At 67.5% G+C, this 56,240-nt stretch carries 61 protein-coding genes and 1 pseudogene (2 of these 62 only partly in view); 12 read left to right on the top strand and 50 right to left on the bottom strand.

The features are described 5' to 3' along the window. Positions 1–411, bottom strand: partial view of a flavodoxin-dependent (E)-4-hydroxy-3-methylbut-2-enyl-diphosphate synthase gene (gene ispG, locus NY1_RS12765; RefSeq protein WP_439956010.1) — the 5' portion only. 723 nt of this gene lie to the left of the window's left edge; the window shows 411 of its 1,134 coding nt (coding positions 1–411); it begins with the start codon at positions 409–411; its stop codon lies beyond the left edge, outside the window. A 205-nt stretch (positions 412–616) separates the two neighbouring features. Between ispG and NY1_RS12760 the strand changes: the two genes are divergently transcribed. After that, positions 617–1,294, top strand: a complete 678-nt coding sequence (locus NY1_RS12760) for an endonuclease V (RefSeq protein WP_233434304.1) — start codon at positions 617–619, stop codon at positions 1,292–1,294. Positions 1,295–1,297: 3 nt separating this feature from the next. Here the strand turns inward: NY1_RS12760 and NY1_RS12755 are convergent, their stop codons facing one another. From NY1_RS12755 to dxr, 3 genes are all read right to left on the bottom strand, one after another. Next, positions 1,298–2,992: a TerD family protein gene (locus NY1_RS12755; protein WP_067711398.1), complete on the bottom strand. Its 1,695-nt coding sequence runs from the start codon at positions 2,990–2,992 to the stop codon at positions 1,298–1,300. Positions 2,993–3,192: 200 nt separating this feature from the next. Then, the gene (locus NY1_RS12750) at positions 3,193–4,398 is read right to left on the bottom strand and encodes a M50 family metallopeptidase (RefSeq protein WP_067711609.1); all 1,206 of its coding nucleotides are present in this window, start codon (positions 4,396–4,398) and stop codon (positions 3,193–3,195) included. 23 nt (positions 4,399–4,421) lie between these two features. After that, on the bottom strand, positions 4,422–5,561 hold the full coding sequence (gene dxr, locus NY1_RS12745; protein WP_067711396.1) for a 1-deoxy-D-xylulose-5-phosphate reductoisomerase: 1,140 nt from the start codon (positions 5,559–5,561) through the stop codon (positions 4,422–4,424). A gap of 176 nt (positions 5,562–5,737) precedes the next feature. On the opposite strand from dxr, the gene NY1_RS12740 reads away from it, so the two are divergent. Then, positions 5,738–6,022, top strand: coding sequence for a DUF2631 domain-containing protein (locus NY1_RS12740; RefSeq protein WP_067711394.1), 285 nt, complete (start codon positions 5,738–5,740; stop codon positions 6,020–6,022). Between the two features lie 78 nt (positions 6,023–6,100). On the opposite strand, the gene NY1_RS12735 is transcribed toward NY1_RS12740, so the two are convergent. The 8 genes from NY1_RS12735 to NY1_RS12700 form a co-directional block, all read right to left on the bottom strand. Continuing rightward, positions 6,101–6,772: a DUF8020 domain-containing protein gene (locus tag NY1_RS12735; RefSeq protein WP_067711393.1), complete on the bottom strand. Its 672-nt coding sequence runs from the start codon at positions 6,770–6,772 to the stop codon at positions 6,101–6,103. 266 nt (positions 6,773–7,038) lie between these two features. After that, positions 7,039–7,776: a DUF8020 domain-containing protein gene (locus NY1_RS12730; RefSeq protein WP_067711391.1), complete on the bottom strand. Its 738-nt coding sequence runs from the start codon at positions 7,774–7,776 to the stop codon at positions 7,039–7,041. A gap of 243 nt (positions 7,777–8,019) precedes the next feature. Beyond that, positions 8,020–8,961, bottom strand: a complete 942-nt coding sequence (locus NY1_RS12725; RefSeq protein WP_157762175.1) for an SMP-30/gluconolactonase/LRE family protein — start codon at positions 8,959–8,961, stop codon at positions 8,020–8,022. A 76-nt stretch (positions 8,962–9,037) separates the two neighbouring features. Next, positions 9,038–10,201 (bottom strand): low temperature requirement protein A, encoded by a 1,164-nt coding sequence (locus NY1_RS12720; protein ID WP_067711390.1) that lies wholly within the window; start codon positions 10,199–10,201, stop codon positions 9,038–9,040. Positions 10,202–10,280: 79 nt separating this feature from the next. Further along, entirely contained in the window at positions 10,281–11,303 is a 1,023-nt protein-coding gene (locus NY1_RS12715) for a DUF3558 family protein (RefSeq protein ID WP_169815341.1), read from the bottom strand. 16 nt (positions 11,304–11,319) lie between these two features. Beyond that, entirely contained in the window at positions 11,320–11,757 is a 438-nt protein-coding gene (locus tag NY1_RS12710) for a hypothetical protein (protein WP_233434303.1), read from the bottom strand. Between the two features lie 39 nt (positions 11,758–11,796). Further along, positions 11,797–13,041 carry a WXG100 family type VII secretion target gene (locus NY1_RS12705; RefSeq protein WP_157762174.1) on the bottom strand — a complete coding sequence of 415 codons (1,245 nt, stop codon included), beginning with the start codon at positions 13,039–13,041 and terminating at the stop codon, positions 11,797–11,799. A 21-nt stretch (positions 13,042–13,062) separates the two neighbouring features. Further along, entirely contained in the window at positions 13,063–13,971 is a 909-nt protein-coding gene (locus tag NY1_RS12700) for a DUF8017 domain-containing protein (RefSeq protein WP_157762173.1), read from the bottom strand. 100 nt (positions 13,972–14,071) lie between these two features. Between NY1_RS12700 and NY1_RS12695 the strand changes: the two genes are divergently transcribed. Then, on the top strand, positions 14,072–14,509 hold the full coding sequence (locus tag NY1_RS12695; RefSeq protein WP_067711383.1) for a DUF8021 domain-containing protein: 438 nt from the start codon (positions 14,072–14,074) through the stop codon (positions 14,507–14,509). A gap of 100 nt (positions 14,510–14,609) precedes the next feature. On the opposite strand, the gene NY1_RS12690 is transcribed toward NY1_RS12695, so the two are convergent. The 4 genes from NY1_RS12690 to NY1_RS42800 all read right to left on the bottom strand — a co-directional run bounded on the left by NY1_RS12690 (position 14,610) and on the right by NY1_RS42800 (position 17,140). Beyond that, positions 14,610–14,996, bottom strand: coding sequence for a hypothetical protein (locus NY1_RS12690; protein WP_157762172.1), 387 nt, complete (start codon positions 14,994–14,996; stop codon positions 14,610–14,612). Between the two features lie 90 nt (positions 14,997–15,086). Continuing rightward, entirely contained in the window at positions 15,087–15,440 is a 354-nt protein-coding gene (locus tag NY1_RS12685) for a hypothetical protein (RefSeq protein ID WP_067711379.1), read from the bottom strand. Between the two features lie 9 nt (positions 15,441–15,449). Beyond that, the gene (locus NY1_RS12680; protein ID WP_169815340.1) at positions 15,450–16,229 is read right to left on the bottom strand and encodes an FHA domain-containing protein; all 780 of its coding nucleotides are present in this window, start codon (positions 16,227–16,229) and stop codon (positions 15,450–15,452) included. Positions 16,230–16,312: 83 nt separating this feature from the next. After that, positions 16,313–17,140 carry a hypothetical protein gene (locus tag NY1_RS42800; protein ID WP_157762171.1) on the bottom strand — a complete coding sequence of 276 codons (828 nt, stop codon included), beginning with the start codon at positions 17,138–17,140 and terminating at the stop codon, positions 16,313–16,315. On the opposite strand from NY1_RS42800, the gene NY1_RS42795 reads away from it, so the two are divergent. Then, entirely contained in the window at positions 17,099–17,563 is a 465-nt protein-coding gene (locus NY1_RS42795; RefSeq protein ID WP_157762170.1) for a hypothetical protein, read from the top strand. The two genes, NY1_RS42800 and NY1_RS42795, sit on opposite strands and share 42 nt — an antisense overlap. A 20-nt stretch (positions 17,564–17,583) precedes the next feature. Here NY1_RS42795 and rlmN read toward each other — a convergent pair whose 3' ends face one another. Then, the gene (gene rlmN / locus NY1_RS12670; RefSeq protein ID WP_067711374.1) at positions 17,584–18,696 is read right to left on the bottom strand and encodes a dual-specificity RNA methyltransferase RlmN; all 1,113 of its coding nucleotides are present in this window, start codon (positions 18,694–18,696) and stop codon (positions 17,584–17,586) included. A gap of 152 nt (positions 18,697–18,848) precedes the next feature. Between rlmN and NY1_RS12665 the strand changes: the two genes are divergently transcribed. Further along, positions 18,849–19,175 carry a LapA family protein gene (locus NY1_RS12665; RefSeq protein WP_084534910.1) on the top strand — a complete coding sequence of 109 codons (327 nt, stop codon included), beginning with the start codon at positions 18,849–18,851 and terminating at the stop codon, positions 19,173–19,175. Positions 19,176–19,235: 60 nt separating this feature from the next. On the opposite strand, the gene NY1_RS12660 is transcribed toward NY1_RS12665, so the two are convergent. The 4 genes from NY1_RS12660 to NY1_RS12645 all read right to left on the bottom strand — a co-directional run bounded on the left by NY1_RS12660 (position 19,236) and on the right by NY1_RS12645 (position 22,552). Next, positions 19,236–20,186, bottom strand: coding sequence for a phosphatidate cytidylyltransferase (locus NY1_RS12660; protein WP_439956009.1), 951 nt, complete (start codon positions 20,184–20,186; stop codon positions 19,236–19,238). 11 nt (positions 20,187–20,197) lie between these two features. Next, positions 20,198–20,755, bottom strand: coding sequence for a ribosome recycling factor (frr, locus tag NY1_RS12655; protein ID WP_067711371.1), 558 nt, complete (start codon positions 20,753–20,755; stop codon positions 20,198–20,200). A 36-nt stretch (positions 20,756–20,791) separates the two neighbouring features. Beyond that, positions 20,792–21,526 carry a UMP kinase gene (pyrH, locus tag NY1_RS12650; RefSeq protein ID WP_067711369.1) on the bottom strand — a complete coding sequence of 245 codons (735 nt, stop codon included), beginning with the start codon at positions 21,524–21,526 and terminating at the stop codon, positions 20,792–20,794. A gap of 159 nt (positions 21,527–21,685) precedes the next feature. Beyond that, positions 21,686–22,552, bottom strand: a complete 867-nt coding sequence (locus NY1_RS12645) for a helix-turn-helix transcriptional regulator (protein ID WP_067711367.1) — start codon at positions 22,550–22,552, stop codon at positions 21,686–21,688. Positions 22,553–22,660: 108 nt separating this feature from the next. Between NY1_RS12645 and NY1_RS12640 the strand changes: the two genes are divergently transcribed. The 3 genes from NY1_RS12640 to NY1_RS12630 all read left to right on the top strand — a co-directional run bounded on the left by NY1_RS12640 (position 22,661) and on the right by NY1_RS12630 (position 24,410). Then, positions 22,661–23,542 carry an NmrA/HSCARG family protein gene (locus tag NY1_RS12640; protein ID WP_067711365.1) on the top strand — a complete coding sequence of 294 codons (882 nt, stop codon included), beginning with the start codon at positions 22,661–22,663 and terminating at the stop codon, positions 23,540–23,542. 10 nt (positions 23,543–23,552) lie between these two features. Beyond that, positions 23,553–24,080, top strand: a complete 528-nt coding sequence (locus NY1_RS12635) for a cupin domain-containing protein (protein ID WP_067711363.1) — start codon at positions 23,553–23,555, stop codon at positions 24,078–24,080. Between the two features lie 87 nt (positions 24,081–24,167). After that, positions 24,168–24,410 (top strand): hypothetical protein, encoded by a 243-nt coding sequence (locus NY1_RS12630; protein WP_067711361.1) that lies wholly within the window; start codon positions 24,168–24,170, stop codon positions 24,408–24,410. 72 nt (positions 24,411–24,482) lie between these two features. On the opposite strand, the gene tsf is transcribed toward NY1_RS12630, so the two are convergent. Together tsf and rpsB are read right to left on the bottom strand one after the other, a co-directional pair. Then, positions 24,483–25,310 (bottom strand): translation elongation factor Ts, encoded by an 828-nt coding sequence (gene tsf / locus NY1_RS12625; RefSeq protein WP_067711359.1) that lies wholly within the window; start codon positions 25,308–25,310, stop codon positions 24,483–24,485. Positions 25,311–25,418: 108 nt separating this feature from the next. Then, a complete protein-coding gene (gene rpsB, locus NY1_RS12620) occupies positions 25,419–26,273 on the bottom strand; it encodes a 30S ribosomal protein S2 (RefSeq protein WP_067711357.1) in 855 nt (284 codons plus the stop codon). 373 nt (positions 26,274–26,646) lie between these two features. On the opposite strand from rpsB, the pseudogene NY1_RS12615 reads away from it, so the two are divergent. Continuing rightward, positions 26,647–27,126: pseudogene (locus NY1_RS12615) on the top strand (M23 family metallopeptidase); the annotation flags it as partial. A 67-nt stretch (positions 27,127–27,193) separates the two neighbouring features. Then, the gene (locus NY1_RS12610) at positions 27,194–27,712 is read left to right on the top strand and encodes a DUF1990 domain-containing protein (RefSeq protein ID WP_067711355.1); all 519 of its coding nucleotides are present in this window, start codon (positions 27,194–27,196) and stop codon (positions 27,710–27,712) included. Between the two features lie 10 nt (positions 27,713–27,722). Here the strand turns inward: NY1_RS12610 and NY1_RS12605 are convergent, their stop codons facing one another. The 14 genes from NY1_RS12605 to NY1_RS12540 all read right to left on the bottom strand — a co-directional run bounded on the left by NY1_RS12605 (position 27,723) and on the right by NY1_RS12540 (position 40,700). Then, positions 27,723–28,097 (bottom strand): GatB/YqeY domain-containing protein, encoded by a 375-nt coding sequence (locus NY1_RS12605; RefSeq protein WP_067711598.1) that lies wholly within the window; start codon positions 28,095–28,097, stop codon positions 27,723–27,725. Between the two features lie 102 nt (positions 28,098–28,199). Beyond that, positions 28,200–28,979: a siderophore-interacting protein gene (locus tag NY1_RS12600; protein ID WP_067711353.1), complete on the bottom strand. Its 780-nt coding sequence runs from the start codon at positions 28,977–28,979 to the stop codon at positions 28,200–28,202. A gap of 442 nt (positions 28,980–29,421) precedes the next feature. Further along, the gene (locus NY1_RS12595) at positions 29,422–30,207 is read right to left on the bottom strand and encodes an N-formylglutamate amidohydrolase (protein WP_067711351.1); all 786 of its coding nucleotides are present in this window, start codon (positions 30,205–30,207) and stop codon (positions 29,422–29,424) included. After that, positions 30,200–31,123 (bottom strand): tyrosine recombinase XerC, encoded by a 924-nt coding sequence (locus NY1_RS12590; RefSeq protein ID WP_067711349.1) that lies wholly within the window; start codon positions 31,121–31,123, stop codon positions 30,200–30,202. Before NY1_RS12590 ends, NY1_RS12595 begins: the two co-directional genes overlap by 8 nt. A 736-nt stretch (positions 31,124–31,859) precedes the next feature. Then, a complete protein-coding gene (gene dprA, locus NY1_RS12585) occupies positions 31,860–33,062 on the bottom strand; it encodes a DNA-processing protein DprA (protein WP_067711346.1) in 1,203 nt (400 codons plus the stop codon). 229 nt (positions 33,063–33,291) lie between these two features. Beyond that, on the bottom strand, positions 33,292–33,657 hold the full coding sequence (locus tag NY1_RS12580) for a hypothetical protein (protein ID WP_067711344.1): 366 nt from the start codon (positions 33,655–33,657) through the stop codon (positions 33,292–33,294). Continuing rightward, positions 33,654–35,162 (bottom strand): YifB family Mg chelatase-like AAA ATPase, encoded by a 1,509-nt coding sequence (locus NY1_RS12575; protein ID WP_067711342.1) that lies wholly within the window; start codon positions 35,160–35,162, stop codon positions 33,654–33,656. The genes NY1_RS12580 and NY1_RS12575 overlap by 4 nt, the downstream gene beginning before the upstream one ends. A 2-nt stretch (positions 35,163–35,164) precedes the next feature. Further along, positions 35,165–35,524: a YraN family protein gene (locus NY1_RS12570; RefSeq protein ID WP_067711595.1), complete on the bottom strand. Its 360-nt coding sequence runs from the start codon at positions 35,522–35,524 to the stop codon at positions 35,165–35,167. 87 nt (positions 35,525–35,611) lie between these two features. After that, a complete protein-coding gene (locus NY1_RS12565) occupies positions 35,612–35,917 on the bottom strand; it encodes a DUF2469 domain-containing protein (protein ID WP_011210678.1) in 306 nt (101 codons plus the stop codon). A 46-nt stretch (positions 35,918–35,963) separates the two neighbouring features. Then, positions 35,964–36,695, bottom strand: a complete 732-nt coding sequence (locus tag NY1_RS12560) for a ribonuclease HII (RefSeq protein ID WP_084534908.1) — start codon at positions 36,693–36,695, stop codon at positions 35,964–35,966. A 31-nt stretch (positions 36,696–36,726) separates the two neighbouring features. After that, positions 36,727–37,509, bottom strand: coding sequence for a signal peptidase I (gene lepB / locus NY1_RS12555; RefSeq protein WP_408639323.1), 783 nt, complete (start codon positions 37,507–37,509; stop codon positions 36,727–36,729). 75 nt (positions 37,510–37,584) lie between these two features. Beyond that, entirely contained in the window at positions 37,585–37,926 is a 342-nt protein-coding gene (gene rplS, locus NY1_RS12550; RefSeq protein WP_067699026.1) for a 50S ribosomal protein L19, read from the bottom strand. Between the two features lie 216 nt (positions 37,927–38,142). Next, complete coding sequence (locus NY1_RS12545; RefSeq protein WP_067711340.1) at positions 38,143–39,810, bottom strand: alpha-keto acid decarboxylase family protein; 1,668 nt, start codon at positions 39,808–39,810, stop codon at positions 38,143–38,145. Next, positions 39,807–40,700, bottom strand: a complete 894-nt coding sequence (locus NY1_RS12540; RefSeq protein WP_067711338.1) for a hypothetical protein — start codon at positions 40,698–40,700, stop codon at positions 39,807–39,809. Before NY1_RS12540 ends, NY1_RS12545 begins: the two co-directional genes overlap by 4 nt. A gap of 367 nt (positions 40,701–41,067) precedes the next feature. Here NY1_RS12540 and NY1_RS12535 point away from each other — a divergent pair, with 367 nt between their 5' ends. Next, a complete protein-coding gene (locus NY1_RS12535; protein ID WP_233434302.1) occupies positions 41,068–42,393 on the top strand; it encodes a methyltransferase in 1,326 nt (441 codons plus the stop codon). A 387-nt stretch (positions 42,394–42,780) separates the two neighbouring features. On the opposite strand, the gene NY1_RS12530 is transcribed toward NY1_RS12535, so the two are convergent. From NY1_RS12530 to NY1_RS12470, 13 genes are all read right to left on the bottom strand, one after another. Then, a complete protein-coding gene (locus NY1_RS12530) occupies positions 42,781–45,198 on the bottom strand; it encodes a Tex family protein (RefSeq protein WP_067711336.1) in 2,418 nt (805 codons plus the stop codon). Between the two features lie 55 nt (positions 45,199–45,253). Next, positions 45,254–45,580 (bottom strand): hypothetical protein, encoded by a 327-nt coding sequence (locus tag NY1_RS12525; protein WP_067711334.1) that lies wholly within the window; start codon positions 45,578–45,580, stop codon positions 45,254–45,256. A 73-nt stretch (positions 45,581–45,653) separates the two neighbouring features. Further along, entirely contained in the window at positions 45,654–46,337 is a 684-nt protein-coding gene (gene trmD / locus NY1_RS12520) for a tRNA (guanosine(37)-N1)-methyltransferase TrmD (RefSeq protein ID WP_067711332.1), read from the bottom strand. Positions 46,338–46,342: 5 nt separating this feature from the next. Next, entirely contained in the window at positions 46,343–46,879 is a 537-nt protein-coding gene (rimM, locus tag NY1_RS12515) for a ribosome maturation factor RimM (protein WP_067711330.1), read from the bottom strand. Next, on the bottom strand, positions 46,880–47,122 hold the full coding sequence (locus tag NY1_RS12510) for an RNA-binding protein (protein ID WP_067574801.1): 243 nt from the start codon (positions 47,120–47,122) through the stop codon (positions 46,880–46,882). It abuts the gene before it with no gap. Continuing rightward, positions 47,122–47,559, bottom strand: a complete 438-nt coding sequence (gene rpsP / locus NY1_RS12505; protein ID WP_067711328.1) for a 30S ribosomal protein S16 — start codon at positions 47,557–47,559, stop codon at positions 47,122–47,124. The genes NY1_RS12510 and rpsP overlap by 1 nt, the downstream gene beginning before the upstream one ends. A 410-nt stretch (positions 47,560–47,969) precedes the next feature. Then, a complete protein-coding gene (locus NY1_RS12500) occupies positions 47,970–48,524 on the bottom strand; it encodes a dihydrofolate reductase family protein (RefSeq protein WP_067711326.1) in 555 nt (184 codons plus the stop codon). Positions 48,525–48,585: 61 nt separating this feature from the next. Further along, positions 48,586–49,686 carry an amidohydrolase family protein gene (locus tag NY1_RS12495; protein WP_067711324.1) on the bottom strand — a complete coding sequence of 367 codons (1,101 nt, stop codon included), beginning with the start codon at positions 49,684–49,686 and terminating at the stop codon, positions 48,586–48,588. A gap of 126 nt (positions 49,687–49,812) precedes the next feature. Continuing rightward, entirely contained in the window at positions 49,813–50,787 is a 975-nt protein-coding gene (locus NY1_RS12490; protein WP_067711322.1) for a BMP family ABC transporter substrate-binding protein, read from the bottom strand. 31 nt (positions 50,788–50,818) lie between these two features. Continuing rightward, positions 50,819–51,790, bottom strand: coding sequence for an ornithine cyclodeaminase family protein (locus NY1_RS12485; protein ID WP_067711321.1), 972 nt, complete (start codon positions 51,788–51,790; stop codon positions 50,819–50,821). Positions 51,791–51,882: 92 nt separating this feature from the next. Next, complete coding sequence (locus tag NY1_RS12480; protein WP_067711319.1) at positions 51,883–52,803, bottom strand: ABC transporter permease; 921 nt, start codon at positions 52,801–52,803, stop codon at positions 51,883–51,885. Continuing rightward, positions 52,800–53,828 carry an ABC transporter permease gene (locus tag NY1_RS12475; RefSeq protein WP_067711317.1) on the bottom strand — a complete coding sequence of 343 codons (1,029 nt, stop codon included), beginning with the start codon at positions 53,826–53,828 and terminating at the stop codon, positions 52,800–52,802. The genes NY1_RS12480 and NY1_RS12475 overlap by 4 nt, the downstream gene beginning before the upstream one ends. Before the next feature lie 140 nt (positions 53,829–53,968). Continuing rightward, complete coding sequence (locus NY1_RS12470; RefSeq protein ID WP_067711315.1) at positions 53,969–55,585, bottom strand: ABC transporter ATP-binding protein; 1,617 nt, start codon at positions 55,583–55,585, stop codon at positions 53,969–53,971. A 115-nt stretch (positions 55,586–55,700) separates the two neighbouring features. Between NY1_RS12470 and NY1_RS12465 the strand changes: the two genes are divergently transcribed. Then, a protein-coding gene (locus NY1_RS12465) for a GntR family transcriptional regulator (RefSeq protein WP_233434301.1) crosses the window boundary here: on the top strand, positions 55,701–56,240 show its 5' portion. The gene runs 195 nt beyond the window's last position; the window shows 540 of its 735 coding nt (coding positions 1–540); it begins with the start codon at positions 55,701–55,703; its stop codon lies off the right edge, out of view.

Genomic DNA, 56,240 nt, shown 5'->3' with positions numbered 1-56,240 from the left:
GCGGATCGGGATGCCCGCGGCGCCGGCCGCCTTGGCGACCTCTTTGACGCGGCCGTCGAATTCCTTGATATTGCCCGGATTCACCCGCACCGCAGCGCATCCCGCGTCGATGGCGGCGAAGATGTAGCGCGGCTGGAAGTGAATATCGGCGATGACCGGGATGCCGGACTTCTTGGCGATGATCGGCAACGCGTCCGCGTCCTCCTGCCGCGGGCAGGCCACGCGCACGATGTCACAGCCCGAGGCGGTGAGTTCGGCGATCTGCTGCAGGGTGGCGTTCACGTCATGGGTCTTGGTGGTCGTCATCGACTGCACCGATACCGGGAAATCACTGCCGACGCCCACATTGCCCACCATCAGCTGACGGGTCTTACGACGCGGCGCGAGCACAGCCGCCGGTGCGGACGGCATGCCCAATGTGATGGCACTGCTCACGATCGGTTGCCTTCTTTCGTCAAGTCCTCACCCATCCGGTCTCGAGCTTACCGACGCTCGTATACCGGTCGCCCTGTGACGGCGGCGACAAGGGTACCCGTGCCGGGTGTTCGGGCCGGAACCGGCCGGGGCCTACAGTTCTTATTCGTTGCAGATGGCGCGAAGGTATACGGAGCGAAATGTGAAGGTAGCGAATCCCGATCCGTGGCCGGACAGCCCCGAGGAGGCTATCGCGCTGCAGGATCGGCTGCGCTCGCGGGTGCTGGCGCGCAATCCGCGGCCGCCGCGTTTCCGCACGGTAGCGGGGCTTGACTCGGCGTATGACGAGGACGGCAATGTGGTGGCGGCCATCGTGGTGCTGGACACCGAGACCCTCGAGACCGTGGAGATCGCGACCGCGCGGGGGCGCACCGATTTCCCGTACGTGCCGGGGCTGCTGAGCTTCCGGGAACTGCCGACGACGCTGCTGGCGCTCGAAAAGCTCACCGTCACACCCGATTTGTTCATCTGCGACAGTCAGGGGCTGGCGCATCCGCGGCGGTTCGGATTCGCCTGCCATCTGGGACTGGTGACCGGGACGCCGACGTTCGGGGTCGCCAAGAACGCGTGGGGGCAGTACGAGACGCCCGAGGACGAGCGCGGGTCGTCTTCGGAGATCACCATCGACGGCGATCCGGTCGGGCGCGCACTGCGCACCCGGACCGGGGTCAAGCCGGTGTTCGTGTCGGTCGGGCACCTCATCGATCTGGAAACCGCGTGCGCGCATGTGCTTTCGCTGACGCCGGAGTTCCGGCAGCCGGAGACCACGCGGCGCGCGGATCAGCTGTGCCGCCAGCTGCTCAAGGAGCTGGCGGCTTAGCGTTCAGATGCGCGCACCCTTGGCCAGATTGCAACGGCGGCACAGGATCTGGAGATTGTCGACGCTGGTCGCACCACCGCGGCTCCACGGGATGATGTGATCGAACTCCAGGTATTCGCTGGAACCGCACTCCGTGCATTTGCCGCCGTCGCGCTGCCACACCTGCGATTTCACATCCTGCGGAATGGCCCGGGAATCGCGCTGGCCCGGTGCGAGCACCAGGCGTTTGGCCACCCGCAGCGCGCCCTCCAGCACCGCCGCGACGTATTCGGCATCGGGCACGCGATAGGTGCCGCCGCCCCGCGCGGTGGTGGCGGAGATGACCACCGTGTCGTACTCGTGGCGCACCGAGACGATCTTCGCCCAGGTCAGCTCGGTGCCCGCGCCGGTGCCGACGAACCGCAGCTTCTTGCTGCTGCCGATGAGGCGGCCGCCGGTGTGCTTGGGGCCGCTGGCCAGGTATTTGATCTGGGTCGAGTTGACGTCCACGTACAGCAGCTCGTCGGCTTCCAGATGCAGATCCGCGCGTTCGATCCGCGGCAGCTCGCCCACCTTCACCTGAGTCAGCGAGCGACCGCGCAACATGCGCTGGCGCAGCCCCTCGATGTGCTGGCTCGCCAGCGACAGATCGGTGGCGGCACGCAAAGCGGCGACGGTGCGCTCGAAATTGTCCAGCTCCTGCTGATCGATCTCACCGTCCGCGAAGGCGAACGCCACCACCCGCTCCAGATGCGATACCGCCAAGGGCTGCAAGGCTTCCCGCCCCGTCGATTCGCTGATCATGTGGAACCGCAGCATGACCCACAGTTCGTCCCAGCGCGGACCGTCCGGACCGGTACTGCCCAGCACCTGCCACGCCTGCTGCCGCCACGTCTCCAGCAACTCGGCGACCTCGTTCTCACACCAGCGGCACGCGTGCGGCGCGCCGTAGCCGCCGAATCGCGGCACGCTCTTCGGCCGGCCGCACCGCGCGCAATGAGCGGGGTCGTTGGCGGGGAACGCCTTTCGATAGTCCTCCGACCAACCGGTCCCGCTCCACCAGCGCAGGCGGTTGGGATCGGCGGGCGCGGGATACCAACCGGCAGGCTGCACCGGAGCCGGTGGCGGATCCAGATGCGGCGAGCGGCCCGGCGCGCCGCCCAGCGTGACATCGGGGGTGGGTACCGGCGCTCCCGAAGGCGGGGCGGGCGCGGACGGCTCGTCGTCCACCTCGACGCCGAATTCCTCTGCCAGGCCCCGCAATCCGCTGTCCCAGCCCTGCCCGACGGCCCGGAACTTCCACTCCGCGCCGCGCCGGTAGAACTCGCCCAGCACCATGGCCGTCACGGCTTCCGACCGCTGCACCACGTAGCGCAGCAGTTCGCGGCCGCCATCGCGCACCGAGACGGTCAGCCCGGGCAGGTCCCGGAACGAGCCCTCGTCCATCGACCCGGTGATGACGACCTTGTCCACGCCGGGCTCGATCACGTTGAGCCCCAGGCGAATCGTGGCGCGGCCGCCGCCCGCTTCCTCCAGCGCCACCGCACCGGAGGGATGCCGGGGCGCGTTGAAGAACACGAAGTCGTCGTTCGACCGGATCTTCCCCGTCCCGTTCAGCAACAGCGCCTGTGGATCGACCTCGCGGCCCGAACTCCACTCCACCACCAGCGATACCGCCGAAGCCGCTACCGGCGCGTTCGCGCCCCGCGTCAATTCCACGACGCAAACACCGTTCCTTCTCACGCCAGAGACCGTGAGAGCGCCACCGCGCCAGGAACTTTGGATCCGAAATCCCCACCCGCGCTAAGCAACGCCCCGTGCGAGGAACACTACCGAGCGCCACCGACACTCGGCGAGCCCGAGCGCTCACGCGGCACGCATTGTCGGTCGGCGCGGTTCGGTTCGCCGGATCCGGCGGGTCAGGGGAAGAGCTTGACCGGGTTGACGATATCGGCGACCAGGGTCAGCACCATGTACGCGCCGCCGAGCACCACCACCACGTAGGTGGCGGGCAACAGCTTCAGGTAGTCGACCGGCGGACCGGCCGGCAGGCCCTTGCGCCCGCGCAGGGTGTTGCGGATCTTCTCGTAGATCACCACCGCCATGTGCCCGCCATCGAGGGGCAGCAGCGGCAGCAGGTTGAACGCGCCGAGGAAGAAGTTCAGGCTGGCCAGGGTCAGGATGAAGACCGGCCAGGCGCCGTGCTCGGCGGTCTCGCCGCCGATCCGGCTGGCGCCGTACACCGACACCGGGGTCTCCGGATCGCGTTCGCCGCCGGTGATGGCGTGCCACAGGTCGGCGACCTTGGACGGCATCTGCGCGAGGGCCTGCACGGTGCGGACCGCGATATCGCCGGTGAAGGCGGCCGAGGCCGGAATGGCGGCCAGCACGTTGTACTGCACCGGGCCGTAGACGTCGTGTCCGACACCGACTTTGGAGACGGTCTTGGGCTTGCCGTCCTTCTCGGTGTAGACGGTGGCCTGCTGCGGGACGACGGTGATCGGGTCGAGCACCTTGCCGTCGCGTTCGACGGTGTAGGTGAACGGACCGGTCTGCTTCTCGGTCTGCTCGCGGAACTGCGCCCAGGTGGTGATCTTGGTGCCATTGACGGCGGTCACGATGTCGCCGCGCTTCAGCCCCGCCTTGGCCGCCGGGCCCTCACCCTCGCACGGGATCGCCTTCAGGTCCGGACCCTGGTTCGACACGCAGGTCGGGGTGCTGAGCTGGGTCTCCGGCGGCTGATCGAAACGCGGCAGGCCCCAGGCCACCGCCAGGATCATGATGAGGATGAACCCGAGCACGAAGTTCATCAGGATGCCGCCGGACATGACCAGCAGGCGCTTCCAGGTGGCCTGCCGGTACATGGCGCGATCGACTTCCTCGGGTTCGAGTTCGTCGAGCGCGGTCATGCCCGCGATATCGCAGAAACCACCCAGCGGCAGCGCCTTCAACCCGTATTCGGTCTCACCGCGCTTCCACGAGAACACCTTCGGGCCGAAGCCGATGAAGTAACGCCGCACCTTCATGCCGGTCGCCTGCGCCGTCCACATATGGCCGCATTCGTGCAGGGCCACCGAGAACGTGATGCCGAGGGCGAACAGGATGAAGCCGATCGCGTACACCATGCCGGTTACGAACCCTCCTGGAATCAGCCGCGCACGATCGTGGCGGCGGTCTCGCGCGCCCACGCATCAGCCGCGAGCACCTCGTCCAAGCTACCGGGTTCGGCGGTCCAGCGGTCGGCTGACTCCACCACCCGGGTCACGGTGCGCACGATATCCGGGAACTTGACGATCCCGTCGAGAAACGCCTGCACCGCGATCTCATTGGCGGCGTTGTAGACCGCGGTCACGCAACCACCCGCCTGACCGGCCCGGCGGGCCAGCTCGACCGCCGGGAACACCTCGTTGTCGACCGGTTCGAAGGTCCAGGTGGAGGCGGTCGAGAAATCGCAGGCGGCCGCCGCGCCCGGCACCCGGTCGGGCCAGCCGAGCGCGAGCGCGATGGGCAGTTTCATATCCGGCGGGCTGGCCTGGGCCAGGGTGGAGCCGTCGGTGAAGGTGACCATCGAATGCACGATGGACTGCGGGTGCACGGTCACGTCGATGCGGTCGTAGGGCACCCCGAACAGCAGATGCGTCTCGATCAGCTCCAGGCCCTTGTTCACCAGCGAAGCCGAATTCAGCGTGTTCATCAGGCCCATCGACCAGGTCGGATGCGCCTTGGCCTCAGCCGGATTCACCGACTCCAGCATCTGTGCCGTCCATCCCCGGAACGGCCCGCCGGACGCCGTCAGCACCAGCTTGTCGACCTCTTCGGCCCGCCCGCCGCGCAAGCACTGCGCCAGCGCCGAATGCTCCGAATCCACCGGCACGATCTGCCCCGGCTTGGCCGCCCGCGTCACCAGCGACCCGCCCGCCACCAGAGATTCCTTGTTGGCCAGCGCAAGTCGCCGCCCCGATTCCAGCGTGGCGAGCGTCGGCTCCAACCCCAGCGACCCGACCAGCGCGTTCAGCACCACATCCGCATCGGTCCGCCGCACCAGTTCGGTAGCCGCCCCCGGACCCGCAAGCCCCACACCCAATTTCGCCGCGGCCGCCTCATCCGCGATCGCCACGTTCGTGGTCCCGGTAGCCGCGATCTGCTCCGCCAGCAGTTCGGTATTCCCGCCCCGCGCGGCCAGCCCGACCACTTCGAACCGATCCGGATTCTCGGCGATCACCTCGAGCGCCTGGGTGCCAATGGAACCGGTGCTGCCCAGCAGCAGAACTCTCACAACGTCGGACACAAGCCCATTCTCTCCTGCGCGGCCGCCTACACGTGCCAGCGGGGTTTCCCGCCCGGGGTTTCAGGGGCTTGCCCCTGAGAGCTCCCGAGAGTTGGGCGTGCCCCTGCTGGCTACGACGTGGAGTCGTATGTCACGATATGACCCAGCAATCGGATTCGAGCCATAAAGGAGCGAAAGTGGCCTCGTCGGAACTGGACGCCGCACATCCCTCGGACGTCGTCACCAAGGTCGACACCGCCGAGGTTCCCTCCGCGGCTTGGGGCTGGAGCGGCGAATCCCGTCGTACCGCCCGCGCGGCCGGCTGGGTCGTCGTCGTCATCCTGCTCGCCATGCTCTTCGAGAACCAGCAGGGCAGCTCCTCGGGTTCCGGCAATGTCGGCTACATCTTCCTGATCCTGTTCGCGGCGGGCCTCGCGTTCATCCTGATCCGCGACTCCATCCTGCAGCGCAAGCCGCGCTAGTGCGGATGTAGCTCCGAGACAACAGAAATCGGGCCAGGTCACCTCCGTTGACCCGGCCCGATTTTTTGTGCCCGTGGCTTACTGGTTCTCGGGCAGGTTGATCCGGTTGAAGAACCCGATGCCGACCGCGATACCCGCGGGAATACCGGTCAGGATCAGACCGGCGGCCGCGCCCAGCGGGATACCGATGCCCGCACCGGCCAGGCAACCCAGGATCGGGCCGAACCCGGCGGCTTCCAGAATCGGCAGCGTCAGCGTCGCACCACCGATGATGCCGATCACGCAGCCCAGGCCCGCGCCGACGACCGTGCCGATCAGGGTGCCGACCGAGGTGGCCAGGCCGAACTGGGTGGCGGCGGCGGATACGGCGTCATCGAAGGCGTCCTGACGAACCACGTCGTGCAGCAGACCGGTCGGGCGCAGCGCGGCCGGATCCAGGTTCGGGGTCAGCGTCGCGGTATTGCCGTCGATGGACGCCGCGACCGGAACCGCCATGCCGTCGTTCTTGACGAAGGTCAGCGGGAACGCGGTGACGATGGTGCCGGCGTCGTCACGCACCTGCAGCTGGTCGCCCTCGGTGGTGAGCGAGCCGATATCGGTCTTGACGATGACGGAGTTGCCGGCCAGCTCGGTGTTCCAGTGGATGCCCGTGGCTTCGGCCTGCGCCGGGGCCGCGTTGACGGTGCCGGCGGTGACGCCCAGCGCCGCGATGACCAGAGCCGAGGTGGCGGCGAACTTCTTGATACGCATAACTTCTCGTCGCTTTCTTCAGCGGATGCGTCCTCTGCGGGGATCGCAGGTCCTCATCGAGCACCCGTGAATAGAGTCGTCAGCGCCTGTTGCCAAAATGTTGCCAATTCGTGGCTATCAGGATTCATCAAGCATGATTTCGTTACATTTCATGTTCTTGGAGTCTGTTTTCCTGCAGAAACAAGACCGAATACCTGTAGCCATTAGATAGCAAGAAGCCCGCTCCGTCCACCGGAAGCGGGCTTTGACCTTGCGAATGCGCGCGACTACTGGTTCTCGGGCGCGTTGATCCGCTGCGCGAAACCGATGCCGACGATGATCGCGGCCGGAATACCGGTCAGGATCAGACCGGCGGCGGCGCCCAGCGGGATGCCGATGCCCGCACCGGCCAGGCAGCCCAGGATCGGGCCGAGACCGGCGGCCTCGAGCACCGGCAGGCTCAGGGTCGCGCCGCCGATGATGCCGAGCACGCAGCCCGCGCCCGCGCCGACGATGGTGCCGACCAGGGTGCCGATGGCGGTGATGATGCCGAACTGGGTGGCCGCGGCGGACACCGCGTCGTCGAAGGCGTCCTGACGAACCACATCGTGACGGAACGCGTCCGAGGCCGGCTTGGCATCGGCCGGGTTGGTGCTCGGGGTCAGCACCGCGCGCAGACCCTGCACACCGGCCTGGATCGGGTACTCGAGATCGCCGAGCGAGTAGTTGAGCGGGAAGCCGACGAGCACCGTGCCCGCGTCGTCGCGGATCTGGAGCAGACCGTCGCCGGTGGTCATCGAACCGTGATCGGTGGTGACCACGACCGAGTCGCCCTCCTGCGCCACATTCCAGTGAATGCTCGGCAGCACCTGACCGACACCCTGATTGATGCCGTCGAGGAGCGAGGGGATGACGCCGGGGGCCGACGGAGCGGCGGGAGCCGGATCGGCGTAAGCGGTGCCGGCGGTGATACCGAGAGCCGCGATGACCAAAGCCGAGGTCGCGGCAGCCTTCTTCAACTTCATAGCCACTTCTTTGCTGTCTTGCGAGGGCACTCCGGGTTCAGAGTGGGAGGCTTCTCAAGCGCCCTAGTCAAGTGTCCAGCAAAGGCGTTACTGAATGGTAGCTAAGAATGGCTTTTCATAGCGCATCTCACTTACCGGTCGGTAAATGTCGCTCGGCACACTATCGAGGCCCGGGACGTATGACTCTTGGCAAGTTACCCGCCGGGCAACTCATGAACCTCATCGAGGCTGCTCAACACGCATTCACCCCAGCCGCACCCGGCGCAGATCCCCCACCTCGGAGGTCAGATACAGCTCACCCGGCGACCCGGGTGAGACCGCCACGGCGGTGATGGGTTCGCCCGTCAGCACCGTGCAGCTCAGGTGCGTCTCAGGATCGACCTGTACCAGCTGCCCGGTGACGGTGCCGACGTACAGCCGCCCGTCGGACCCCGCCGTCAGATCGTCGGGCAGCGCGGGCGCGGCGAACAAGGCGGGCGACAGATCCGCCGCCACGACCGGGTGCGCCGGATCATCCAGGGGAATCCGCACGATCCGCCCGGTCGGGCTGTGCAGCAGCGCCACGTACATCGAATCGCCGTGCACGGCCACGCCGCCCACACCCACATTGTCGAGCCCCAGTGCGCCCCGGGCCGCCGCCGTCCACGCGCTGTCGATACTGCCGCCCGGGCGGATGCGCAGTGGGCCCGCGTACGTCACCCCCACGTACAGATTCCTCTGCGCGTCGAAGTCCGCGCCATTGGCCATGCCGAGCCCCGACACGATGGTCTCCGGAATCGGTTGCGCGGCAGCCGGATCGAACCGAACCACGCCACCTTTGCCGACCAGGCCGCTGGTCGGGAAATTCCCGGTGGTCACGTAGAGCAGACCGTCCGGTCCCAGGCGCACCGCGCCGGGCAGTTCGACCGCCACCGACCTGGTCACCACGCCGGCGGCGTCGTAGCGCTCCACTACGCCTCGTGCCGTACGGGACACCCAGAGCGCACCGCCGGCATCGAATCCGGCGTTCTCGGTCCAGTCCAGCACCGGCACCCCCGCGGTCACGGTGCTCACCGCGGCCGCGGGACAGGCCGGAGTCTCGCCCTGTGCCACCGCGCCACCCGGTGCCAGCACTCCCGCCGCGGCCAGCGCGATCACGAATCCCGTTCGGCCCCAACCCGGAACAGACAGCAGACTCTTCGGCACGATCCCCCCATGTACAGCCTTGTCGAGCATTGGCCCAGACAGTACTGCATCCGGGTGCCGGCGGCCTCGCGGAGGGTCAGGCGCGACTCGGAACCTTGACCAGCAGGAGCGGACGGCCGGTCGAAACCGACCAGTGCTCATAGCCGTTCAGGGCGATGAGCAGCGTTGTCACGATGACCAGGGTGGCGATCGCGGGAATGTGCAGGGCGATCGCGGTGAGTGCGGCGAGGATCAGGGCGACGGTGAAACGGCCGACCGTGGGTGCGCCGAACATGCGCCAGCGGGTGTAGCAGAACGCGGACACGAACAGGGCCGCGCCCATCGGAAGCAGGTAGCCGTTGACGCCGTGCGGCACCTCGGCCGGATGTTCGACCAGGCTGCGGGCACCGACCGCGACCAGCACCAGGCCGACCACCAGCAGGATGTGGCCGTAGCTCAGCACATCTCGCACGACCGCGCCGCGCACCTGGTTGGTGCGCAGCGAATGTTCGATGGCCGAGAACCCGAAAGCGAAGTACAGCCACCACAACCCGCATCCGAGCACGAAGATCAGCCCGATGGCGACCCACGACAGCACCCCGAGATGCGCCGCCGCGGCCTCGGAACCGACCGACGCCACCATCTCGCCCAGCGCGATGATGATGAACAGGCCGAACCGTTCCGGCAGATGCGAAGCCCCGAACTGCACGCTCCGCATCCGCGGCGCCAGCACCGCCGGACCGCCGAAAGCCAAGAGCACCGCGACAATCCAGAGCCAGTTGCGCACCGCGCCCTCCGGCGCCACCGCGGCCACCACCAGCAGCACCGCGGCCACCAGCGTCACCGTGAACGGGTTCACCCAATTGGCGAACGTCCCCGCCTCCGAGAACGCCCGCTTGCGCCGCATCTCCTCCCACAGCAGCACCCGCAACACCAGATGCGCCACCGCGAAGATCAGCGGCTGCCCGTGCCCGGTGAATGCGTGCGCGGCGGTGATCGCCATGACGAACATGCACAACCCGCAAGCGAACAGAAAAATCCGCTGCCGATTCGAATCCTCCACCCCGTGCACCGCCAGCGTGGTCCCCACCCACGACCACCACATGACCGCGAGCAACAGCACGGTCTGCCCGACCGCCCCCCACCCCTCATGCGAAATAGGCAGATGCGCCGCCTGCGTCACCGCGAAAACCAGCACCAGATCGAAGAACAGCTCGGCCCAACTGGCCCGCTCATGCGCCTCGTGAAGAGGTTCCGTCACACCCGTAAATCCCTGCCTAGCCCACCAACTGCGGCGCTAACTGTAACCGCAGCGCGAGGCCCGCACCGACCGGGCGCGTTCAGCGCCAGGGGATTCGATCGGCGAGCACGGTTTCGATAACCGGCAAGGCGCGCCCGCAAACCCCGCCGTCGATCTTCTCCTCCCCCACCGGATCGATGGTGATGGACACCAGCCGCCGCGGATCGGGATAGATGGTCATGACCAGGCAGTCGGTGGCATCGTACCCGGTGAGGTCGACCGCCCGCCCGACCTTCGCACTCACCTGCCGACTGCGCTCATCAGCCGCGGTGATGACGTAATCGTCTTTGACCAGCCCATTGAAATCGATTTGCAGACTGGGCATTTCCCCGCCCCAAGCACAACTCACCGACCGAGCCGGGATGCTGACGGAACGTGTGGGCGTAAGCCCGGACCGGCCGGTCAACCGCTCCACTTCGGCGTCGGTGACCAACGTGCAGGGATCGAGATCGCCGAACAGGTTCAGTACCTCGGCGTCAGAGGTGACCACCGGCGTCGATGTGGTGGACGGAGCCGCCGAATCGACCGCCGGCAGGTACTCGACGAGTTCCGCGGCGACTTTCCGGGTTTCGGCGCAGATGTCGTTGCCGACCGGCTGGTCCGGTCGGCTGTTCGCTTGCACCAGGACCATTCCGGTCGATGCCGCCACCCCGATAGCACACATGGTGCGCCGATCCGGATCGAGTACCGACGCGAACACGGTGGCATCGCGGCCAGCGATATTCACTTGCTCTCCACGCACGAAGGACCGAGTGAACGTCGAATCCCGCTGGAAGTCCGCGAGTTTCCACGTGCCCGCATACGCGGCGACGGTAAACCCTCCGGACACGGCATTCCAGGTGCACCCATGCCAGCCGTTGAATTCGACGCCGACCGTACCCGGGCGCTTTCCGGCGGCGTCGAGTCCAGCGGCGGCCAGCGCCGAATCCGGCATGGCGCAAGGATTCTCGAATACGGCCGCACGATCCCGCCCCGCCGAATCCGTGCCCCCGCACGCGGTGACCGTCATCGCGAGCAGGCCGATCACCATCGATCCCGCTGCATACGACCGGATCCGGGTCATCACCACTCCTGCTCTGTCACAGGGACCGCCGCCACGAATTGCCCTTGGGGTAGTACTCGAAATCATCCGGCCAGTCGCTGGGGCCGACCGACTTCTCGCCCTTCGGAATCCGCGGCGCATCGGGCGGGGGCAGGGCGTCCCAAATCCAGCGGAAGGACGGTGCGCTCTTCAAATACGCGACTTCGGGCGGCACCGGGCGCGCGAGTCGTTCGATATCGCACCATTCGCACTCCCCACGCTCCACGCGCGCCGCGTACTGCCGCAACCCGGCGGAGGCGAATTCGGCGGCTGCCAGCTGGCACATGAGACCGTCCGTGACCGGAGTCCGCTCATTCACGAGCTCGGCCGGCTCGGTACGTTCGACCCGCATTCCGATGGTTTCCAGTTCGTACGCGGCATCCATCACCTGCCGGGCCGCCCGCTCGACACCGGGATCCAGATTCGGATCAAACACGAAGGCACCCCTCTCGATTCATCGAAAACCCCGACCGGATCAGACCGCGTCAGCCCACGGATCCGTACCCGATCCGGCCTCGTATCTGCCGCCCGGCCGGCCCAACGCCGCCTTCGCGTCCTGGAGTACGGTGGCGAGATCAGCCGCCTGCGCCACCTTCTCCGACGTGCGCTCGGCTTTGCCGGTGTACGGCTCGAGCTTCTGTTCGACCTTTTCCCGGCCCGTGTTCACCGGGTTCTCCAGGAACTCGAAGAAGGTTTTGATCGCATCGCGCAGCTTCTCGGTCCCGGACACGATGTCCTGCACCAGTTTCAATGTGGACAGCAGTTTGGTGCCCATTTCGAACGCTTCGATACCCCAGCCGATACCGGGGATCTTCTTCAGAACCGTCTTGGCGATGCCCTTGATGGAACGGAGGTCGATGAACGACGCGAGCATGTCCTTCAGCGATTCGCAGACCCGCCGCACATTGTCGCGAATGACATCCGCCGCCTTGTTGAGCAGGTCGGAGATGGTGCGCCCGACCGGCCCCTCCCACTTCATGGCGGGTAGTTGCCGGGCCGCCCAGTCTTCGAAGCCGCGCGCCGCCTTGCCATCCCAGTGCGGGCCGACGCGTACGACACCGGCGTCGAGATTCTTACCGCTCGCTTCCATCATGTTCCCGGCCAGCTTGAACGACTCGCCGATCCGCCGTAATTCGTTCCAGTTCACCGTGATCGGCGACAGAATCGTCTCGAGTACGTTGATCTCGTGACCGGCCAGCCGCGTGCAGTTCTTGATGGTGTCGTTCACATCGCCGATCACGCCGGTGGTGTCGGCGATCAGGTCGGCTAGTTCGGCGGGCGCGGCGGACGGCGGATCGAGCTTGATCTCGTTCGGCTTCGAATAGGCGACCGGCGTCGGATACGGCTTCACGAATCCCGGCATCTCCCGATCGGAAACGACGGGCACCGGCTGACCGTCGAGCCCGACTGTCACGGCGTTCAAAGCCGAGTAGTTGTCGAAATCCTGGGCGGAATACGTCCAGGCCGCACGCCTGAGTTCGCCGCTGGTGCTCAGCAGGTCGCTGCCGATCCCGCCCATGCGTACCCGGAAGGTCTCGACCGCGTTGTTGATCGGCGCGACGACCGGCTGGAGAATCGCACCGCCGAATCCGGCGGCAGCGACTTTGCAATGCTCGGCCACGAAAATGCCGCAATTGCAGGCGTCCCAGCCGATCCCGGCGACCGCCTCACCCAAACCCGCGACTTCGTCCGGCACTACCGAGAAGTACTCGTTAGCCAACGTCCCACCCCATTCGTGTTCTCATTCGGTGCGATGCAGCGACGCGATAACGGCGTCCACGTCGCCCTCCGTCAAGGCGCGCTCGACACCTTCGTGGTGTTCGATCACGAAAATCAGCACTTCGGCCGAGCTGTATGCCGCGGTCGCCACCACATCGAAGTGCGCCCGTTCGGGACCGCAGGCAGAGGTGCGAGGAATGTCGCTCACCGTGGCCGTATAGCGGATCGCGGGCCTGCCGTCGATTTCCAGCGAGCGCGGTGCCGAGATATTCACCTCCGGCCGCTTCCCGCCCGCGGCGAAGACCCGCTCGGCCTTCGAAACCTCCTCGCGCGCAGCGGTTTCGATATCGACCCCATTGCGTCCCTGCACACCCGCGAAACCGATCCACGACTGCTCGGACTCCGGGCACGACCCGTACCCGTAATCGCTGACCGAACCGTAGGTCGCGATCCGCTCGTCCTGATCCGACCACCCGAGGATTCGCTTGTTCGACGGACGCCAGCCGTGACCGTTCGGCACCGAATACGACAGGCCGAATCTGGTGGGCACCGACTGCGCGAGCCCCGGTGCGGCGTCGACCATCGGCGGCGGCGCCGACAGGGAAGGAAAACCCGGGGGCAGCGTCGCGACCGGAGTGGTCGATCGAACCGGCGGCAACTGCGCCGACGACGCGTTCCAATCCGCGTCCCCGGCATCCTTCGAAAACGGGTTCCCCACCCACACGACAAGGTTCAGGCCGACGACCAAGGCGGCGACCGCCAGCACGATCTTGCCCAGCCCGGAGCGCACGAATGCGGCGAGAAAAAGCTTCACACCCCACCGCACGTCTCGAGTTGTGAAGGCATGAACGACTCCCCTGACCTGTCCTGAGCTCGCGCAACAGCGTACAGCAACCCTCAAGCAACCAAGAATGACGGTCGAGCCCGCCACCGACGCCCCGCGCCCGGTAGCAAACGAGCCCCTACACCCGCGACCGCCTGAAGATCAGATTCGCATGCGCGACTGTCCAGTTCGCGAGAACATGCACCCCATGAGAATCGAACAAGCCGTAATCGTCGCGGCAGCATCCGCAGCGGCGATCGGCCTCGGCTCGGCACCCGCCTCCGCGGCGCCGACCCCGGCGGACACCCCGCGCACGGCCATCGCCCGCGCCTACATCGACGCCCTCGTCACCCACGACGCCTCCGCCGTCCCCTTCGCCCCCGGCGCCACCCGCGTCGAAGCCGGCCTCAAAACCGGCTACTCGGGCCCCCAACTCGCCTACGACCTCGAACACGGCATCCAATACCGCGTCATCCAAACCATCCGCGACCTGCAAATGTCCGAATCCGGCGACCTGGTCAGCACCCGCTACCTACTCGATTCCGGCATCGCGGGCGTCAAACTGATGACGGTCGAGATCACCGAAACCTTCGTCGTCCGTGACGGTTTGATCCAGACCATCGAAGCGACCATCGTTCCGGTCTGAACCCTTCGCATCCTGCCCAGAAGCCGATGCGATCCGCGTCGGCTTCCTCGGATTCGCGCGGTCGGCCAGATCCGCGGCCGTCGAACGCCTCAACTCGAGTTCAGGGCCGGGAGTTCTGAGAGAGTTCCAGCTCGACCGGGGTGACGATTCCGATCCCGTGCCGGCCCGGCGTCGCCCATTTCGCAATGTCGACTTGAAACCTCGGGCCGTACTCTGCGTCGTCGAAGTCGTAGTTGACGACCTTGGCAGACGCGACAGCCAGATCGACACCGGTTATTCGGACGGCGAGATTGAGGTCGTCCTCGCTCACGATCGTCATCTGAATCGGAGCCGACGACGTGATCGACACGTGATGGCTGGGTATCGTGCCCGTGCTGCCATCGGCGAAGCTGATGATCAGATCCGCGTCCTTACCGTTTCCGGAGTAGAGGATCTCGCGAACTTGCCTGTTGCGCAACGGAAGTTCTTCCCACGGGGCTCCGGTCACGTCGCGAAAGCGTGCCACATCTTGCAAGCAAACACGCGGAAAACGTAGATCCCAGCAGGAACACACCACGGCCCGCACCTGGCTCCGCCGTCAGAGGCCCAGGGCGAGGAGGATCGGGGCGCCGAGGGTGCCGAGCCAGTGGGCGAGGGCTACCAGTGGACCTTGGACGGCGGCTGTTGCGCCAGCGACCGTGGTGACGGTCTGCGCGATTCTGGTCAGGCGGGCGGCGATGGATTCGCGATTGGGCTGCGGGTTGGCCAATTCTCTGCGGATGGCTTCAGCGTCCGCGGCCGGGTGGGCTAAGCCGAGGCGGCGGAGGGTTTCCGCGAGTTCGGTTGCGGAGTCCTGGATTTGGGTGAAGGTCCCGTGCTGGCCGCCGTAGATGGTTTGGTCGCGGCCGACGTTGTTGATGTTGCCTTGCTGGGAGCCGATGTTGAAGGTCACTGGGGTTCCTTAGTAGCGGGGTGTGTTCCAGGCGTGGCGGGGGTCGGTGTCAACTTTGCGGGCGCGGGCGGCGGCGACTATCCACATGATCAGGCCGACGAAGAAGAGGATGTTGCCGATCAGGGCTACGCCGAAGCAGAGGATGCCGGCGGGGACGCCGAGGCTGGTGTCGGGGCCGAAGATGGGGAAAGACGTTGATTCGGTGGCGTTTTGGAAGTCGGTGCCGGCTTGGCCGATGGCCTTCAGGAGGAAAAAGGCGTAGCCGCCGATGCCGCCGATCGTGAGGAACAGGCCGATCCAGAAAACAAACCGGGCTTTGGTGCGAGAGGCCGCCGCTTCACGCAGAAAGCTTTCGCGTTGCTGGATATAGCTGTTGTATTGGTCGCGCCCGACATTGTTGATCTGATGGCCGGACTGCTGGCCGATGTCATAGCGCACCCGATTGGTCGATCGCCGGCGCAGCGCGTCCTGATCCAGGCGGATGGTCGACGGACCCGACGATTGCTCGAAGCGCGCTTCGATGCTGCCGAACGAAACGACATCCCCGTCGTGAAGTTCGCTGGGCCCCCGAATGATTCGGCCGCCGATCCAGGTCCCGTTCGAGGAGCCGAGATCCTCCACCGTGAACCGGCCGCCTTGACCGCAGACGACAGCATGCGCCGAACTGACGTGCTGATCGTCGATACGGAGATCGGCCCGCGCACCGCGACCTATGACCTGCCGCCCCGAATTCAGTCGCAGTACCTTGCCCGCCAATTCCGGCGGGTGGAGGATAACCAGCTGCTCCACATCCGAATTGTGGCAGTCACGGCCGCACACCAGATGAGTAGTCGACTACCTGATTCGTTCTTGTGGCCGAGTGGAGACGCGGATCAATCGTGCCAGTTGAAAAGCAGTTGTCCGATCGGTTGCGGTCCGGGACCACCGAAGTCGGAAACCGCCAGGCCGGTGAATACGGTACAGGCCAGCTCTTCGTCGATATGGCGGAATTCCGGCAGCGCGGCCTGTACCTCGCCGACATCGCCGACCGCCCGGACGAACGGCCCGAGGGTGCTGACTGTGACATGCCCGGCCGAGGTCTCGATGACGTAGTAGGTTCCGGCGCCTTGCCGCCACTCTTCGGCCGCCGAAATCGGTTGTCCTGGGCGCAATCCGGCGGCAGCCAGCGCGGCGACAGCACGGTTCACCAGGTCGCGTTCGTCCGGTGCCGCGACGGGTGCGAGCAAAGCTGCTTCGATCAACCAACGGGGGTCGGTGCGCGAGCCGGCCGGTACATAGTGACGCAGGATGGCGGCGCGCACATCGGCCGGAACCCGCGGCAGTTCGATGCGGGGAGAACCCAGTTCCTCCCAGACCGCGCGGACCAGCTCTATGCGTCCACGCGCGGCCGCCACCGCCAATGCCCAGAACCGGCCGGGGCCTGGTTGCGCGGCCAGCGCGATAACTTCCGGCAGTCGATCGAAATCTCGATGTGGCCCGTGCTCGACCGCGAGGTCGTAGGCATCGCGCGCCACGATCACGGAAGGATCCGCCAATGCCGGCGTGATATCGATTCCGGTCTGCTCGCACAGCCGCACGCCTAGCCTGCGTGCGGCGCTGGTGTCGCCCGCGAGCATGAGCGTTCGAGGCGAGTCGATATCGAGGACCGCAGACAGTCCATGGCGGACGATCAGTGCGGTGATCGCCTTTTCCTCGTCCATGCCGAGATACGAATCGCCGACCGCGGCGAGGAGCGGGCGAGCGGCATCGACATCACCCAATACGGCCCGGGCAGTGAGGAATTCGGTCTGTGCGCGAACCGAATTCTCGAACCCCGAAGGCTCTCGCAACCAGCCCAGCAAGGCTCGAACGTGCGGTCCCTGGAACGAGCAGAGCAAACGCATCACCTGGAGACGGACCATTTCCTCGTCAGCTACGTTTCGGACCACACCCAGCAGCATGTCCGCCCGATCGAACGGGGTCCGAGCATGAAGAGCGCGAGCGCACGAGAAACGATGGTGCCAGGGATTGTTCGTGTCGACGACGTAGTCAACTATTTCGTCCACCGGCACGAACGTGAGCCGCCGTGCCTGCTCATCGTCCGGTACCCAAGTCGCCGGCCAGTTCTCGGTGGACCCGAATAGCTCGGGGCCCAGCGCGGAACTCACCCCTCGGCGGCCAACTGACCGCAGGCGGCGGCGATTTCCTGGCCGCGGGTGTCGCGGACCGTGCAGGGCACGCCCTGGGCCTCGACGCGGCGGACGAATTCGCGTTCCACGGGTTTCGGGGAGGCATCCCACTTGCTGCCCGGGGTCGGGTTCAGCGGGATGAGATTCACGTGGACGCGGGAACCGAGGGCCTTGTGGAGTTTCTTGCCGAGCATGTCGGCACGCCAGGGCTGGTCGTTGATGTCGCGGATCAGCGCGTATTCGATGGAGACGCGGCGGCCGGATTTGTCGGCGTAATAGCGGGCGGCGTCGAGGACTTCGGCGACCGGCCAGCGATTGTTGACCGGTACCAAGGTGTCTCGGAGTTCGTCGTCGGGGGTGTGGAGGGAGACGGCGAGGGTTACCGAGAGGTCTTCGTCGGCGAGTTTGCGGATGGCGGGGGCCAGGCCGACCGTCGACACCACCACGTTGCGCTGGGAGATGCCCAGGCCGTCGGGAGCCGGGGAGGTGATGCGGCGGACGGCGTTCACCACGCGCTTGTAGTTGGCGAGGGGCTCGCCCATGCCCATGAAGACAATGTTGGACAGGCGCCCGGGGCCGCCGGAGACTTCGCCGTCGCGCAGGGACGCGGCTGCCGCGCGCACCTGGTCGACGATTTCGGCGGTGGACAGGTTGCGGTTGAGGCCCGCTTGGCCGGTGGCGCAGAAGGGGCAGGCCATGCCGCAACCGGCCTGGCTGGAGATGCAGAGGGTGTTGCGGTCGGTGTAGCGCATGAGAACGCTTTCCAGCAACGTGCCGTCGCCCGCGCGCCACAGGGTCTTGCGGGTGGTGCCGTCGTCACAGACCACGTGCCGGACTTCGGTGAGCAGCTTCGGGAACAAAGCGTCGGCGACCTTCGAGCGCATGGCTTCGGGCAGGTCGGTCATCTGCTCGGGGTCCGCGACCAGGCGGCCGTAGTACTGCCGGGCGATCTGGTCGGCGCGGAACTTGGGCAGGCCCAGTTCCTCGACCACCTTGCGTCGTTCGGCCGAATCGAGGTCGGCTAGATGCCGGGGCGGGAGACCACGGCGCGGGGCATCGAATACGAGGGGCAAGGGGGTGGCAGTCATAACCCTTCCAGTGTTCCATCTGGAATCCGATTCCGGGGCGGCGGGGTGCGAGCCGCTCGTCACATTCGCGGCAAACACCCAGCTGAGGCGACATACCGGAGATAAGGGGCGATATGCGTGCACCGGTCATAGCGATCGGCAATGATCGACGCATGACCACCGCCGATATTCCCGCCTCGGGGGCCGACCCGACGCCGAGCCAGGGATCTTCCAAGCAAAAGGGACAGGGTGTGCTGAAGACCCGGGCGGGTTACGCCTGGGTCGGGCTGGTGTTCGCCGCGGTTCTGGGCATCCTGGTGCTGGTTTTCATCCTGCAGAACCTGGAGCAGTCCAAGGTCGAGTTCTTCGTCTGGACCTGGAATCTGCCGATCGGCATCCTGGTGCTGCTGGCCGTCATCGTCGGCGCGCTCGGCACCGCGCTGGTCGGCGGCTACCGCATTCTGCAGCTGCGCCGCGCGGCGAAGAAAGCCACCAAGTAACAGCGGATCGACAAAGGGGTCCGGCGGATTCAACCCGCCGGACCCTTTCGGAAGTTCACTTCAGAGCAGCGCGGTCAGCACCAGCCACGACACGAACGCCGACGGCAGCATCGAATCCAGGCGATCCATGATCCCGCCGTGCCCGGGCAGCAACGTGCCCATGTCCTTGATCCCCAGCTCCCGCTTGACCTGCGATTCGATCAGGTCGCCGCTGGTCGCCACCAGCACCAGGCCCACGCCCAGCAGCACGCCGATCATCGAATTGGCCTGCAGCAGCAGGGTTACCGTCAGCAGGCCGCCGATCACGCTGAACACCAGCGACCCGGCGAAACCCTCCCAGGACTTCTTGGGGCTGATGTGCGGCACCATCGGATGCTTGCCGAACAGCACGCCCGCCACGTACCCGCCGACGTCCGAGCACACCACCAGGATCATGAAGGTCAGCACCCGCAGGTTGCCGTCCTCCTGATCGAGCAGCAGCACCGCGAAGGACGCCAGCAAGGGCACCCACGCCAGCACGAAAATACTGATCGCGGTGTCGCGCAGGTAGTTTCGCGGGGTCGCGGTCAGCCCGTGGTCGAACAGCCGCCACACCATCACCGTCAATGCGGTGGCGCCGAACGCGCCCACCGCCCCCTGCGGCCCGGCCGGCCAGGCCAGCCAGATGATGGCCTGCCCGCCCACCAGCAGCGGCACCCGCGGCACCAGCACATCGGCTTCGCGCAGCCGTTTGGCGACCTCCCAGGTCGCCACCGCCATCGCCACCGCGATCACGCCGACGAGCACCTTGGACGCCCACAGCAGGATCGCGATGAGGGACAACCCCAGCCCGAATCCGACCGCCAGCGCCGCCGGCAGATTACGTCCGGCCTTGGACTTGGGCGCGGGCGCCGGGGTCGCCCCCGCACCCCCCTCGTCCGGCGGGGTCGCCGCGTCGGTGGCGGCAGTCTCTTCGGCCACGATTGTCCCGTCGCTCACTTGTCGTCCGTTCGTCCCTACCCCCGGCCGGATGATCCGGCCGTCTAGACCTCGAGCAGTTCGGCTTCCTTGTGCTTCACCAGTTCGTCGATGCTCGCGACATACTTCTGCGTGGTCTTGTCGAGATCCTTCTCGGCGCGGCCGACCTCGTCCTCGCCGGCTTCGCCGTCCTTCTGGATGCGGCCGAGCTCGTCCATGGTCTTGCGGCGCACATTGCGGATCGCGATCTTGGCGTCCTCGCCCTTGGACTTGGCCTGCTTGACCATTTCCCGGCGGCGTTCCTCGGTCAGCTGCGGCACCAGCACGCGAATGATGTGGCCGTCGTTGGTCGGGTTGACGCCCAGATCCGAATTGCGGATGGCGGTCTCGATATCACGCAGCTGCCCGGCCTCGTACGGCTTGATGACGAGCATGCGCGGCTCGGGCGAGGAGATGGACGACATCTGGGTGATCGGGGTCGGCGTCCCGTAGTAGTCGACGACGACGCGGGCGAACATGCCCGGATTCGCCCGGCCGGTCCGAATGGAACCCAGATCGTCCTTCGCCACCGAGACGGCCTTTTCCATCTTTTCCTCGGCATCGAAGAGCGCTTCTTCAATCACGGCGATTCCTCCACAGCGTCATCGTGTCTTTGGCGGTCACGAACGGACCAGCGTGCCGATTTTCTCACCGGCGACCGCACGGGCGATATTTCCCTTGGTCAGAAGATTGAACACCAGCATCGGCATCTGGTTGTCCATGCACAGGCTGAACGCGGTGGCGTCGGCCACCTTCAGGCCCCGTTCCAGGACTTCCTTGTGCGTGACCTCGGTGAACATGGTGGCATCCGGGTCCTCGCGGGGGTCCGCGGTGAAGACGCCGTCGACGGCCTTGGCCATCAAGACGACTTCCGCGCCGATCTCCAGCGCGCGCTGGGCGGCGGTGGTGTCGGTCGAGAAGTACGGCATGCCCATCCCGGCGCCGAAGATGACCACGCGGCCCTTCTCCAGGTGCCGCTTGGCGCGCAACGGCAGGTACGGTTCGGCGACCTGGCCCATGGTGATGGCGGTCTGCACTCGGGTGTCGATGCCCTGCTTCTGCAGGAAGTCCTGCAGCGCAAGGGAATTCATGACCGTACCGAGCATGCCCATGTAGTCCGAGCGGGCGCGTTCCATGCCGCGCTCCTCGAGTTCGGCGCCGCGGAAGAAATTGCCGCCGCCGATCACGACCGCGACCTGCACGCCGTCCTCGACTACTTCCGCGATCTGTTCGGCGACCGTCTGAACCACATCGGGATCGAGGCCGACCCCGCCACCGCCGAACATCTCGCCACCCAGTTTGAGGAGCACTCGGCGATAGCCCTTGCGGTCGGGCGCCGTATCCGGGTCCGTCATCGGTCTCCTTATCCTCGGCAGACGCGCGTGGTGCACGCACATGAAAAGACCATCCCGGCGCAAGCGAATCGCACGGGACGGCAACAAGCTTTGTCTATCCTGCCTCACGAGTGGTCGCGTTGGTGAGGCGACCCTCGTTCCCGGCGGGAATTCGCGGGTTCATTGTCCGGTTTCGGAGCCGTCGAGGAGGGCGGCGATGCGCCGCTTGGCCTCGGGCGTGGCGGGGATCTGGGTCACCAGCAGCAGGTTCGGGTCTTCCACCGGGCGTAATTGAAATACCTCCAGTTCGATTGTCCCGGCGACGGGATGCTCGATTCGGATACCGGCCGGACGGAATCCTCGGACGCGATAGTCCGACCACCACTCCCGGAACTCGGGGCTGGCCTCGCTCAGACCGGCGACCAGCGCGGCCAGGCGCGGATCCTCCGGGCGGCGGCCGAGCGCCTCGCGCAACTGGGCGATGACGGCGCGGGCGGCGTTCTCCCAATGCGGCATCATGGCGCGATTCACGGTGTCGGTGAACATCATCCAGAGCAGATTGCGGCGCTCGGCGGGCATCTGCATCGGGTCGCGGCGGGCCAGCGCGTAGGCGCGATTCCAGACCAGGAAATCGAAGGCCGGATCGTAGACGGCGCTGATGCTGGGCAGCATCGAATCCACCAGCCATTGCAGGCGGGCGCGATCGGCGGCCGAATACTCCTCGTACGGGGCGGCCAGCCCGGCCAGCAGGCGCAGATGGCGATGCTGATCCGGGTCCAGGCGCAGGGTGCGGGCCAGGGCATCGATGACCTGGCGGCTGGCATCCACCTCGCGGCCCTGCTCCAGCCAGGTGTACCAGGTCAGGCCGACACCGGAGAGTTCGGCGACCTCCTCGCGGCGCAGGCCGGGCGTGCGCCGGCGGGCCGGATCGCCGTATGGATTGATGCCGACGTCGGCGGGTTGCAGGCGCTCACGCTGGGCGCGTAGGAACCGGCCGAGCTCGCCGTGCCGCTCGCCGGCGGCGGGATTGCCGTTGCCGCTTATCATTTCGACTTTCCCCTGTACAGATCGCTTGGGTAGCAGTATCGCCACCAGGACAGGTTCGCGCGCGGGTTCCTACCGTGATCAGCAGATCGGAAACGGCGGGAGCAGGGCATGACGAACGACAAGGGACCGATACTGGTCATCGGGGCGACCGGACGGCAAGGCGGGGCGGCGGCGCGAGCGCTGCTCGAAAAAGGCTGGACGGTACGGGCATTCGTGCGGAATCCGGATTCGGATGCGGCCCGAGCGCTGGCGGCGGCGGGCGCGGAGCTGTTCCGGGGCGATCTCGACGACGAGGATTCGCTGCGGGCGGCCATCGACGGGGCTTACGGCATCTTCCTGATGCTGACCATGATGCGCGGGCACAACATCAGCCTGGAGGCGGTCGCGGACGAGGAGCGGCACGGGAAGCTGGTCGCGGAGCTGGCGGCCAAGGCCGGGATCACGCATTTCGTGTACAGCTCGCTCAATGGGGTCGATTCCGGTTCGGGGATCGAGTATTACGACGCGAAGCGGCACATCGAGGAGCACATCCGGGCGCTCGGACTGCCCGCGACCATGCTGCGGCCGGTGTCGTTCATGGACAATTTCGCGACCTTCAGCAAGCCGGTGCGGGACGGGGACGAGCTGGTGCTGTCGCTGGCGGTCGCGCCCGATACGCCCATGCCGCTCATCGCCATCGGCGATATCGGGCGGTACGCGGCGCTGGCGTTCGAGCGGCCGGAGGAGTACATCGGCCGGGCCGTCGGGCTTGCCGGTGATGTGCTGACGCCCCGGCAGATCGCCGAGACCTTCGGGCGCGCGGCCGGATTGCCCGCCCGGGTGGTGCAGGTGCCGATCGCCGCGATCAGCGCCTTCGACCCGCAGGTGGGAAAGATGTTCGCCTACTTCAACGAACATCCCGAATCGATCGACGTGGCTCCGTTGCGCGCAGCCCTCCCCGAACTGCGGACTCTCGAAGCGTGGATCGCCGCCACCGACTGGAAACTCTGAGGAGCTCACCATGACCGATGGATTGCTGGCCAGTAACGGCCTACTGCTGCCACCCGGCGCGGGCGACAAAGTACAGCCCACCATGACCCTCAAGGTCGGCGCGGAAAGCTCCGACGCCTGGTCCGCCTTCGAGGCCGAGGTCCCACCGGGTTTCGACGTCGGCGCGCACTGGCACGGCCACGCCGAAGAGATCTTCTATGTGGTCGAGGGCGAACTCGAACTACTGGCCTTCCACCCCGCCGCCGAAGCGGTCGGCGACTGGACTACCTGGGAAGCGGAGGACGGCACCACCGTATTCCGCGGCGGCCCAGGCGCTTTCATGTACGTGCCGGCCGGTTGCCCGCACGCGTTCTACAACCCCGGCAGCAGCATGGCCAAGATGTTGTTCATGGTCACGCCGTCCGGCCACGAGAAGTATCTGGCCGAGCTGAGCGAACTGCTGATCTCGGGCGAGGCAACCCCGGACCTGATCGGTGAGCTGCGCTTGAAACACGACATTCATCAGCTGACGGCCCTGCAGAATCGACCGGTCGGCTGACCATGCCCGCCAAGGTGTTTCGGTGCCCCTGATTTCCGGGGCACCGAAACACTATGAAATGACAATGTTTTAGATACGGTTCTGGGCATGAACCACCCACCTCGCGCCCTCCGGCTCGGCGTCGCCGCTGTTGCGATCAGCGCCGCGCTGGTCGCCACCGCCGGTCCGGCAGCAGCGGACAGCACCCCTCCCTCGACCGGCAGCAGCTCGCTGAGCGCCCAGATCGCATGGAACGCGGCGTACCCCTTCATGCAGATCCTCGCGAAGATCTTCGACATCGGTTGCGCGGTCGGATCGAACGCGTGCGTCGGCACCCCATCCCCCGGCTAGCCCGAACGACGAAAAGGCCCTCCGGGCATCGGAAGACGATGCGCGGAGGGCCTTTTCGGGCTTGTCAGGCGATTACGCCTGGCCGACCTCGAAGCGAGCGAAGCGGGTGATGGTCACGCCGGCCTCGTCCAGAAGCGCCTTGACGGTCTTCTTGGAATCGGTGACGGACGCCTGCTCCAGCAGGACGACGTCCTTGTAGAAGCCGTTGACGCGACCCTCGGTGATCTTCGCCAGGGCGGCTTCGGGCTTGCCCTCTTCGCGGGCGGTCGCCTCGGCGATGGAGCGCTCCTTCTCGACCAGGTCGGCCGGAACCTCATCGCGGGTGACGTACTTGGCCTTGAGCGCGGCGACCTGCATGGCGGCGGCGCGGGCGACCTCGGCGGCGGCATCGCCTTCACCGGTGAACTCGACCAGGACGCCGACGGCGGGCGGCAGGTCGGTGGCGCGCTTGTGCAGGTAGACGGTGGTGTTGCCGTCGAAGGCGGCGACGCGGCGCAGCTCGAGCTTCTCGCCGATCTTGGCGGCCAGCTCCTGCAGGGCGGCGTCGGCGGTCTTGCCGTTGTCCAGCTCGACGGCCTTCAGGGCGTCCAGGTCGGCCGGGCGAGCCTTGGCGGCAGCCGCGACGATGGCGTTGGCCAGGTCCTGGAACTCCGCGTTCTTGGCGACGAAGTCGGTCTCGGAGTTGATCTCCACCAGGACGCCGTCCTGCGCGGCGACCAGGCCCTCGGCGGTGGCGCGCTCGGCACGCTTGCCAACGTCCTTGGCGCCCTTGATGCGCAGGAACTCGACGGCCTTGTCGAAGTCGCCGCCGTTCTCCTCGAGCGCCTTCTTGCAGTCCATCATGCCGGAGCCGGTGAGCTCGCGGAGCCGCTTCACATCGGCGGCGGTGTAGTTCGCCATCTCGGGCGAGCCTCCCTTTGTGAGTGAAAGTCTGTGGGGGTCACACCTTGCCGACCGCTACCTAACGGAATCGGTCGGCAAGGTGAACAGATGCCTGGTGGGCGTGGATCAGAAGTCGGCCGGGGTCTTGCCCGCCGGCTCTTCCTTCAGCTCCGCCTCGGCAGCGGTCTCGACGGTCTCGGCGGCGGGGGCGGCCTGAGCCAGCAGCTCCTGCTCCCACTCGGCGAGCGGCTCGCCGGCGCCGGCCTCGGGCTTCGAATCGCCACCGGCGCGCGAGGCACGAGCCTGCACACCCTCGGCGACCGCGGAAGCCACGACCTTGGTCAGCAGCGCGGCGGAACGGATCGCGTCGTCGTTACCCGGGATCGGGTAGTCGACCAGGTCGGGATCGCAGTTGGTGTCCAGGATCGCGATGACCGGGATGTTCAGCTTGCGAGCCTCACCGACGGCGATGTGCTCCTTGTTGGTGTCGACCACCCAGATGGCCGAAGGCACCTTGGCCATGTCCCGGATGCCGCCGAGGGTGCGCTCCAGCTTGGTCTTCTCACGCGTCAGCATGAGGATTTCCTTCTTGGTGCGACCTTCGAAGCCACCGGTCTGCTCCATGGCCTCGAGCTCCTTCAGGCGCTGCAGGCGCTTGTGGACGGTCGAGAAGTTGGTGAGCATGCCGCCCAGCCAGCGCTGGTTCACGTAGGGCATCCCGACGCGAGTCGCCTCGGCCGCGATCGACTCCTGGGCCTGCTTCTTGGTGCCGACGAAGAGGACGGTGCCGCCGTGGGCAACGGTCTCCTTGACGAACTCGTAGGCCTTGTCGATGTAGGTCAGCGTCTGCTGCAGGTCGATGATGTAGATGCCGTTGCGGTCGGTGAAGATGAACCGCTTCATCTTCGGGTTCCACCGACGGGTCTGGTGACCGAAGTGCGCGCCGCTGTCGAGCAGCTGCTTCATAGTTACGACAGCCATGGCTCCCGTTACTCCTTTGTTGCTGGTTGACACAGGAATCGGCGATCCCTGCCCTGGCGCCCACAGCCACCGGAACCCTCCGAAAGATTTCAGGGGACCAGCCGACGGCCTTCGATGTAGGCGCGCGAAGTCGGTCTGCACGCAACGCAAACCGCTGGACCAGTCTACGCAGGGGTTACCGGGAGGAGAAATCGCCCCCTCGAGCAGGCGGATTCGGCGGGCTCGAGTGCTGGTCGGCAGGTTGCGGCGGGGGCGCATCGGGGGCGGTGGAAGCGCTGCCTGCCAATTTTCACAGGCGTGCGTGTTATCCACACTCGCCGATCACGGGGTTCCGGGCGGGTGGGCTTGCGCGGAGGCTGAGGGCATGCGCCTGATGTGGATCGTGTTCGGGTGGTTGCCGATCGTGCTGGTCGCCGCGCCGGTGTGCGTGGCGGCGCCCGGTGAGCGGTTCGAGTGGCCGCTACGGCCGCGGCCGGCGGTGGTGCGGGCGTTCGACAAACCCGCGCAGAACTGGCTGCCCGGGCATCGGGGAGTGGATCTGTCCGGGAGTACGGGCGATCCGGTACTCGCGGCGGGTGACGGGACCGTGGTGTTCGCGGGGACCGTGGCGGGCAAACCGGTGGTCTCCGTCGATCACGCGGGTGGGCTGCGCACCACGTACGAGCCGGTCACCGCCTCGGTCACGGTGGGGCGCAGGGTGATTCACGGCGAGGCGATCGGGGTGCTGGCGGGCGGGCACGAAGGATGCCCGGTCGCGGCCTGCCTGCATTGGGGCTTGCGGCGCGACGGCGACTATCTCGATCCGCTCGGCCTGCTGCGGGCGATCCCGATTCGGTTGAAACCGCTCGCGGCGACCGGCGAGACGCGACTCACGGCTGATTGCCCTGTCGAGACTCCGGACGCGGGTTCAGGATGGGGTCATGACGCAGGAGTCAGCGGCGGTGCCGTTCAGCTATCCGGAGGTCGGTGCGACGGCGGGTGAGTTCCCGGCCGGATACGACCATTTCCGGTTGCGACGGCGGATCGGTTCGGGGCGGGCATTGTTCGAGAGCGCGGGCGAGCAGATCCTGGCGTATCGAATGCAGCGGGGTACGAACGTCTTTCACGACGCGAGCACGCCGACCGCGGAACCTGGCACCGAGATGACGATCCGGCTGGGGCCGGGGCCCATCGGCATCACCGCGCGGTGCCGGGTCGTGTACGTGGTGAACGAGCCCGATCGACGCGGATTCGCCTACGGCACCTTGCCGCAGCATCCCGAGATCGGCGAGGAGTTGTTCGCCGTCGAGTTCGATCCGGCCGATGAATCGGTTTACGGCGTGGTGGCGGCGTTTTCGCGACCGGGAACCTGGTACGTGCAATTGGGTGCGCCGGTGGTGCGGCTCATTCAGCGCTGGTTCGCCGGCCGCTACATCGCCACCCTCGTACCCCAGCACTGAACCTGGATTATCAGGAGTCGAGTTGCGCAGTGAGGGCAGCCGCCTCGGCCCGCAGGGATGCGGCGCGCTCGGCCCCTCCGCTCAGCCCGTCGTATTCGCTTGCAGCGGTGAGACGGTCGGCGATTTCGGCCCGGACGATGGCTTCGATATCGGCTTCGGTGAGAATGCGGCGCTCGCGTTCCGCTGCGCCGAGGCCGACCGCACTGGATTCGATCGCGCCCGCCTGTACATCCGATCCGTCGACCGCTTCCGCATTGTCGATCGCGGCCAGGGCCGAGCGGAGTGCGGCTGTCGCCGTTCGATCGCGGGCCTTCATGGCCACGGGCACGGCCGTACGCAGGCGGTCACGCAGGGACGGGGTCTCGGTGGATCGGTCGACGGTCATGAAATGGACGCTACGGACCGAATCCACTCGCGTCGAGCATATTCCGGGCTACCCGCCGATGCGGTGGCCGCGAAACCACCACATCGACTGGGACGCAAGGTTTCAGACGCCCGCGGTGGCGGCCTTCTCCTGCTCCGCCAGTTCGGATTTCCAGCGGCGGAAACCCTCCTCGGTGCGGCCGCGCCGCCAGTACCCGGAGATCGAGGACGCCCATTCGGCGGTGATCCCGCGCTGCTTGCGGATGTAGGGGCGCAGCTCGTGCATGACCGCCTGCGCCTCACCGTGGATGAACACCTGGACCTGGCCCTCGCGCCACGGTGCGGCCTTGACCGCCGCGGCGAGACGTTCGCCGGGTTCGGCGTCGCCACGGTGAACCCAGATGCGCTCCACGCCTTCGGGATAGGGGAAGAACAGTTCGTCGGCGGGACCGCCGACCTCCAGGAAGACCGAGCCGACGGCCTCGGCGGGCAGGGCGGCGCAGGCGGCGGCGATGGCGGGCAGGGCGCTCTCGTCACCGGCGAGCAGATGCCAGTCGGCGTCCGCGCGCGGGGCGTAAGCGCCGCCGGGGCCCATCAATTCGATGCTGTCGCCGGGTTCCGCGGCGGCCGCCCACGGTCCGGCTACGCCCTCGTCACCGTGGTAGACGAAGTCGATGACGATCTCCTGTGCGGCGGCGTCGACCTCGCGCACGGTGTAGGTCCGGACGGTTTCGCCGTCGGCGCCCGGGAAGACGAGTTTGACGTAGGCGTCGGTGAAGGCGTTCGGCTGGAAGGCCGCGAACCCGGGGCCGCCCAGGCGCACGCGGATCAGGTGATCGGTGAGCCGGACGGTGTTCTGCACTACGAGGGTCGTACGTGGGCGAGCCACAACCAGTACCTCCATGAATTAGGATTACCTAAGTAACCGTAGCACGATCTCCGATAGCTCGTCGATACGTTCGCGATATGGCGGAGGTATACCCGGTCCGGCCGGACTCGGTTGAAACCGCGCAACTCGTCCGAGCGCTGCGCTGCGGCCGAGGTCCGGGAACCCATCGCGAGTTCTGGCGTATGCGCCGCGGCGAGCGGCGATCGTCGACTTGTCAGATCAACGGCATCGCGCCCGGAATGATTCCGCACTCTCACCAGTGCGAAGCAGCGCCGGCCGTTACCTGCGAGGGTCTTGCGAACATGAGCTGGCACCACTTACAAGGACAGTCGATACCACTGACAAGGGCAGTCGGCAGTCGGCAGTCGGCAGTAGTGACAATTCGAGGCCGGTCAGCCGATTGATCGCGAGGCTGTCAGCTGGATCGAAATCCGTACGGCGCGGCGGCGGGCAGCGATCAGGCGAGTTCGTCCGCGAAGGCGGCGAGCGCCCTACTGACTTCGGAAAATCCGGAGGTGGGCGGGCCGCCGGGCTCCGTCATGTAGACATCGCGGCGGATCTCGATCATGAGGGCGGTGACGCGGGGGTCGGTGACGTAATAGTCCAGGGGCACATAGGTTCCCGCGAACGGCGCGTCGGTGGCGGTCTCGCCGATCACTCCGAGACAGGCGCGAGCCCGGTCCAGCAGGGCGGGTGGGGTGTGGAAGTCGTCGGTACCCAGGCAGATCGGCGGGCGGGGGCCGTCCGCGTGCAGTTCGTACGGGAGCGACCGGGAGGGATAGGAGTGCACGTCGAGGATGACGGCGCTGCCAGTGGCGGCCAAGCGGTCGGCGACCAGATCGGTCATGGCTCGGGCGTACGGGTGGAAGTAGGTGTCGAGCAAGGGGTTCGGGTCGAACTCGACAGCACGGAGTGGGGTGCGGTGGGTGGTCCGGGTGTAGACGGCGCCCATGCCGACGGTGAGCATTTCCTCGCGGTCGTCGGGGAAACGTTCGGGATCCACGACCAGGCGGGAGCGGCGGTTCACGAACTGCCAGGGTCGGATTCGCATGCGGTCGGCAGTCGCGGCGGCCAGGTGTTCGGTGTGGGCGTCGGTGATGTGGTCGAGTTCGAGTTCCAGGGCGGCGTCGTCGAGCAGGATGCCGGAGCGGACCTCGGGCGGGATGACGCGTGACGAGTGGGGTACGTGCAGGATGATCGGCGAATCGGGGTGGCCCGGAACGCGTTCGAAGGAATCAGGCACGGGGGTGCGCCTGGTCGTGGACCTTCTTCAGGCGTTCGATGGAGACGTGGGTGTAGAGCTGGGTGGTGGCCAGGCTGGTGTGGCCGAGGATCTCCTGGACCACGCGCAGGTCGGCTCCACCTTCGAGTAGATGGGTGGCAGCGGTGTGGCGGAAACCGTGCGGGCCCATATCGGGTGCGCCGGGGATGGCGGAAACCACCTCGTGCACCACCGTTCTGGCCTGCCGCTGATCGATGCGTTTGCCGCGTCGCCCGAGCAGCAGCGCCCGCCCCGATTCGGGGGTGGCGAACGATGATCGCCCGTGCTGCAACCATAGTTCCAGAGCCCGATCGGCCGGCGCCCCGAACGGCACCGAACGCTCCTTGTTCCCCTTACCCAGCACCCGCACCAACCGGCGCTCCCGATCCACATCCTCGATATCCAAACCACACAGCTCACTCACGCGAATCCCGGTGGCGTACAGCATCTCCACGATCAGCCGATCCCGCAACGCCATCGGATCATGCTGCGCCGCACCCGATTCCGCCGCCGCCATGGCCGCCTTCGCCTGCTCCTTCCCGAGCACCGCGGGCAGCACCCGATGCGCGCGCGGCGACCCCAGCCGCGGCCCCGGATCCACCTTCAACCGCCCCGTATGCGCCAGCCACCCCGTGAAAGTCCGCGCCGACGACGACCGCCGCGCCATGGTCGTCCGCGCCGCCCCACCGGCCGCCTGCTCCGCCAGCCACGACCTCAGCAACGCCAAATCCAGCTCCCCCACCCCCGAATCCGCCGACCGCGCCAGCAAATGCTCCAGCAACGACCGCGCATCCCCCACATACGCCCGCTCCGTATGCACCGACCGATTCCGCCCCAACCGCAAATGCCGCCCGTACTCCACCAGCAACGCTTCCAAATCCTCCGGCAATCCACCCATCCCCCCACGCTGACCCCGATCCGCCCCCACCGCAAGCGCCCTCGCCGAAAACCAGCCCGCCGAGTGGCACACCAACGTCGCCAACACGCGCAAAACTCCACGCTGGTGTGCCTCTACCCGGCTACTCCCTGAGTCGGCCACGTGAGCTCGACCAGCGACCGTGCTCGACCAGCGGCCACGCTCGACCGGTGGGCCACGCTCGACCAGCGACCACTCGCGACGAGCGGCCACAGTTGGCCACCGGCTCGTGGGAGTGGGGCGGGGGCGGAGGTGGCGATCGTGAGTGGCTGAAAACTCCTCTGCGGCTGAACGGCTCGACCGGCCATGGTCGGCCAGCGGCCACGCGCGACCAGCGACCATGCTCGACCGGCGGCCGCGCTCGACCAGCGACCACTCGCGACCAGCGTCCACAGCTGACCAGCGGCCATGGTCAGCCGACCACGCTCGACCAGAGGCGACAGTTGGCCAGGGGCCGGTGGCGGTGGGGCGGCGGTGTGAGTGGCGATCAACGGTGGCGATCGTGAGTAGCTGAAAACTCCTCTGCAGCTGAGCGACTCGACCAGCGGCCATGGTCGGCCAGCGGCCACGCTCGACCAACGAGCATGGTCGACCAGAAACCATGCTCGACCCGCAACCATGCCCGACCAATGACCGTGCTCGACCAACGACCATGCTCGACCAGCCACCATGCCCGCCAGCGGCCACAGTTGGCCGGCGGCTGGGCGGGGGGCGGCGGTCAACGGTGGCGGTCGTGGGTGGCTGAAACCTCCTCCGTGGCTGAGCGGTTCGACGGGGCGAGGCGGTACCACCCGTCGCCGTCGCAACCGACGAGGCCGGCCAGCTCGAGTGCGGACAGGGTGGCTCGGACGGCGGGTAGCGAGAGGCCGGTGGTGGTGACGAGAGCGCGCGGCGAGCACGAACCCGCCGCGGGCAGGGCCGCGTACAGCAGGGCTTCGTCGTCGGCGAGGTTATCCTCGGGATTCGCGGGGACCGTGCCCGGGAGCGACAGGCGCAAGGGTCCCGCTTCGTCGAGCACCTGTTCGGCGCTGGTCACGATGAATGCCTCACCGTCCCGGATCATCCGATGGCATCCGGCCGAGGCCGCCGAGGTGATCGGCCCGGGCACCGCCATGGCCGGACGTCCGAGCCGCCGCGACCATTTGACGGTGTTGCGGGCCCCGCTCCGCATTCCGGCCTCGACCACCACGACCCCATCGGCCAGAGCGGCTATCAGCCGATTCCGGGCCAGGAAGTGATGCTTCCGCGCCGTCGTCCCCGGCGGATACTCGCTCACCACAAGCCCGGTATCCGCGATCTCGGCCAGCAACCGGTCATGCTGCACCGGATAGGGCCGGTCCGCACCGCAGGCGAGCACCGCGACAGTCGTCCCACCGACGGCAAGCGCAGCCCTGTGCGCCATTCCGTCAATTCCGAACGCCGCCCCGGAAACCACCGTCCATCCGCGCGCCGCCAATTCCCCCGCGATCTCCCCCGTCGCGTGATTCCCGTACCCGGTGCTGCATCGCGACCCCACCACCGCAACCGCCTGCTCGGTGCACTCCGCTAGCGACCGAGACCCCCGCACCCACAGCACCAACGGCGCGGCCCCGGCCTCGTCCCGCTCCGGATCGAGCTGCCGCAACCCGAGCATCCGCCAAGCAGGCCACTCCGCATCCTCCGGTGTCACCACCCGCCCCCCGAACCGTTCGATAGTGGCCAAATCCCGCTCCGCCACATCGATTCCGCGCCGCAACTCAGTAGGCCCCCGCAACGCCTCCGGCAGCGCACACTCCCGAACCGCCCGCGCCGCCTCCACCACCCCCACCGACTCGATCAACGACGACAACGCCGCACACGGCCCCTGCACCACCCGCGACAAATACACCCACGCCAAACGCCTTTCATCGGACCCGAATTCGTCCGCAACCCCGACCGACATCTGACCGCACGCGAAGTCCTTCCCCGCCTCGACAGACGCCTGACCGCCCGCGAATTCCCCCCTCGCGCTGATACGAGACTCATCGCCGACGCGTTCTTCTCGCGCGGCTACAGGTGCCTCGGTGCCCGGGGCTTCGTTCCGGACACCGATGGTGGCTGGAACGGCTGGAAGTTTCTCTGGTTCAGAGTGTTCCGGGGTGTGGTTACTCGTCCCGAACTCGTTCGGCTCGCTATTCATGTCGGCCGCCGTTCGAGAGGGCTCGCCTGCCGATGCAGTGATTTCGATAGCGGCCGTTGCGAATCCAGCCGTATTTCAGAGCATTCGGCGGTTCCGGAGTGTCCTCGGGGCGCGGGACGAGTGGCAGCAGGTGGTGTGGAATGTCGTTGTTGCTCGGCTTGCCGCCGGGGGCGAGGCAGGCACAGCATTCGCCGCTCTCGGCGCAGCCGCCGTCTTCGCCGCAGGGGCACGGTTTTCCGTCTTCGTCGTAGCCACCGCAGCCGTAGGGTTCGCAGTGGGTTTCGGGCGACGTGTGGAAGGCATCGGCGGGGTTGGAGGCGGTGCTGTGGTCGAGGGCGTTGGGGTGCTGGCGGGTCATGACACTCCTCGCTGACGGAAGTTGATGGCTTGCAGGACGTCTTGAGCTGTGGGGAGGTCGCCGCCGCGGAGGTCGCAGACCGTCCAGGCGACTCGGATTGCGCGGTCCGCGCCGCGGGCGGACATGCGGCCGTGGCGGAGGGCGTGTTCGACGGGGGCCAAGGCTTCCCGGGGGAGGCGGAAGCGTTGGCGGAGGACGTGGCCGGGGACTTCGGCATTGGTGACGAGTTGTAGTGCGGCCCAGCGTTTCGCGGCTGCTTCGCGCGCGGCGGTCACCCGGGTTCGGACGGCTTCGCTGGATTCGACTTCGTCGCCGCTGAAGGCCCCGGCCGCTTGGGCGTGCATCTGGACTGCGAGGTCGATGCGGTCCATCAGCGGACCGGACAACTTTCCGAGATAGCGGCGCCTGGCCAAAGGCGCACAGATACAGTCGATGTCGCGTGCGGGCGCGCAGGGGCAAGGATTCGCGGCGAGAACGAGCTGGAACCTGGCCGGGTAGCGCGCCACTCCATCGCGGCGGGCTATGCGTACCTCGCCTTCCTCGAGTGGAGTTCGCAGGGCTTCAAGGACTTTGGTCGATATCTCCGCGCATTCATCGAGGAACAGGACACCGCGGTGAGCACAGCTGGCGGCGCCGGGGCGGGCCGAGCCGGAGCCACCGCCGATCATGGCGGCCACCGAGGACGAGTGATGCGGAGCAACGAAAGGCGGCGCGGTGATGAGGGGATGATCGTCGGAGAGGGTGCCGGCTACCGAATGGATCGCGGTGACCTCCAGGGATTCTCGTTCCCGCAACGGTGGGAGGAGGCTCGGGAGACGCTGGGCCAGCATGGTTTTACCGATGCCGGGCGGGCCGGTGAGGAGCAGATGGTGACCGCCCGCCGCCGCCACTTCGAGGGCCCAGCGAGCCTGGTCCTGGCCGACCACTTCACTCAGATCGCCGATGGACGGGAGAGCGGGGACCTCCATGGGTTCGGGTGGCTGCAACTCGGCGCCGCCGCGCAGCCAGTCGACCAATTCGCCGAGGGTGGATGCGCCGAGAACACGCACACCGTCGACCAGACCGGCTTCGGTCAAAGCGGCGGTGGGGACCACGACGGTGCCGCGACCAGCGGTGCGGGCAGCGAGAACAGCGGGCAGGATGCCGCGCACCCGGCGCACCCGGCCGTCCAGGGCGAGCTCACCGAGCAGGACCGTATCGGCCAGCCGCTTGCCCGGAATCACCCCCGCCGCATCCAATACCGCTGCGGCCAAAGCAAGGTCGTAGACACTGCCGACCTTGGGCAACGTGGCCGGCGACAACGCCAGGATGACCCGGCCGTCCGGCCACTTCTCACCGGTGTTCGTCACCGCCGCCCGCACCCGGTCGCGCGACTCCTGCAAGGTGGTGTCCGGCCGCCCGACCAGATGCACCGACGGCAAGCCCTGGCCGATATCGGCTTCGATCTCCACCAGCTGGCCGTCCACACCATTGACCGCCACCGAGAACGCCCTGCCCAGCGGCATGCTCAGAACACCCCCTCGAGGTGTTTGATCTCGGGTTCACCGACCGGCCGCAGCAGCACCGACACCACGTCGAACCGGACCCGCAGCCACGGCCCCTGCTGCTCGTGCAGCCACACCACGGCCAGTCGGCGGATGCGCTGCTGTTTGAGGAAGGTGACCGCTTCGGCGGGCTGGCCGAAGCCCAGTCCGCTGCGCGTCTTCACCTCCACGAACACGGTCAGCCCGTCCGGCGCCCGTGCGATCAGGTCGAGTTCCCCGTACCGGCAGCGCCAGTTGCGGGCCACGATCTCCATCCCGGCGTCGCGCAGATACGCGGCCGCCAGGTCCTCCCCGTGCGCTCCGAGCGCGAGATTGTGTGCCATGAAAGCCAGCATGGCCGGGCCCGCGAACGGACCCGGCCATGCCGACCTGGGAAAACAGAAAACCTGTGGATACCGGAAAGCTGTGGATTACTCCGGAAGCCGCAGGTCAGGCTTCTCCAGTTCTTCGATATTCACGTCCTTGAAGGTGATGACGCGAACGTGCTTCACGAAGCGCGCCGGCCGGTACATGTCCCAAACCCATGCATCGGACATACGCACCTCGAAATACACCTCGCCATCGGCGTTCTGCGGTCGCAGTTCGACGGAATTGGCGAGGTAGAAGCGGCGCTCGGTCTCCACCACGTACGAGAACTGGCCGACGATGTCCTTGTACTCGCGGTACAGGGATAGCTCCATCTCGGTTTCGTATTTCTCGAGGTCCTCGGCGCTCATCGGGTGGAACGTCCTCCTTATCGCCACACTGGGTGTAGTAGAGACATCATCCCGCATGCACCGACGCGGTAGCCACTCGGCCGGTCTCCCGGACGTTTCGCCAGGACCGACGGTGCTCGGGGGTGATGCCCAGCCGCTGTATGGCCTCGGTGTGCTCTGGGGTGTTGTAGCCCTTGTGGGCGGCGAATCCGTACCCGGGGTACTGCCGGTCCAGATCCACCATCATCCGGTCGCGGGTGACTTTCGCCAGCACGCTCGCCGCGGCGATGCACGCGGCGGCCGCGTCACCCCCGATGACCGGCAGCGATGGCACCGGAACCCCCGGCACCCGGAAGCCGTCGGTGAGGACGTAGCCGGGTACCGGATCCAGGCTCGCGACGGCCCGCCGCATGCCCTCGATATTGGCCACGTGGATGCCGATGGCGTCGATCTCCCAGGCCGGGACGACGATCACCGACCAGGCCAGGGCCAGCCGTTTGATGACCGGGAACAGTTCTTCGCGGGTCGATTCGGTGAGCTTCTTGGAATCGTCGAGACCGGCCAGCGAGGTGTACGCCTTGGGCGCCAGCAAACAGGCGGCGACCACCAGCGGCCCGGCCGACGGACCGCGACCGGCCTCGTCCACGCCCGCCACCGGCCCCAGGCCGCTGCGGATCAGCGCGGCCTCGAGCGTCCGTAGCCCGCTCGCGCGCCGCATGACGACGCGCGGAGGCCAGTCACCGCGCTGAATCGGCTCGATCTTCTTGCCGCCCCGCTGTTTCGGGGTGCTCTTCGCCATCTTCCCCACCGGTCGATTATCCCGTAGGAACTCAGTTCGTCTGCGGGTCCTGAGACCGCACCGGACCGATCCGCCCCGGCGGCCAGATCTTGAAGACGGCCTTGCCGCGGACATCGTCCACCGGAACCGTGCCCTGCAGTTCGTCTTTCATGTGGTAGCGGGAGTCGGCCGATTCGGCGCGATTGTCACCCATCACCCACAGATTGCCGTCCGGCACCGTGACCGGCCCGAACGCGCGCCCGCCCGCATTGAACGGCACATCCGGCCGCGCGGGATCGAACGGATTGTTGTGCACCACGTACGGCTCGTCGAGTGGCTTGCCGTCCACCAGGATTCGGCCCTGGGCGTCACAGCATTCGACCTTCTGCCCGCCGGTGGCGATGACGCGCTTGACGAGGTCGTTCTCGTCCGGCGGCACCAGGCCGAAGAAGGACAGGCCGTTCTGCAGGCCGCGCACCAGGGTGTTCGAGGAACGGATCGACTTGTAGTGCTTGTTCCAGTCGTCGGTCGGGCCGACGAACACCACCACGTCGCCGGGCTTCGGATCACCGAAGTAGTAACTCAGCTTCTGCACGTAGATGCGGTCGCCGGTGCAGCCCGCACAGCCGTGCAGGGTCGGTTCCATCGATTGCGAGGGAATCACGTACGGCCGGCCGATGAATGTCACCAGCAGCGCCACGATGATCGCCGCGAAACCGACCAGCATGGGCAGTTCCTGCCAGAACGGACGCTGCTTCTTCTTCGGCTTGGGGGCCGGTGCACGTCCGTCGTCGTCGGATCCCGACACCGCCACCGCCTCGCTCTCGTCTGCCACCGGAACAGAGTAGCCCGGCACCGCGAACAATCATGCGGTGCCGGGCTACTCGGCGATCCTGGATGCTGGGCTAGCTCAGCGCTTTTCCTTGATCTTGGCGGCCTTGCCGCGCAGATCGCGCAGGTAGTACAGCTTGGCGCGACGCACGTCACCACGGGTCACGACCTCGATCTTGTCGAGGTTGGGGCTGTGCACCGGGAAGGTGCGCTCCACGCCGACACCGAACGACACCTTGCGCACGGTGAAGGTCTCGCGGATGCCGCCGTTCTGGCGACGGATGACGACGCCCTTGAAGACCTGGACGCGCTCCTTGTTGCCTTCGATAACCTTCACGTGAACGTTCACGGTGTCACCCGGGCGGAAGTCCGGGACGTCGCTGCGCAGCGACTTTTCATCGACGAAGTCGAGGGTGTTCATTTCCGTCCTTATGTGTTTTCGCGCGAACAGAGGAACCTGGCGGCTGGCCGTGAGGCGCTCGACCGGTTCGTGCTCCGGATATTGGGCGGTGCCCGGGCATGGTTCACCCAGGGCAACCCGAGTATTGTGCCATAGCCCGACTCTCGGGACTCTCAGGGGGTTCCACCCCCCGAACCCCCGGGGCAGCTTGCGGCGGCGCTGCCACCGAACCCCTGGCTACGACCGGGTGTTCGCGCGGGTCAGGGCAGCGGCTATATCGGAGACCAGGGGCGGGTAGTCGGTTTTGCCGGTCACCACTTGGAGGAAGACCAGGCGGTTCTGCTCGGCGGTGGCGGCCTTCAGGCAGTCTTGCAGTTCGCCCACGGTCGTCGCGCGCAGGGTCAGGACGGTTTTGTCGTCGCCGCCGAAAGCATGCGGGAGGAAGATCCAGCGCCAGGGGGCGATGTCGTTGTACTGCGCTTCCGGTCCGTGGATCGCCCGCTCGATGGCGTAGCCGCTGTTGTCGACCAGGATGATGACGCCGGTCAGCCGCCGCTGAATCCAGGTGCCGAGTTCTTGAATGGTGAGCTGGGCCGCGCCGTCGCCGATGACCAGCACCGTGCGGCGGTCCGGGCAGGCCAGGCCCGCGCCGAGCGCGGCGGGCAGGGCGTAACCGATGGAACCCCACAGCGGCTGGCCCAGGAAGGTGATGCCGGCGGGCATGCGCAGGGTGGCCAGGCCGAAGAAAGCTGAACCCTGGTCGGCGACAACGAGATTGTTGCTGCCGAGGGCGGCGGCGACCGCGGGCCAGAGCGCGGCCTGGCTGAGCGGGGTGTCCGGCGGCGTGGTCAGGGGACGCGCTTCGGCATCCTCGTGCACGACCTGTGCGGGGTCGGCGAACTCGCCCGCGAGGGCGGTGAGGATTTCCAGCGCGGCGGTGAGCGAGAGCGGCGCGAAGGCGTCGACGCCGCCGATGACCGTGCGTTCGGGACCGATGTCGATGGTCCGCCGCGCATCGATGCGATGGCTGAATCCGGCCGTGATGCTGTCCGTGTACTGCACACCGACCGTCACCAGCCGCTCGGAATCCTCGACGGCGGCGCGCACGCTCTCCGGTGAAGCCGCGCCGGTGTAGACGCCGACGAAGTTCGGGGCCGATTCGTCCACGACCGTCTTACCCCAGGCCAGCGTGGCGTGCGGGAGGGCACGGGCGGCGATGAGGGCGCGCAGTTCGTCGGTCGCGCCGACCCGGTTCACGAAGACGTCGGCGAGCACCGCCACCTGCCGCCCGGCCAGGAATTCCCGCGCGGCCTGCGCGAAGGCCACGCGAGCCCCTGCGCTGCTGAAGTCGGCGGGCGGGGCCAGCGGAGCGGCGGGTGGGTCGACTTCCAGGCGCGCGGTGTCGGTGGCGAGCATGAGATAGCCCGGACGCCGATGCACCCGAACCGAATTCAGCACGCGGTCGATCTCCTGGCAGGCGTCGGCCGCGCCGAGATCAGCCTGCGCGCAGGTGACCTCGGCGGCGATCCGGCGGAAGTGATGGAAATCGCCGTCGCCGAGCGTGTGATGAATGACGCGATGATTGGCCTGGATGTCTTTCGCCGGGACGCCGACGATGTGCACCACCGGCACATGCTCGGCGTAACTCCCGGCGATGGCGTTCACCGCACTGAGTTCGCCGACGCCGTAGGTGGTGACGACCGCGCCGATGCCGCGCAAGCGCGCATAGCCGTCGGCCGCGTAGCCGGCGTTCAATTCGTTCGCGCTGCCGACCCATTCGATATTCGGGTGCGCGACGATATGGTCGAGGAATTGCAGATTGAAATCGCCTGGCACCCCGAATATTTCGGTGACGCCGAGTTCGTGGAGCCGATCGAGCAGATAATCGCCGACGACATAGCTCATGGACCTACCTTGTCACTCCGGCCATGAGTCAGCAACCGATCAGCTACAGATCCGGGTGTCGGGAGTGGCGCGGGCGGGGCGGGCACCACGGTGCGCACCAATTCCTCTTCGGCGGCGCGGCGGACATGCACCACGTCCGGCTTTCCAGCGAGCAGGTCCTGGACGAAGATCTTGGCCCGGATCACCGGGCGGCGGTAGCGGCGTTCGCGCACGATCGCCCGGCGCATGAGCCCGCGCCGGGTGCCGTAGCGCCAGCGTGCCCAGGGTGCGCCGGGGCGGGACAGGCGCAGCGCGCCGACCACCAGCAGCGGCAGGAAGAACATGCCGAACAGGCCGGTCCAGATCTTCCCCTTGGCGATGACGATCGCCGCCAGCACCAGGTTCACGAAGGCGAAGATCACCACGACCGCGCGTTCGTAGGCGTTCGGGTCACTGCGGAAGTCGTTGATATCCAACAGCCAGAGCGGATGGAAACCGAGCAGCAAAAGCCCGGTTACGGCGATGGCGACGAATACCGCGTCCACCGAAGTCCGGCCCTGCTCCTCCCAATACACGTCGCGCAGGTAGTAGATGAGCGCGAATTCGTCGAGCACGAGAGCCGCGCCCAGACCGAACGACGCGGCCAGTGCGCTGATCACACCCACGCTGCTCTGATACAGGGTGATCAGGCCGACGCCGGAACTGAGCACCAGGATCACGCCGAACACCATGTGGTGAATGTGCACGTCCCCGGCGCGGAGATTGCCGGGCCACCAGCGCACCTGTTTGCGAATGAGCCGCACGCTGATTCGGATCAGCAGGAATCCGACGATGAACCCCAGGAGCAGGCACGCCAGCGGCAAGCGACCGTTCTCGATGATCGCGTCGTGCCACCACCGGCGAAGTTCCATGCGCTTGCCATCTCCCGATCAGCTCCGCGATCAACCGTCCCCGCCACGCTACCGGCGTGCGGCCAACACCGGTTGAACCCGCACCCAGCGCCATTGTGCGCCCGGGTGTCGGAGCCGTGACATTGCGGTACGGACCGGACGGCCGCTACCGTCGGTCACGTGACAACACCGGCGCACGCAGCAGTCGTTCTCTGACAACAGGACTGACGTAGTTCCGGCCGCTCCCCCCGCGGCCGTATCCGAACCGCAGTCCTGTCGTGCCCGGCATCGGCCGGTAATGCCGCGATTCCGGCAGAATTTCGCGCGCTGTCACCGCGCACCCATGGCCGATCCGCACGTTCCCGGACCTTCGAGGAACGAGCTTCCCTTGAACAACCCCGACATGATCCGGTGGATCGAGAACGGGCGGCAGCGTCATGCACGCTGGCGTTCGGAGAACGGTTCGCCGCCGCCCGCCCGCATCGTGGTCGTGGACGATCGGCTCAGCGCGGACGCGGCGCTGCGCCTCGCGCAAAACGGCACCGCGATGCTGTGGCGCGGCGATTTCCACCAGGCGATCCAATTACTGAACGCCTTACGCGCCAGACTGGACCGGAATGCCGACGATCGGCGTCACGCGCGCGGTCCGGTCCTCCCCGGCGACGCGACAGATCGTCATGCCGCACAGCACATTCAACCGAACGACACCCGTGATTCCGGCCCGCAGCCACCGACGTACCTGCGCGGCGGAGTGACTTTCGCCGCCGACTCCGAGGCGCGAACGGCAACGCCCGCAGAGGCGGACGATGTCGGCTCAGTGGCGGCCAGTTCCAGCGCGGCGATGGCGCTCGCCTATCGGAAGTATCGGAACGCGCGGACCCGGCGGGCGCTCATCCTCGGAATGTTGCTGGTGGAACTCGATCCTGGCCATCGGCTCGTCCTACGACGCGCGCCCGATTTCTCGGCGGCGTGCCACCAGGCATACGGCCCGGGTATGGAATCGGCGCTGGTATCGCTTTCCGAACTACGGGGTGTGGCAAGTGCTTCCGAATGGCGGCGGCGGGGCGTGTACGTCCCGGCGCTGGATGCGCGGATCCATCCGCACTACGGAGTCTTCGCTCCCGGACGGGGCGAATACGTGGATCTGGTCGCGCGCGCCCCGCTGCCGTCGCGGGAGCTGGCGTTCGATATCGGAACCGGCACCGGGGTTCTCGCGGCGGTGCTGGCGCGGCGGGGTGTCCGGTCGATCGTGGCGACCGATACGAGTACGCGGGCGCTGGGATGTGCTCGCGACAATCTGGATCGGCTCGGATACGGCGAACAGGTCGAGCTGATGCGCACCGACCTCTACCCGCCGGGGCGCGCATCGCTCGTGGTCTGCAATCCGCCCTGGATACCGGGAAAGCCGCGCACGCCCTTGGATTTCGCGATCTACGACCCGGGCAGTCGGATGCTGCGCGCCTTCCTCGATCGGCTCGGCAAGCATCTCACCGTTGATGGCGAAGGCTGGCTGATCCTCTCCGATCTGGCCGAACGTATCGGCTTGCGAACTCGCCGAGAATTGTTGTCGGCCTTCGATACTGCTGGGCTTCGGGTTGTCGATCGGCTCGATACCCGGCCGCGGCATGCTCGGGCTCAGGACGTGGACGATCCGTTGTTCGCCGCTCGTAGTGGTGAGATCACTTCGCTGTGGAGGCTTTCGAGAGTCACCTAGCCGGGGCCGTAGAGCGGCAACTGGATAGTGGGGTTGCTTCGCCTGCCGTTCCCGGCTGTGGTCCCCCTGATGGGAGCCGTCACGTCGCCTTCCGGCGTCGTTCCGGCCGTTGTCGCCTTTTCGGACTTCGATTCGGGCTTTCGGTGGCGAGATGCCTTGGGTTGGAACAGACCCGGGGGTCAGTGGCACATCAGTGCGGGGGTTCCTCGGTGTGTCGCCGCGGTCATGTGCCGTTGATCTTGGAAGGGGATGACCTTGGTACTTGGGCGTGGGGAAATGGGACGAAATCCACGGTGAGGTACCAAGGTCAAGTTGGGGGTGGGGGATAGCGGGACGGGCGGGCTTCAGGGGTACCTGAGCCCGCCCGTTGGCGAATCGCGGTGTGAGTTACTTGCCGAAGCCGGCGCGGCGGAGGGCGTCCGCCATGGAACCGCTGGGGGCCGACTGGTTTCGGCGGTCCTGCTGGCGATTGCCCTGGCCGCCTTGGCCGCCCTGGCGTCCGCCGCCCTGGGCGCGCTGCTGGCCGCCGCCCTGGCCCTGGCGAGGCGCGCCGCCGCGCTGCTGGCCGCCGCGTGAACCGCCCTGACCGCGTTCGGGTTTGGCGCTTCCGGGCTCGTCGTCGAGGCGGAGGGACAGGCCGATCCGCTGGCGCTGGACGTCCACCTCGAGAACCTTCACCTTCACCACGTCGCCGGATTTCACGACTTCGCGCGGATCCTTCACGAAGTTGTGCGACATCGCCGAGACGTGGACGAGGCCGTCCTGGTGGACGCCGATGTCGACGAAGGCGCCGAAGGCGGCGACGTTCGTGACTACGCCTTCGAGGACCATGCCGGGCTGCAGGTCGGCGACCTTCTCGATGCCGGCGGCGAATTCGGCGGTCTTGAATTCGGGGCGCGGGTCACGGCCGGGCTTCTCGAGCTCGGAGATGATATCCGTCACCGTCGGGACGCCGAACTTCTCGTCGGTGAAATCGGCCGGCTTCAGGGCGCGGAGGGCGGTCGTATTTCCGATCAGCTCGGCGACGCCGCGGCCGGAGGCGTCGAGGATCCGGCGGACGACCGGGTAGGCCTCGGGGTGCACGGCCGAGCTGTCCAGGGGATCGTCGCCCTCGCGGATCCGGAGGAAGCCGGCGCACTGCTCGAAAGCCTTCGGGCCCAGACGGGGTACGTCCTTCAGGCCGGTGCGGCTGCGGAAGGGGCCGTTCGCGTCGCGATGCGCGACGATGCTCTCCGCGATCGAGTTCGAGACGCCGGAGACCCGGGACAGTAGCGGTACCGAAGCGGTGTTCACGTCCACGCCGACCGCGTTCACGGCGTCTTCGACGACCGCGCCGAGCGAGCGGGCGAGCAGGGTTTCGGAGATGTCGTGCTGGTACTGGCCGACGCCGATGGACTTCGGGTCGATCTTCACCAGTTCCGCCAGGGGATCCTGGAGACGGCGGGCGATGGAGACCGCGCCGCGGAGGGAGACGTCCATATCCGGGAGTTCGGCGGAGGCGTAGGCCGAGGCGGAGTACACCGACGCGCCCGCTTCCGAGACCACGATCTTCGTCGGCTTCTTGTCCGGAATGCGGGAGATCAGTTCGGCGGCAAGGGCGTCGGTCTCGCGAGAAGCGGTGCCGTTACCGATGGCGATGAGCTCGACATTGAACCGCGCCACGAGCGCACCGAGCACGGCCAGGGACTTCTCGGTCTGCCCCTGCGGCTTGTGCGGGTAGATCACCTCGGTGGCGACGGCCTTACCGGTGGAATCGACGACTGCGACCTTCACGCCGGTGCGGTAGCCGGGGTCCAGGCCCATCGTCGTGCGGGTGCCGGCGGGCGCGGCGAGCAGCAGGTCGCGCAGGTTCGCGGCGAACACGTCCACGGCATCGCGTTCGGCGGACTGGCGCAGCCGCATGCGGGTGTCGATGCCGAGGCTGACCTGGAGCTTCGTGCGCCAGGCCCAGCGGACGGTATCGAGCAGCCAGGTGTCGGCGGGGCGGCCCTGGGCGGCGATGCCGAACTTGTGCGCGATACGGCCCTCGTAGACGGTCCGCTCGCCCTCCTCCGGCTCCTCGGTGTCGGCTTCGAGGTGCAGGGTCAGCACCTCTTCCTTCTCGCCGCGCAGCAGCGCGAGAATGCGATGGGACGGCAGCTTCGTGAACGGCTCGGAGAACTCGAAGTAGTCGGCGAACTTCGCGCCCGCCTCTTCCTTGCCCGCGCGCACCGTGGAGGTGATCTGCCCGCGATTCCACATCAGCTCGCGCAGTTCACCGACGAGATCGGCATCCTCGGCGAACCGCTCGACCAGGATCGCCCGGGCGCCGTCCAGCTGTTCGGCGTCGTACTGCGCCGGATCGGTGTTCGGGTCGCCGAGCAGTGCGTCGGCCACCGGCTCGTGCCCGGCCTCGCGCGCGATCTGCGCCTTCGTGCGCCGCTTCGGCTTGTACGGCAGGTAGATGTCTTCCAGGCGGGCTTTCGTGTCGGCGAGCATGATCTGCGCGTGCAGTTCGGGATCCAGCTTGCCCTGGCCGCGAATCGATTCGATGATCGATGCCCGCCGCTCGTCCATCTCCCGCAGATAGTGCAGGCGCTCGTCGAGGGTGCGTAGCTGAGCGTCGTCGAGGCCGCCGGTCACTTCCTTGCGGTAGCGGGCGATGAACGGCACGGTCGAACCGGCGTCCAGGAGTTCGACGGCGGCACGCACCTGGTTCTCCCCCACCCCCAGTTCGTCGGCGATACGCCGGCCGACGCTGGCGAGGCGGACGGTGCTTTCGGCACCGGTGGTTTCTGCGCTGACGGTTTCGGAGGCTGTCGTCACGCCCGCAGACACTACCGGCGTGCCCCGACGGCTCGACACATAGGCGCACCGCGCATTACGAGGCGAGGTGTTGCGGGCAGTAGGCGAGGATGTCGATCTCGGTGGCGGTCATGCCGTTCACGCCCACATTTGTGCCCGGATTGCGGCGATCGAACGCGATCAGGGATGCCTTGCGCGCCGGGCCATTACGGTCGATATCGGCGCAGGTCTTATGGCCGAGGGAGACCGAATAGGACTTGAACTGGTCGCTCTGGTGCAGGTCGTCCATGAGCAGGAAGCGAAGTTCGTCCTGCGGTGTGAACGCTTGCGCGACAGCCTCACCGGAACCGACGATCGCGACACTTACGGCGAATGCGACAAAGAACTTCCGAAACACTTCCACGCCTGCCTTTCCTCGTCCGAATCGAACTCGAGCAGACCGCGGGTGCGGCTGAGCGAGAACGATAGCGGGAGGATTACTCGGGGGGAAGTAGTTCGGGGCGGCGTTCTCTCGTGCGCTGAATGGACTGCTCACGGCGCCAAGCGTCGATCTTGGCGTGATTGCCCGAAAGAAGCACTTCGGGGACTTCCAGGCCGCGCCAGGACACCGGGCGGGTGTAGGAGGGGCCCTCCAGGAGACCGTCGGAGAACGAATCCTGTTCGTGCGATTGCTGATTGCCCAGGACGCCGGGTATCAAGCGCACCACGGCCTCGGTCATGACGAGCACCGCCGCCTCGCCGCCGATCAGCACGTAGTCGCCGATGCTGACCTCCTCGACGCGCACGCGGCGGGCGGCATCGTCGAACACGCGCTGATCGATGCCCTCGTAGCGACCGCACGCGAAGACGAGATGCTTTTCTGCGGACCATCTTTCGGCGGTGCGCTGGGTGAAGGGCACACCCGCCGGAGTGGGCACGACCAGGAGCGCGTCATCGGGCAGCACCTCGTCCAGGGCATCGCCCCAGACGACGGGTTTCATGACCATGCCCGGACCGCCGCCGTAGGGCGAATCGTCCACGGCCTTGTGCACGTCGTGCGTCCAGCGGCGCAGATCGTGCACCCCGACTTCGAGAATCCCCTTGTCGATGGCCTTGCCCAGCAAGGCCGTTCGCATCGGCTCCAGGTATTCGGGGAAAATGGTGACGACGTCGATCCGCATCGCGCTCACTCCGGGTCCAGCAGACCTTCGGGCGGATCGATGACGATCAGTCCGTCGGCGACCGACACCGTGGGCACGATCGCATTCACGAAGGGCACCAGGATCTCCCGGCCGGCGGGCGGGAACGCCTCGGACGCCTTGATCGAGAGCAGTTCTCCCGCAGCGGAATGCAGGACTTCCCGCACCGTGCCGACGACCGTGCCGTCACCGAGCTGGACGGTCAGGCCCTCGAGCTCGTGATCGTAGTATTCGTCGGGATCCTCCGAGGGCGGCAGATCCTTCGTGTCGACGAGAAAGAGCAAGCCGCGCAACGCATCCGCGGCGGTCCGGTCCCCGATGCCGTCCAGACGCAGCAGGAGCCGGCCCGAGTGCTCCCGGGCCGACTCCACTACGTACTGCTGCGTCTGCTTCGCCTTCGGCAGCCGCCCCGTAAGGCTGCTGCCGGGCGCGAAACGCAGTTCCGGCTCGTCGGTGCGGACTTCTACGACGAGTTCGCCACGCACCCCGTGCGATTTGGCGACCCGCCCGACGACCAGTTCCATCTACTGATCCGTGTCGACCACGTCGACGCGAATGCCCTTACCGCCGATCCCGGCGACCAGGGTGCGCAGTGCGGTCGCGGTACGACCGCCGCGCCCGATCACCTTGCCCAGATCGTCCGGGTGCACGTGCACCTCGACGGTCCGGCCACGACGGCTGGTGATCAGCTCGACGTGGACGTCGTCGGGATTGGCGACGATGCCGCGCACCAGGTGCTCGACGGCATCGGCAACCACGGCGGTCATTACTCGGCGGCTTCGGTGGTGGCCTCGGCCTCGGCGGCCTCGTCCTTCTTGGCGGCCTTCTTCTTCGGGGTGACGGCCTCGGCAACGGGCTCGTTGTCGGCGGCGGCCAGCGCGGCGTTGAAGAGGTCCAGCTTGGACGGCTTCGGAGCCTTGACCTTCAGGGTGCCCTCGGCGCCCGGCAGACCCTTGAACTTCTGCCAGTCACCGGTGATCTCCAGCAGACGCTGCACCGGCTCGGTCGGCTGGGCGCCGACGGACAGCCAGTACTGGGCGCGCTCCGAGTCGATCTCGATGAGGGAGGGCTCTTCCTTCGGGTGGTACTTGCCGATGGACTCGATCGCGCGGCCGTCACGACGGGTACGGGCGTCGGCGACGACGACGCGGTACTGCGGGTTGCGGATCTTGCCCATGCGGGTCAGCTTGATACGAACAGCCATGAGACTGCTTCCTTTCGAAGGTTGGTCACGTCGCAATTCAGCGACCCACACCAGGTGGGCCCGGTTTTGCGTCAAGTGCTGTGACCGCCGCGCGGTACGTAACCGGAGACGGGCTGACACTGTCCTCGACGAGGACGGTCGTTCATTTTGCCAGACGGGTGCCCGGGGCCGGAAATCGGCCCATGACATGGAACGGCCCACCGGATGTGTGGACCATATCCGGTGGGCCGGGTCAGCCGTGGCTCAGTGCCCGCTGCCGGAAGTCAGGAACTTCACGATCAGCCCGGCCAGCACGGACACGAGCAACGTCTCGACGGAACCCACAACGGTCTCCTCATCAGGTCAACGAAAACAAACATGTGAAGCATGACCGATTCACTCAGTTCGCGCGGTGAAATCGCCAGACCGGTCTAGTCGATGCGATAGCGCAGCAGCACCACGCCCGAACGGAACGCCTTGGCCTCGACCTGACGCAGCGGCGGGACCTTGCTGCCCTCCTCGAACAGGCGCGCGCCGGAGCCGAGCACGACCGGGTAGACGAACAGGCGATATTCGTCGACCAGACCGGCGGCGATGAGCTCGTGGACCAGCTGGATGCTGCCCGTGGTCACGATGTCCCGCCCCGGCAGCTGCTTCAGCGCGGCCACCTCGTCCAGGTTCCGCAGCACCTGCGAGTTCTCCCACGCCGGATCGTCCATGGTGCGCGACACCGCGTACTTCTTCATCCGATTCAATTCCGCGGTGATACCGGTCCGGTCGTCGGTCTGCACAGGCCAATAGCCGCGCATCTGCTCGAAGGTGACGCGGCCGTACAGCACGGCGTCGCAGCGCTCGGTGTGCTCGAGCAATTCCGCCAGCACATCCGAATAGTCGGCGTCGTCGCCGTCACCGACGACGAACCAGCCCGCGCTCGCGTCGACCACGCCGTCGAGGGTGATGTTCTGGGTGACTACGAGGTCTCGCATGGTCGCCCCTTTCAGAAGAGATTTCGGCCTCTCCTGAAGGGACTGCCCGCGGGCTCCCGATTCATCGGTGGCCGGTCACCGGATCCCGGCGGTCGTAGACGCGGCCGCGCAGCACCACCCAGGCGGGGGCGGCGAGGGTGGCCAGGTCCAGGCGTGGATCCTGCTGGTAGACCACGAAATCCGCGCGGGCGCCGGGTTCGATGCCGGGGCGGCCGAGCCAGGAGCGGGCATTCCAGGCCGAGGCGCCGAGGGCATCGTGGGCCGACAGGCCGGCTCCGGCCAGGGCGGCGATCTCGTCGGCGATGCGGCCGTGCGGGATGGAGCCGCCGGCGTCGGTGCCGGTGTAGATGGGGATTCCGGCGGCGTGCGCCTTGGCCACGGTCTCGCGGGAGCGGCGGTGCAGGTCGCGCATATGGGCGGCGTAGACAGGGAATTTGCCTGCGCCGTCGGCGATTCCGGGGAAGGTGTCGATATTGATCAGGGTCGGCACCAGGGCGGCGCCGGTGCGGGCCATCAGTTCGATGGTGTCGTCGGTGAGCCCGGTCCCGTGCTCGATGCAGTCGATGCCCGCGCCGAGCAGGCCGTAGAGGGCGTCCTCGCCGAAGACGTGGGCGGTCACCCGGGCGCCTTCGCGATGCGCCGCGTCGATGGCTTCCTTCAGCACGGCGTCGGACCACAGCGGGGCCAGGTCGCCGGCCGACCGGTCGATCCAATCGCCGACGATCTTGACCCAGCCGTCGCCGCGCCGCGCCTGCTCCGCCACGATCTCCGGCAGATCGCGTTCATCGTCGAGTTCGATGCCGAGTTCCCGGATGTAGCGGCGCGGCCGCGCGATGTGCCGGCCCGCGCGAATGATCTCCGGCAGCTCGTCGCGCTCGTCGATGAACCGCGTGTCGATGGGCGATCCGGCGTCACGCAGCAGCAGTGCGCCCGCGTCTCGCTCCGTCTCGGCCTGGGCGACCGCGCCGTCCCGATCCTCGTGTCCCCCACCGTATTTGATGCCGACGTGGCAGTGCGCGTCCACCAATCCCGGCACGATCCATCCCGAGGCGTGCACGGTCTCCGCATTCGCGACGGGTTCGAAGGAGATCACCCCGTCGCGCACCCACAGATCCCGCACCTCGTCCCCGGGCAGCACCACCCCGCGGAAATGCAGACGCATGACCGGCCTCCTCGCCACGTACGCCGTCGCCTCGTTCCCTACAAAGCTACTGCGCCGCCCGCCACAAGATCAGCCATGCGGGTGCGGAATCGGTGCGAGCCGGGCGCTCGCACCGACCCGACGCGATCAGCTGATCTTGATAGTCCCGGCGGCCAGATCCTGCTTCACCTTGGCCATCGCGGCGGTGACCTGCGCGTCCGCGCCGCAGAGCACGATATCGGTGGCGCCGGTGCTGGAGGCGATGCCGAAACGCACCTGCTCGGCCTTGAAGGTGTTGTCCAGCACCGCGTTCACGGCGTACTCGAGTTCCGCGCCGGTATCGCTCTTGACGTATCCGGTGAATCCGGCCTCGGAGCCGCACGCCTTCACCAGCGGGCCGCCGACCAGCGCCGCCCCGCCCTCCTTCGCGGCCTGCGCCAGCCCCTGCCGGCCCAGATTGAGCTGCTGACCGAAGACGTCCGCGCCCGCACCGACATCGGCCTGCGCGGCCTGCTTGGCCTTGGCGACATCGTTGAAATCGCCGACATAGACGGGCGCGAGCACGGAGATGTCGGCGCGAATGTGCTTGGCGCCCTGCTCGAACGCCCGCGCGGTCTTGACGATGGCGGGCAGTTCCATACCGCCCACGAAGCCGATCTTGCCGGACTTGGAGGTGAGCGCCGCGTACGCGCCCGCCAGGAAGCCGCCGTCGGCCTGGACCGGGTCGTAGTAGGCGAGATTGGCGGGCGGGACCGCGTCGGCCGGGCCGCCGACCTCCACGAACTTCACGTTCGGGAAGGCCTGCGCGACCTGTTTGACGGCGGAATCGGTCTGACCGCCGAAGGACACCACCAGGGTCGAGGTGGAGGCCAGGCGGGTCAGCACCTGCTGGTAGTCGGCGGCCGCCACCTGTTCGACCTTGGTCAGCGCCACCTTGTCGGCGAGCGATTTCTCGATGCGCTGGTAGCCCTCGTACCCGGACTGCATGAATCCGTCGTCCGACAGCGAGCCCGGGAAGAGCACGCCGACCTTCAATTTCGTTCCGGCGTCGTCGTTTCCGGCGCTACAGGCGGCGGTGGCGCCGACCGCCAGGGTCAGCAGGGCGAGGGCGATCTTCTTCATTTTCTTTCCTTCAACGGGGTGGGGCGAAAGGTCAAGCGGCGAGGTCGATTTCGGTGCCGATGCCGCGGCGGCGCGCGGTATCGATCAGCAGGCGGGCGGCGGCCAGATCCTGCAGGCCGATGCCGAGGGAGTTGTAGAGGGTGATCTGATCGGGTTCCGTGCGACCGGATTTCGCGCCGATCAGCACCTCACCGAGTTCGTCGCTGACGTGGTCGAGGCCGAAGACGCCCTCGCGCAAGGGGATCAGCGCATCGCCGGATTCGTGCAGGGTGGACAGGCGGCTGTCCACGATCACGCGGGCGCGGCGCATACCCTCGCTGTCGATCTCGCGATGGTCGGGGCGGGGCGGGGCGCCGACGGCGTTCACGTGCAGGCCCGGACGGAACCAGTCGCCGCGCACCACCGGATCGCGGGACGGGGTGAGGGTGCACAGTACGTCGGCGGTGCGCACGACTTCCTCAGGGGTGGAAGCGATCTCGGCGTCGATGTCGGCGGCGAATCCCTTGGCGGTGGCGTCGGTACGGCTCCAGACCACGATCCGCTCGAACGGCAGCACCGGCCGCAACGCCTCCACGTGCGCCCGGGCCAGTGCGCCCGCGCCGATCAATCCCAAGACCCGGCTCTCCGGCCGCGCCAGTGCCGCCGTCGCCACCGCCGTCGCGGCGGCAGTCCGGAACCGGGTCACCGCGCCGCCGTCCAGCACTGCCTCGCACGACCCGTCCGCGGTCGCGACGGTCAGGATCGCCGAACGCTGCACCGGCAGACCGCGCTCCCGGTTCCCCGGCACATCCGCCAGCAGCTTCACCGCCGCCAGCCCGGCCGGGCCCGATGCCGCCGCCATCGCCAGGAACGCCGAATCCGATCCCGGCAGCCGCATGACCGGCGGTGTCGGCGCGACCGCGGCGCCCCGCGCCAGGTCGGCGTGCGCGGTGCGCACCGCGGCGGTCACCTCCGGCAGCGTGATCATGCTCAGCACATCGGAGCGGGTCAGGATGAGGGTCAACGGACACCGGCCTTTCGGATCGGATCGGGAGGGACGACGCTCGGCGCGCCGGAGGAATCAGCGCTGCGTGATGTGGAAGGCGCTCAGTCGCATCAGGTTCTGGCTTCGCGCTGGAACGGGCGGGTGAGGGCGGTGGGGGCGCGGCTCGCGCCGACCAGGCCGCTGACCGCGAGGACTGCCAGCAGGTAGGGGGACATGACCAGGACGGCGGTGGGCAGGTGCAGGCCCAGGGCGGGGGCGGCGAATTGCAGGGCTTGGGCCAGGCCGAAGAACAGGCAGGCCAGCATGGTGAGCCAGGCGCGCCAGCGACCGGCGATGACGGCGACCACGGCGAGGTATCCGGCTCCGGCGGTGAGGTTGTCGGTGAAGGCGTGCACGTCGGCGAGGGCCAGGTGGGCGCCGGCCAGGCCGCTGGTGACGCCGGTGATCAGGATGGCGGTGTAGCGGAAAGCGTTGACCGGCAAGCCGGATCGGTCGGCTGTCGCGGCGTCCTCGCCGATCGCGGTGACGGCGATGCCGAGGCCGCTGCGGTGGGAGAAGAGGAAGGCGAGCAAGGCGGCCGCCGCGATGCCCAGGTAGCCGAGTGCGGTGAGATCGAAGAACGCGCGGCCGATGATCGGGATCCGGTGCAGCAGTGGGATTTCGATGCGGTCGAAGCCGGGGACGGTGCGGCCGTCGGTGAAGTACAGGCGTGCCGCATAGGTCGTCGCGCCGAGCGCGAGGGCGTTCGCGGCGATGCCGGTCACGATCTGATCGGCGCGCAGGGTCACGCTCAGGACGGCTTGCAGCAGCGCGACCAGCAGGCCCGCCACCACCGCGCACACCACGCCCGCGAGCGGGGAACCGCTCTCCCGCGCCCCCACCGCGCCGGCGAGAGCGCCGGTCAGCATCATGGCTTCGACGCTGAGGTTCAGCACCCCGGCGCGTTCGCTCACCAGCTCGCCCGCCGAAGCCAGCAGCAGTGGAATCGCCAGCCGCACACCGCCGTCGACCAATTCGCTCGCCGCGCTCATCGCCGGGCTCCCTTCCGCAGGATCGCCGCGCCGGCGACGAGAATGATCAGCACGCTCTGCACCACCTGCACCGACGACGCCGGAACCGCCGCCGCCAGTTGCAGATTGATGCCCGCCGAGGCCAGCAGCCCGAAGGCCAGCGCGATACCGGCGACCGCCGTGAGCGAGCCGCGCGCCAGCAGGCCGACCACCAGCCCGGCGAATCCGTAACCGGAAGTGAAGCCCTCGGTCAGGATGTAGGGCGCGGTAGCGACCAGGCCCGCACCCGCGACCCCGGCCAGCCCGCCCGCCACGGCGAGCGCGCCGAAGCGCAGGCGATCCACACGCACGCCGAGCCGCGCCGCGGCCGCTTCGGACAGCCCGACCGCACGCAGCCGGACGCCGATCACGGTGCGCCGCAAGACGATCGCGGTGACGACCACGGCGACCAGCGCCACCCCGATCGCGATGGTGGCGGGTGATCCGGTCATACCCAGCAGCGGCAGCCGCGCACTCGCCGCCAGCGGTTCGGACTGCGGCAGCGTCTCGATCGAGGTCACCGGCTGCCGCAGCAACCCGGCCTCATGAACCACCAGCGTCACCAGTCCCAACCCGACGAAGTTCAGCAGCAACGTGGTGATGACCTCGCTGGTACCGCGCCGCACCCGCAGCCAAGCGGCGATACCCGCCCACACCGCCCCGGCCGCGAACCCCGCCACCAGAATCAGCGAAACCCCGAGCCCCACAGGCATTCCGGCGGGAATGTTTACCCCCACCGCCGTAGCCGCGATCCCCCCGAGACCGAGTTGCCCCTCCGCCCCCACATTCACGAGCCCGGCCCGATGCGCGATGGTGAACCCGGTCGCGATGAGCGCCAGCACGGCCGTCGCGTTCAACGCGGTCCCGAACGCGTACGGCGTCCCGAACATGCCGTCCCACAACGCTTTCGCCGCCGCGGCCGGTGACGCGCCGCCGCCGATCACCAACAGCAGCCCGATCAACGCGGCAGCCGCTATCGCACCGCCATACACCGCGACCTCGCGCACTCCCCCGGTCGCGAGACTATTTCCGCCACGGCGGGTCACGACGGACGATTGCCCATGACACGGCAGCGTGTTACGGCGCGGACCGACAGGCAAGCGCTCGTCTTCCGAATTTCCTGTGCGGGAATGGTTTTCGAGGAGGTTCATGAGCTGGTTCCGAGCATGAGGTGGGCGATGCGCTCGCGGGCACGAGGATCGGTGGGGTCGACGGGGCCGAGCAGGCGGCCGCGGTAGGCGACGAGGATCCGGTCGCAGAGGGTCAGGAGTTCGGGGAGTTCGTGGGAGACGACGAGGACCGCGGCACCAGACGCTGCGGCCTCGCGCAGGCGGGTGAGAACGACGTCCACCGCACCCAAGTCCAGGCCACGGGTGGGCTGTGCGGCGAGCAGGCAGCGCAGGGGGTCCAGCGCCAATTCACGGGCAATGACGACCTTTTGCTGATTGCCACCGGACAAGGTGCTCATGAGAGCGCCCGGCGACGAGGTCTTGATGCCGTGCTGGGCGATCATGGCGGCGGCGGTCGAGGTGACGGCACGACGGTCGAGCAGGCCCCGGCGGCGGAAGTCAGGGAGACGGGCCAAGCAGAGGTTGTCGGCGACGCTCATGGCCGGAATGCAGCCTTCGTGGTGACGGTCCTCCGGGATGACGCCGAGCCCGTGCGCAGTGCGGACGGCCGGGTTGGCGTGCGTCAGGTCGGCGTCGCCGAGCTGGAAAGTCCCGGCGGCAGGACGCAACGCACCACTGAGAGCGGCGATAAGCTCGCTCTGCCCATTGCCTTCCACACCCGCGATACCGGTAATCTCCCCCGGCCGCAGCGTCAGATCGATGCCGTCGAGCGCGGGGACGCCGTCGCCGCGGACAAACCGCAAACCGGAAACCCGCACGATCGGCGCAACATCCGTGAAGTCGCGCGCGGTCCGCGCCACCGAATCCCCGGTCACCAGAGCCGAATCCAGGTCCGCAAGCTCGCGGCCCACCATGAGCTCGACCAGTTCGTCACGACTAAGCACAGGTGAACCCGAGAAGCCTGCACCCCGGCCATCATCTTCAGCGGTCTCGGCGCACGGGCCGCCCGCCCTGGGGGCACTGGCGCGCAGCGGACCGGAGCCGGCTACGCGGCCGCCGCGGAGGACGGTGGCGGTGTCGCCGGCGCGTTCGATTTCGCCGAGTTTGTGGGTTACGAGGACTACGGCGCAGCCGGAGTCGGCGATGCGGCGGCAGGTGTGGAGGAGGGCGTTTACTTCGGTGGGGCCGAGGACGGCGGTGGGTTCGTCCAGGAGCATCAGTTTTGGTTGGCGGAGGAGGCATTTCACGATTTCGACGGTTTGGCGCTCGCCTACCGAGAGGTTTCCGGCCGGGGTGTCGAGGTCGATGCGGAGGCCGAATTCGTCGGCGATGGCGGCTACCCGGGTGGCGAGTGCGCTGCGGGCCGGGCGCAGGCGTACACCCTCGGCGAGCAGCAGGTTGTCGGCGACCGTCAGGGTCGGGACCAGGCTGAAGTGCTGGTGCACCATGGCGATTCCGCGGCGCAGGGCGTCGGCGGGGCGGCGCGGGCGGTATGACGCACCGAACAGGCGCATCGCGCCGGTGTCGAAACCCACGCTGCCGTAGACGATGTTGCACAGGGTGGATTTCCCGGCGCCGTTCTCGCCGAGCACGCAATGCACTTCGCCGCGCCGCACGGTCAGTTCGATCTCCGAAAGTGCCCGTACCGCACCGAAACTCTTGCCGACTCCGGTCAGCTCGAGAGCTGTCTCCACAACCAACCTCCAGTTAGTGGTATACCGCTAACTGTCGGCCGGGTCCGTGGCGGACAGGTTCCGGCTATGTTTCGGTCCGGAAAACCCCTGGCGCGGCCCGATACTGTGGATTCCCGTGACCGCCCCCGGATCCCTGCGCAACCGCGCCTACGAGACCATCAAGCAACGCATCGTCGGTGTCGAGCTACGTCCCGGCCAGCGTCTGGTGGAGCGGGATCTGGCCGCCGAGCTGGAGGTTTCCCGTATTCCGCTGCGCGAGGCGCTGCGCATGCTGGCCGCCGAACGGCTGGTGCTGCTGGTGCCGGGCAAGGGCGCACTGGTCGCCCCGTTCACCCCCGCCGACGTCCGCGATCTCTTCGACGTCCGCGAGGCCCTGGAACCGCTCGCCGCCCGCCTGGCCGCCGCCAAGGTCAGCGCCGACACCCTTCCCCTCTTGCGCACCAGCCTGGAAACCGCCCGCGCCGCCACCGCTTCCGGCGATCGGCAGCGCATCGCCGCCGCCAATGCCGCGTTTCACACCGCCATCGTCGAACTCGCCGGCAATCCGCTGCTCACCGCGCAGATGCGCCCCCTGGACGCCCTCACCGAATGGCTCTTCCACCTGACCGCCGCCCGCGACGCCGACGAGCAGCGCTCCGAGCACGAGGCCATGTAC

The sequence above is a fragment of the Nocardia yamanashiensis NBRC 100130 genome (assembly GCF_001613325.1).
In the GTDB taxonomy this organism is placed as follows: domain Bacteria; phylum Actinomycetota; class Actinomycetes; order Mycobacteriales; family Mycobacteriaceae; genus Nocardia; species Nocardia yamanashiensis.
The sequence above is the reverse complement of the archived record's forward strand: the minus strand, read 5'-3'. Positions and strand labels throughout refer to the sequence as shown.

Bases quoted from the DNA above. Each gene is read 5' to 3' on its own strand.
- NY1_RS12750 (WP_067711609.1), bottom strand. From the start codon at position 4,398: ATGGTGTACGCGATCGGCTTCATCCTGTTCGCCCTCGGCATCACGTTC.
- NY1_RS12735 (WP_067711393.1), bottom strand. From the start codon at position 6,772: ATGCGTATCAAGAAGTTCGCCGCCACCTCGGCTCTGGTCATCGCGGCG.
- NY1_RS12730 (WP_067711391.1), bottom strand. From the start codon at position 7,776: ATGAAGTTGAAGAAGGCTGCCGCGACCTCGGCTTTGGTCATCGCGGCT.
- NY1_RS12715 (WP_169815341.1), bottom strand. From the start codon at position 11,303: ATGACCCGGATCCGGTCGTATGCAGCGGGATCGATGGTGATCGGCCTG.
- NY1_RS12695 (WP_067711383.1), top strand. From the start codon at position 14,072: ATGAGAATCGAACAAGCCGTAATCGTCGCGGCAGCATCCGCAGCGGCG.
- NY1_RS42795 (WP_157762170.1), top strand. From the start codon at position 17,099: ATGGCGGACGATCAGTGCGGTGATCGCCTTTTCCTCGTCCATGCCGAG.
- NY1_RS42800 (WP_157762171.1), bottom strand. From the start codon at position 17,140: ATGGACGAGGAAAAGGCGATCACCGCACTGATCGTCCGCCATGGACTG.
- rlmN (WP_067711374.1), bottom strand. From the start codon at position 18,696: ATGACTGCCACCCCCTTGCCCCTCGTATTCGATGCCCCGCGCCGTGGT.
- NY1_RS12665 (WP_084534910.1), top strand. From the start codon at position 18,849: ATGACCACCGCCGATATTCCCGCCTCGGGGGCCGACCCGACGCCGAGC.
- pyrH (WP_067711369.1), bottom strand. From the start codon at position 21,526: ATGACGGACCCGGATACGGCGCCCGACCGCAAGGGCTATCGCCGAGTG.
- NY1_RS12645 (WP_067711367.1), bottom strand. From the start codon at position 22,552: ATGATAAGCGGCAACGGCAATCCCGCCGCCGGCGAGCGGCACGGCGAG.
- NY1_RS12640 (WP_067711365.1), top strand. From the start codon at position 22,661: ATGACGAACGACAAGGGACCGATACTGGTCATCGGGGCGACCGGACGG.
- NY1_RS12635 (WP_067711363.1), top strand. From the start codon at position 23,553: ATGACCGATGGATTGCTGGCCAGTAACGGCCTACTGCTGCCACCCGGC.
- NY1_RS12630 (WP_067711361.1), top strand. From the start codon at position 24,168: ATGAACCACCCACCTCGCGCCCTCCGGCTCGGCGTCGCCGCTGTTGCG.
- tsf (WP_067711359.1), bottom strand. From the start codon at position 25,310: ATGGCGAACTACACCGCCGCCGATGTGAAGCGGCTCCGCGAGCTCACC.
- rpsB (WP_067711357.1), bottom strand. From the start codon at position 26,273: ATGGCTGTCGTAACTATGAAGCAGCTGCTCGACAGCGGCGCGCACTTC.
- NY1_RS12610 (WP_067711355.1), top strand. From the start codon at position 27,194: ATGACGCAGGAGTCAGCGGCGGTGCCGTTCAGCTATCCGGAGGTCGGT.
- NY1_RS12605 (WP_067711598.1), bottom strand. From the start codon at position 28,097: ATGACCGTCGACCGATCCACCGAGACCCCGTCCCTGCGTGACCGCCTG.
- NY1_RS12600 (WP_067711353.1), bottom strand. From the start codon at position 28,979: ATGGAGGTACTGGTTGTGGCTCGCCCACGTACGACCCTCGTAGTGCAG.
- NY1_RS12590 (WP_067711349.1), bottom strand. From the start codon at position 31,123: ATGGGTGGATTGCCGGAGGATTTGGAAGCGTTGCTGGTGGAGTACGGG.
- dprA (WP_067711346.1), bottom strand. From the start codon at position 33,062: ATGTCGGTCGGGGTTGCGGACGAATTCGGGTCCGATGAAAGGCGTTTG.
- NY1_RS12580 (WP_067711344.1), bottom strand. From the start codon at position 33,657: ATGACCCGCCAGCACCCCAACGCCCTCGACCACAGCACCGCCTCCAAC.
- NY1_RS12575 (WP_067711342.1), bottom strand. From the start codon at position 35,162: ATGCCGCTGGGCAGGGCGTTCTCGGTGGCGGTCAATGGTGTGGACGGC.
- NY1_RS12570 (WP_067711595.1), bottom strand. From the start codon at position 35,524: ATGGCACACAATCTCGCGCTCGGAGCGCACGGGGAGGACCTGGCGGCC.
- NY1_RS12565 (WP_011210678.1), bottom strand. From the start codon at position 35,917: ATGAGCGCCGAGGACCTCGAGAAATACGAAACCGAGATGGAGCTATCC.
- NY1_RS12560 (WP_084534908.1), bottom strand. From the start codon at position 36,695: ATGGCGAAGAGCACCCCGAAACAGCGGGGCGGCAAGAAGATCGAGCCG.
- rplS (WP_067699026.1), bottom strand. From the start codon at position 37,926: ATGAACACCCTCGACTTCGTCGATGAAAAGTCGCTGCGCAGCGACGTC.
- NY1_RS12545 (WP_067711340.1), bottom strand. From the start codon at position 39,810: ATGAGCTATGTCGTCGGCGATTATCTGCTCGATCGGCTCCACGAACTC.
- NY1_RS12540 (WP_067711338.1), bottom strand. From the start codon at position 40,700: ATGGAACTTCGCCGGTGGTGGCACGACGCGATCATCGAGAACGGTCGC.
- trmD (WP_067711332.1), bottom strand. From the start codon at position 46,337: ATGCGGATCGACGTCGTCACCATTTTCCCCGAATACCTGGAGCCGATG.
- rimM (WP_067711330.1), bottom strand. From the start codon at position 46,879: ATGGAACTGGTCGTCGGGCGGGTCGCCAAATCGCACGGGGTGCGTGGC.
- NY1_RS12510 (WP_067574801.1), bottom strand. From the start codon at position 47,122: ATGACCGCCGTGGTTGCCGATGCCGTCGAGCACCTGGTGCGCGGCATC.
- rpsP (WP_067711328.1), bottom strand. From the start codon at position 47,559: ATGGCTGTTCGTATCAAGCTGACCCGCATGGGCAAGATCCGCAACCCG.
- NY1_RS12500 (WP_067711326.1), bottom strand. From the start codon at position 48,524: ATGCGAGACCTCGTAGTCACCCAGAACATCACCCTCGACGGCGTGGTC.
- NY1_RS12495 (WP_067711324.1), bottom strand. From the start codon at position 49,686: ATGCGTCTGCATTTCCGCGGGGTGGTGCTGCCCGGGGACGAGGTGCGG.
- NY1_RS12490 (WP_067711322.1), bottom strand. From the start codon at position 50,787: ATGAAGAAGATCGCCCTCGCCCTGCTGACCCTGGCGGTCGGCGCCACC.
- NY1_RS12480 (WP_067711319.1), bottom strand. From the start codon at position 52,803: ATGAGCGCGGCGAGCGAATTGGTCGACGGCGGTGTGCGGCTGGCGATT.